This window comes from Modestobacter excelsi (assembly GCF_005930495.1).
Lineage (GTDB): Bacteria > Actinomycetota > Actinomycetes > Mycobacteriales > Geodermatophilaceae > Modestobacter > Modestobacter excelsi.
The window spans coordinates 1-42249 of sequence record NZ_SJEX01000043.1; the positions used below are offsets into that span (position 1 = coordinate 1).

Here is a 42249-nt window from a genome sequence, read left to right on the forward strand (position 1 = left end):
CGGTCGCGCTGGGCGCGGCGGCCGGGCGGGTGGCGTGACGGCGCGGGCGGTCAGCGCCGTCGTGCTGGGCAGGGATGTGCTGGCTGGAAGTCATACGTGGTTCCTCAACAGTCCGGTGGCTCCCGTTCATCCACCGGGCGCGGGGCACCCGTCAGGGGCCGCTTCGCACATCCGGGTCGGACGTCGGGTCGCCGGCGCGCCTCCGTGGCGCAGCCTCGCGCCGACGTCGAGTCCACCTGCTCTCGGAGTGAGCAGGGGGCGGCGCCGGTGATCCCCACTCTGCCAGAGACGGTCGCGCTGCGCGGGGACGTCGAGGAGGTGCTCGTCACATCGGGGTGGCCACCGCGCCGGTCGGTGCGGACCCGCGGAAGGTGCGCCGGTAGGTCAGCGGCGCCACGCCGATGGCGGCGTGCAGGTGCTGGCGCAGCGACGCGGTGGTGCCGAACCCCGCCTCGTCGGCCACCCGCTCGACCGGGGTGTCGGTCGACTCCAGCAGGTGCCGGGCCAGCGCCACCCGCTGCTGCGTCAGCCACCGCTGCGGGCTCAGCCCGGTCTCCTGGCGGAACCGGCGGGTGAACGTGCGCACGCTCATCCGGGCGTGCCCGGCCAGCTCGGCGAGGGTCAGCGGCTCGCCCAGCCGGGTCATCGCCCAGGCCCGGGTGTCCGCCGTCCCGGTCCCGTCGGGGTCGGGCAGCGGCCGCTCGATGAACTGCGACTGGCCGCCGTCCCGCCACGGCGAGGCCACCCGCCGGCGGGCGACGCTGTTGGCCACCTCGCTGCCGTGGTCCCGGCGCACCACGTGCAGCAGCAGGTCGATGCCGGCGGCGTTACCGGCCGAGGTGAGCACGTCGCCGTCGTCGACGAAGAGCACGTCGGGGTCGAGGCGGACCTGCGGGAAGAAGCCGGAGAACGCGGCGGCGTGCATCCAGTGCGTGGTGGCCGGGCGACCGTCGAGCAGCCCGGCGGCCGCGAGCACGAACGCCCCGGTGCAGATGGAGACGATCCGGGCGTGCGAGGCCGCGCGGGTCAGCGCGTCGGTCAGGACGGGGGAGAGGACGCCGTCCGACTGCGGTCCGCCGTAGACGCCCGGAACGACGACGGTGTCGGCGGTCTCCAGCAGGCGGAGGTCGTGGTCGGGCAGCACCGCGTAGCCGGCGCTGGTGCGCACCGGGCCGCCGTCCACCGTGGCGACCCGGACCCGGTACAGCGGCCGCCCCTCGGCGTCGACGGCGCCGCCGAGGAAGGCGTGCGGCAGGCCGAGTTCGAAGGCGACGGTCGTGTCCATCGCGAGGACGGCGACCTCGTGCACGGCGGAATCGGACATGGCCGGATCGTTGCACATGCTGGCTCTCGGGCCACTGGTTGCAGGCGCGCGTCGCCCGGCAGGATCTGCCGGGTGACCACCGCGCTGCCGACCCGCACCTCCCGGATCCACCCCGCGTGGTGGGTCGCCGCGGTGACCTTCCTGGCGCTGATCGGCGCGGCCGCGTTCCGCGCGGTGCCGGGCGTGCTCATCGACCCGCTGCACGAGGAGTTCGGCTGGTCGCTGTCGACCATCTCGCTGGCCGTCGCGATCAACCTGGCGCTGTACGGGCTCACCGCGCCGTTCGCCGCGGCGCTGATGGAGCGGTTCGGCATCCGCCGGGTCGTGGTCGCCGCGCTGCTGGTGGTCGCCGTCGGCAGCGGGCTGACCGTCTTCATGACGGCGAGCTGGCAGCTGGTGCTCTGCTGGGGCGTGCTGGTCGGGCTGGGCACCGGCTCGATGGCGATGTCGCTGGTCGCGACGGTGACCGGGCGCTGGTTCGTGGCCCGCCGGGGGCTGGTGTCCGGTGTGCTGACCGCGGCCGGGGCGACCGGGCAGCTGGTCTTCCTGCCCCTGGTGGCCGCCGTCTCCACCCGCTGGGGCTGGCGCCCCGCGGCGCTGGGCACCGCGGCCGCCGCGCTCGCGGTCGCCCCGTTCGTGGCCTGGCTGCTGCGCGACCGCCCCCGCGACGTCGGGGTCGCGCCCTACGGCGGCACGCCCGCGGACGACGTCGAGCCGGCCCGCGGCAACCCGGCCCGCACCGCGCTGCGCGGGCTGGCCGACGCCGTCCGCACCCGGGTGTTCTGGCTGCTCGCCGGCGGGTTCATGATCTGCGGGGCATCGACGAACGGGCTGGTGCAGCCGCACTTCATCCCCGCCGCGCACGACCACGGCATGCCGGTGACCACCGCAGCCGGGCTGCTGGCGATCGTCGGGGTCTTCGACGTCGCCGGCACGATCTTCTCCGGCTGGCTCACCGACCGCGCCGACCCGCGGCTGCTGCTGCTGGCCTACTACGGCCTGCGCGGGATGTCGCTGTTCCTGCTGCCGCAGCTGTTCGGCACCGACATCCAGGCCTCGATGATCGCCTTCATCGTCTTCTACGGCCTGGACTGGGTGGCCACGGTGCCCCCGACGCTGGCGCTGTGCCGGCAGTACTTCGGTGCCCGGGCGCCCGTCGTCTTCGGCTGGGTGTTCGCCTCGCACCAGGTGGGGGCCGCCCTGGCTGCGTTCGGTGCCGGCGTCATCCGCGACGTCACCGGCTCCTACGACGGCGCCTGGTACGGCGCAGCTGCGCTCTGCGTGGTCGCCGCGACCCTGTCGATCTCGATCCGCCGCCGGCCGTCGTCCCCGGGGACCACCCTCCCGGTCGAGCCGGTCCCCGCCGCCGCCGACCAGGCCCACGGCTAGATCCCGCTCTCGGCGCCGGGGCCGCAGGGGGGCTACGCCGGGACGGCGGACGACGTCACACCGACGGCGACCTCGTCGTCGTCCCGGCCATGGTGGCCGCATGGCCGGTCACCGGTGCCGGCCGTGGACGACGCCCATGACACGGGCCAGCGCGTCAGCGGCGGCGGGCGGGCGGCCGAAGCTCATCAGGTTCACCGGCAGGGCCACGCGCTGGCGGGTGATCGCCTTCGCCCGGGTGAACTCGCGCAACCCGTCCGCGCCGTGGACCCGGCCGAAGCCGCTGTCGCCGACGCCGCCGAAGGGCAGCGCGGGCACCGAGGCGAAGGTCAGCACCGAGTTGATCGACGTCATGCCGCTGCGCATCCGGCGGGCCAGGTCCACCGCCCGCGCGGTCGAGCCGCTGAACACCGAGCCGCCCAGGCCGAGCGAGATGGCGTTGGCGCGCCGCAGGCCCTCCTCGGCGTCGGCCACCCTCGCGATGGTGAGCGTCGGCCCGAAGGTCTCCTCCTGGACCGCCGCGGAGCTCTCCGGCACGTCGAGCAGCACGGTCGGGGCGATGTAGCCGCCCTCGACGGTGCCCCCGGTGGCGACCCGGCCGCCCGCCGCACGGGCGTCGTCCAGGTGCCGACGGACGACGTCGCTCTGGCTCGCCATGGTCATCGGGCCGTAGGTCGCCGCGTCGTCCGACCCCGGACGCAGGTCGGCCACCCGCCTGGTGACCTCGGCGACGAACCGGTCGTAGACGGCGCTGGTGGCGTAGACCCGCTCGATGCCGATGCAGGTCTGCCCGGCGTTGCTCATCCCGCCCCACACCGCGGCGTCCGCGGCGGCGACCACGTCGGCGTCGTCGTCGACGATCATCGCGTCCTTGCCCCCGCACTCCATGAGCACCGGGGTGAGCGTCTCGGCGCAGGTGGCCATCACCTCCCGCCCGGTCGCGGCCGAGCCGGTGAAGGCCAGCTTGCCGACGCCGGCCCGGCACAGCGCCGCACCGGTCTCACCGGAGCCGGTGACCAACTGGAAGGCGTCGGCCACGTCGGGGACGGCGGCCCGCCAGGCTGCGGCCAGCCACGCGCCGACGGCCGGGGTGTACTCGCTGGGCTTGAACACGACGGCGTTGCCCGCGGCCAGCGCGTAGGCGATCGAGCCCATCGGCGTGAAGACCGGGTAGTTCCACGGGCCGATCACCCCGACGACGCCGAGCGGCTGGTACTCCACGGAGGCGGCGTGGTTGGCGGCGAGCAGGCCGGGGTTGACCCGGCGCGGGCCGAGCGTCTTCCGCGCGTGCGCGCCGGCCCAGGCGAGGTGGTCGACGGCGAGGGTGATCTCGAGGATGGCGTCGGCGTGCGGCTTGCCGTTCTCCCGGTGCACCAGGTCGGCGAGCTCGTGCATCCGGCGGGCCAGGTACCCGCGGTAGGCGGCGAGCCGCAGCCGCCGTTCGGCGAAGCCGAGGGCGGCCCACCGCTCGGCGGCGACCCGGGCCCGCTCGACGGTCTCCCGGACGGCGTCCGCGTCGTGCACCGGGAAGACCCCGACGACGGCGCCGGTGGCCGGGTCCGTGGACTCGAAGGTGCCCCTCCCGGTGGTGGCCGGGACGCTGTCCAACTCCTCGCTGAGCGGCATGGCACGGCAGGTTACCGGCCGGTAGTGCGTTCCGCCCGCATGACTCCTCGGTGCAACTCGGTGGTGCCCCGCCGATCCGGTGCGACCGATGTCCTCTCGCGATGTGCGCCCGGCGGTCGGGCGCGGGAGGCGGAGGCACGTGGGGCAGGCTGGGACAGCGCGCGGTGAGATCGACTTCGCCGCGGTGTTCGGTGCACTGCCGACGTCGTTCCTGGTCATGACGCCCGACCTGGTCATCGTCGAGGCGAACGCGGCCTACCTGGCCACCACCGGGCGCACCCGCGCCGAGCTCGTCGGCCGGCCGGTCTTCGAGGCGTTCCCGGGCAACCCGTCCGACAGCGAGGCCGACGGCGGGGTCAGCAAGGTCCAGGCGTTCTTCGAGCGCGCCCGGGACACCCGGCGGCCGGACACCATGCCGGTCCAGGAGTACGACATCCCCGACGGCACGGGGGGCTACAGCAAGCGGTTCTGGAGCCTGATCAGCACGCCGGTCCTGGACGCCGAGGGCCGCTGCGCCTACGTGGTCCAGCGCGCCGAGGACATCACCGACTACGTGGTCCAGCAGCGCCGCGCCGGCGTCGTCGACCCCACCGACCTCGAGCGGCGCGTCCTGGAGGTCGAGTCCGACCTGTACGCCCGCAGCCTCGAGCTCGCCGACGCCCGGGCCGCCCAGGCCGCCAGCGCCGGGCGGCTCACCGCGCTCGCCGGGGTCGCACTGCGGCTGGCGGGCGCCGAGACCGTCGCCGACCTGGTCTCGGTGGTCACCGAGGGTGGGCTGGCCGTGGTGGGCGCACCCGGCGGTGCCGTGGCGGTCCGGGACGGCGACGCGCTGCGGTCGGTGGTCTCCGCGGAGCTCGGCGGCCCGCGGACCCAGCAGACCTACGGGCTGCAGCCCTCGGCGGGCCGCTGCCGGTCAGCGTCGCCGCGCGCACCGGCCGCCCGGTGCTGCTGCCCGACCCCGCGGCATCGCTCGCCTTCGCCCCCGAGATGGCCGGCGTCGTCGAGGCCACCGGCGGGGTGGCCTACGCCAGCCTGCCGCTGCGCACCCGGACCCGGGACCTGGGCGTGCTGACCGTCGTCTGGGACGAGCCGCAGGCCTTCGTCCCCGCGGAGGTTGAGGTGCTGGTCGCGTTCGCCGCGCAGTGCAGCCAGGCGCTCGACCGCATCCAGACCCGCGAGGCGGAGCTCCGCAGCGCCCGGCAGCTGACCGCGCTCGCCGAGCTGGCCCTGGCGCTGGGGCGCGCGGAGTCGGTTCACGAGCTGACGGCGACCGTGGTGGACCGCGGTCTCGCGGTGCTCGGTGCCCAGGGCGGCGCCGTGGCGGTCACCGACCCCGACGACCCGACGACCCTCCGGCTGGTCATCACCGAGGGGCTGGGCGCGGTCGCGCAGCAGGCCTACGCGGTGCTGGCGCTCGACGGACCGATGCCGGTCAGCATCGCCGCCCGCACCCGCCGTCCCGTGGTGGTCCACGACGCCGCGGAGTCACTCGCCCTGACCCCGGACATGGAGCAGGTCATGCCCGACACGGGGTGCCAGGCCTGGTTCGCGCTCCCGCTGGAGACCGGCGGCCGGCTGGTCGGCGCCCTGGTGGTCGGCTGGGCGGAGCCGCAGGTGTTCGGCGCGGCCGACTCGGAGGTCGTGGTCGCCTTCGCCGCCCAGGCCGCCCTGGCGCTGGACCGGCTGCAGACCCGGGTGGCCGAGCGGACCGCGCTGACCGCGCTGGCCGGCACGGTGGAGGCGCTGCAGCCCAGCCTGCTGCCCGAGCCGCCGGAGCCCGACCACCTGGAGGTGTCCGTCCGGTACCTCCCCGCCGCGCGGCAGGCCCAGGTCGGCGGCGACTGGTACGACAGCTTCCTGCTCTCCGACGGGCGCACCGTGCTGGTCATCGGCGACGTGACCGGCCACGACAGCCACGCGGCCGCCGCGATGGCCCAGGTGCGCAACGTGCTCCGCGGGGTCGCCCACCACAGCGGCGGCACGCCGGCGGAGGTGCTCACCGGGCTGGACGCCGCCATGCGGGACCTCGACATCGGCACGCTGGCCACCGCGGTGCTCGCGACCGTCGAGCAGACCGCCGCCGACGCCGCCCGCGGGGCCCGGGTGCTGCGCTGGTCCAACGCCGGGCACCCGCCACCGCTGCTGGTGCAGCCCGACGGCAGCATCGAGGTGCTGGAGCGCCCGGCGGACCTGCTGCTCGGCGTCGACCCGGAGCGCTCCCGGCACGACCACGCGCGGGAGCTGGTGCCGGGCTCGACCGTGCTGCTCTACACCGACGGGCTCATCGAGCGCCGCGGCGTCCCGCTCGACGACGGCGTGCGGTGGCTCGGCGACCTGCTCAGCGAGCTCCGCCACCTCGACCTCGAGGAGCTGTGCGACCGGGTGCTGGGTGAGCTCGCCGGCCCGGTCGACGACGACGTCGCGCTGCTCGCGATCCGGGCGCACCCGGAGGACCGGCCGCGCCCGCCGTCGGCCGGCCCCGGGCGGCTGCCGGCGGAGCACAGCGCGCTGCGCTGACCCCGCTGCCCACCCGAGGCGGTCGGACCAGGCCGCCGTCGGCGCGTGCGTGCCGCCAGCGAGGACGGCGGGCAGCGGCTCGCGGTGGACGTGCACCCCGACTGACGCCGGCCGGTCGGGCATGCTGCGCAGGTGCCTGACCCCGCCGAGCTGCGCCGCCGGGTGCTGGCCGCCTGGACCGACTCCCCGGCCCGCTTCCGGGAGGACGCGAACGCCGAGGAGGACCTGGTCCTCGGCGGCTACCGCGACCGGCTGCTCGTCGAGCTCGCGCAGAACGCCGCGGACGCGGCCGCCCGGGCCGGCGTCCCCGGTTCGCTGCGGCTGCACCTGGACGGCGAGGTCCTCCGCGCGGCCAACACCGGCGCCCCGCTGGACGACGAGGGCGTCCAGGCGCTGGCCAGCCTGCGGGCCAGCGCGAAGCGGGACGCCGCCGCCGTCGGCCGGTTCGGCGTCGGGTTCTCCGCCGTCCTGGCCGTCAGCGACGAGCCGGCCGTCGTCTCCACCGACCGCTCGGTCCGGTTCAGCGCCGAGCGGACCCGGGCCGCCGTCGCCGCCGTGCCCGCCCTCGCCGAGGAGGTGGCCCGCCGGGGCGGCGCCGTCCCGGTCCTCCGGCTGCCGTTCGCCGCCGACGGCGCCCCGCCGGACGGGTTCGCCACCGAGGTCGTCCTGCCGCTGCGGCCCGGCACGGCCGGTCAGGTCCGCACCGCGCTGGCCGGCCTGGACGCCGAGCTGCTGCTCGCCCTCCCGGCGCTCAGCCGCATCGACGTCGTCCTCGACGGCTCGGTCCGCACCCTCCGTTCACTTTCGGCGCGGAAAGCGGAGGTGGTGCTCACCGATGGGGACCGGACGACGACCTGGCGGGTCGTCCAGCGCTCCGGCGAGCTGCCCGAGGAGCTGTTCGCCGACCGGCCGGTGGAGGAGCGCGACCGCCGCGGCTACACCGTCACCTGGGCCGTCCCGGTCCAGGACGGGGTCCCGGTCCCGCTGGCCGGCCGGCAGGTGGTGCACGCCCCGACACCCAGCGACGAGCCGCTCTCGCTGCCCGCCCGGCTGATCGCGCCGTTCCCGCTCGGCCCCGACCGGCGGCACGTCGCGCCCGGCCCGGTCACCGACGCGCTGGTGCAGGTGGCCGCCGACGGCTGTGCCGAACTCCTCGCGGAGCTGCCGGCCGACCCGGTCCTGCTCCGGCTCGTGCCCCGCACCGGCCTCGCCGCCGCCGAGCTGGACGCCGTGCTGTGCCGCGCCGTCCTCGGTCGGCTCCGCGACTCCCCCTGGCTGCCGCCCGCCGACCCGGAGGAGGCCCCGCTCCTCCCGGACCGCGCGGTCGCCCTCGACGACCCGACCGACGACCGGGTCGCCGCGCTCGTCGGGGTGCTGCCCGGCCTGCTGCCGGCTGCGTGGTCTCGGCGGTCGGACGCGGCGGTGCTCAGCGCGCTCGGCGTCCGCCGCGCCGGGCTGGCCGAGGTCGTAGAGGCGGTCCGGGGCGTGCAGCGGCCCGGCTCCTGGTGGGCCGGGCTCTACGCCGCCCTGGAGACCGCCGACCGGGACGAGCTCGCGGCCCTCCCGGTGCCGCTGGCCGACGGCCGGACGGCGCAGAGCCCGGCCGGTGTGCTGCTCACCGACGACTCGCTGCCCGCCGACCGGCTCGCCCCGCTCGGCCTGCGCATCGCCGACCCGGCGGCGGCGGCCGGGCCGGCGCACCGGGTGCTGGAGCGGCTCGGCGCACGCCCGGCGACCGCGGCCGCCGTGCTCGCCGATCCCGACGTGCGGGCCGCGGTGGAGGCCTCGCTGGACGAGGCCGACGACGGCGCGGACGTCGAGCCGCTGGCCCTCGCCGTGCTCACCCTGGTCGCCGCCGCCGGGACGGCGCCCGGTGAGCTGCCGTGGCTGGCCGAGCTGGCGCTGCCCGACGACGACGGCGGCTGGGCGCCGGCGGGGGAGCTGGTGCGCCCCGGCTCCCCGCTCTCCGACGTCCTCGCGCCTGCCGCGCTCGGCGCGCTGGACCCCGAGTTCGCCGTCGGTCAGGACGTCGCCGCGCTGCGGGCCGTCGGGGTGCTCGACACCTTCGCGCTGGCCACCGCCGAGGACCCCGACGACCTCGACGTCGACCGCGTCGAGGAGTGGGTGGACGCCGTCCTGGACCGGCTGCCCGCCGACGCCCCGCCGCCGGTCTGGCCACCGCTGACCGCGGTGCGCGACCTGGAACTGGTCCGCGACTGGGACCGGGCGCTGCCGCTGCTGGCCGGGCTGCCGGCCGCCGCGCGGGCCGACGTCGACCTCGGCGGCACCGTGGTCCCCGGCTACCTGCGCTGGTGGCTGCGCACGTCACCGGTGCTGCACGGCACCCGGCCCGACCGGCTGCGCTCCCCGGACAGCGCGGAGCTGCGGGGGCTGTACGAACCGGTGCCGGAGCTGCCGGCCGAGGTCCTGGCGCTGCTGCGGCCGCCGGCGACGGTGGCCGACGTGCTGGCCGACGTCGACGACGCCCTCGACCTGCTCGACCGGCTGGGCGACCCCGCGCGGACGGTCGGCCCGGCCGTGCTGCGCACCGTCTACGCCGACCTGGCCGCCGCGCTGGCCGACGTGGACGTCGAGCCCCCACGCCGGGTCCGGGTCGCGCCCGACCGGGTCAGCGACGAGGCGGTGGTCCTGGACGCGCCCTGGTTGCAGCCGCTGGTCCCCGCCGCCGTCGTCCCGGTGGGCGGGGCGCCCGGCCCGGTCGCCGACCTGCTCGACCTGCCGCTGGCCGGCGAGCAGGCCGGCCGCGCCCGGGTGACCAGCCGAGCCGCGCGCACCGTGCGGTGGGCCGAGGTGCCCGGGGCCGGGCTCGCCGCGGCGCGGCTCGGCGTGCCGGAGCTGACCGGGTCGGTCGCCGTCCACCCGACGCTCACCGTGACCGGCGGCCGGACCGTCTCCTGGTGGCCCGGTGAACCGGACGCGGTGGACGGCTCGCCCGCGGCGCTGGGCCGGGCGCTGGCCTGGCGGTCCGGGGTGTGGCCGCTGCGGCAGGCGCTCGCCGAGGCGTTCGCCCACCCGCAGCGGGCAGCCGAGCTGGCCGCCGAGGACGCCGTCGGCTGAGCGACCCGGCTCCTGGCACCCCCTGTGGTGCACGTCACACCAGCGTGTGAGACTCCCTCAGCCGGTACACGGCCGGCGCACAGCTCCCGGACGAACGCGAGGGGTGGCACGGCGGATGAGGCGTGGAGCCGGCTGGACGGCACGGACGCTGGCAACGGCGGCGGCACTCGCACTCGGCGTGGGGATGGTGGTGGCGCCCGCCGCGAGCGCCACGCCCCCGGGCGGCGGGACCGGAGGGGCGCCACCACCCGTCGGCTGCGCGGAGCTGAGCACCGCCCGGCTGGGCCTGCCGGACACCACCGTCACCTCGGCCGTGGCCGACCCGGGTGACGCCACCACGCCGGCGTCCTGCCGGGTGACGCTGACGGTCACCCACCCGCCGGCCGGGGACGCGGTGACCGTCTGGGTGCACCTGCCCACGGACACCTGGAACGGCCGGTTCCAGGCGGTGGGCGGCGGCGGGTTCCGCGGCGGCTCACCGGACTCGCTGCTGACCCCGCTGCGCGACGGCTACGCCACCGCGGCCACCGACGCCGGCCACCCGGGTGCCACGGCCGACTTCGCGCTGAACCCCGACCGGACGCTGAACTGGGCGGCGATCGAGGACTTCGGCTACCGCGGCGTGCGCGACATGACCGTCACCGCCAAGGCGGTCATCGCCGCGTTCTACGGAACCGGTCCCCAGTACTCCTACTGGAACGGCTGCTCCACCGGCGGCCGGCAGGGCCTGATGGAGGCGCAGCGCTACCCCGACGACTACGACGGCGTGCTGGCCGGTGCTCCCGTCATCAACTACTCGCGTCTGCAGATCGCCCAGATGTGGGGCCAGGTCGTGATGCTCGAGGAGGCCAACCCGGTCGCCCCCTGCAAGTTCGATGCTGCGCTCCGGGCGACCATCGCGGCCTGCGACACCGTCGGGGACGGCGTGATCGACGGCGTGATCGGCGACCCGCTGGGCTGCTCCTTCGACCTGGGCACGCTGGTCGGCACCGCGACACCGTGCGGCGACATCACCGCGGCCGACGTCGAGGTGATGCGCCGGATCGCCCAGGGCCCGCGCACGCAGGACGGGCAGTTCCTCTGGTACGGCCAGGCGCCGGGCACCCCGTACGCCGGGCTCAACGACACCGAGGTGGTCGACGGCCAGCTGGTGGGCAAGCCCTTCCAGTACGACCTCTGGTGGATCGGCCTGTTCCTCGCCCAGGACCCGGGCTGGGACTGGCGGACGCTGACCTACGCCGGCTACGAGGCGTTCTTCCAGCAGTCGATCGAGATGTACTCGGCGGTGTTCTCCGCTGACGACCCGGACCTGTCGGCGTTCGCCGACTCCGGCGGCAAGGCGCTGCTGTGGCACGGCGCGGCGGACTTCGGCGTCCCGTTCCAGGGCACGGTCGACTACGTCGAGCGGGTCCAGGACACGATGGGGCCGGGGCGGACCGACCAGTTCCTCCGGCTGTTCCTCGCCCCGGGCGTCGGTCACTGCGGCGGCGGCGCGGGTCCGCAGCCGGTCGGCCAGTTCGAGGCGCTGGTCGACTGGGTGGAGCGCGGGCACGCGCCGCGGACCCTCGACGCGGAGGCGGTCGACGCCTCGGGGGCGGTCGTGCAGACCCGCCCGCTGTGCGCCTACCCGGAGGTCGCGCGGCTGGTGGGGCACGGCGACCCCGCTGACGCCGGCAGCTACCGCTGCGTCCGCGGCACGGAACTGGAGCCCGCCACCCGCTGACCCGGTCGCTCCCGGCGGGTGGCCGGCCGGCATGCCGACCAGCCACCCCCCCCCGGCCCCGTCCAGAGGCTCGCCCTGAGCATGGTGCGTTGCTGGAACGGCCCCCTTCCCGGGACCCGCCCTGAGCTTGCGAAGGGTGGGGAGGAAGGGGGTCCTTCGTCAGAACCAGCGCGGGGCTGCCTGCGCGCCGGGGGCGTGGCCGTGCCGGCTGTCCGCGCGCGGACCGTGACCGCCGGACCGGCCCGCGGACCGCGGCGCCTGCTCGTTCGCCCGCCACGCGGTGAACAGCGAGACCCAGTGCCCGGCGGTCAGCGCGGAGGCCCGGGACATCGGGGAGAGCCCCTCCGCGTGCAGCCAGCGCACCCCGGCGGTGCCGGGGAGCTGGCTGCGCAGGACCGCACCCAACGCGGGCTGCCTGGTCGCCCCGGGGGCGGAGAGGACCGCGTGCGCCAGCCGGTCGAAGTCGGTCCGGTCGTCCTCGGCGAGCTGGGCGCGGGCGGCGACGGCGGCGGCGTCGAGGGCAGGGGTGGGTCGTGACATGGGGTACCTCCAGCAGGGGTGAGGGCGCCCGCGACGTCCGGCGGGCACGCCGGGGAACGGGGGGAGAGCGGTCACGGCCGGTCGCGAGGGGACCGGCGGACGGCGGGCCGGGGGCCCGCAGGTCAGCTCAGGAGGTGCGCAGCCGCAGCCGCAGCGAGGTGTCGCCCATGAGCAGGACGGTAACGGCGGCCCGGCGTGGCCGTCGACTGGTTTTCAGGACGCGCGCTCGTCGACGCCGCGCTCCTGCGCCGACCGGGCCTTCTCGGCCTGGCGGGCCTGGTGCGCGGCGTACCGGGCGGCGTCCTTCTCCCGCTTGCCGGCGTCCCGGTCCCACTTCTGCTTGCGCTTGCGCGCCCGGACCAGCTCGCGGGCCTCGAAGTCCGGGTGCTCGTCCCAGCTGCTCGCCAGCTGGACGACGACCACGCCGATCCCCCCGAAGATCAGCACGCAGGCGCCCAGGATCGGGTCGACGAGGAACGCCAGCACGGAGAGGAGGGCCCAGAGAGCTCCGGCGACGACGGTCCGCTTCGACATGACCGCCAGTATCCGCGCCCTTCCTGTGCTGGCGGGATCCCGGCCGTGGACGACGTCCGCCGGAGGTGGGCGTCGGCATGCGCGGGCGCATGTCCGACCCCTCCGACCCCCCCGTTCCGCGCCGACCACGTCGGCAGCCTGCTCCGCCCCCCGGCGCTGCTCGACGCGCGCGCCCGGCTCGCCGCCGGGGGATCGACGCCGCGGAGCTCCGCAGCATCGAGGACGCCCGCTCGGGGACCTTCCAGCCGCTGCGCTTCCTGCCGCTGGACCAGCCGGCCCTCTCCCCGCAGTGCGGCTTCAGCTCGACGGTGGAGGGCAACGCGCTGACCCGCGACGAGCAGGTCGCCGAGCTCGCGCTGGTCGTGGAGATGGCGCAGGCGGTCTGGGGGCTGAACGCGCCGGTGACTTCCAGGTGGCTGCCCCGGCGTGGCGCGGGCCGCCACGCCGAAGACCCTTGTGCACGACCGATGTCGTCTCTAACGTCTTCTCCGCGGTTCAACCACCAGCCGCGACCGGGCACCCCATGCCCGGCGCACGAGGCTGGTGGCAGGTGCCGCCGGTCACGACGGCCCCACTGGAGGTCTCCATGACCGCGTCGATCGACATCGACCCCACCCGCATCGACGTCCGCGCCGCGACCAGCTCGTCCGGCACAGTCGTCCGGGTCAGCGGCGAGGTCGACTCCACCACCGCCCCGGGCCTGCGCAACTGCCTGCTCGAGGTCGTGGCCCGACCGGGCTCCACGGCCGTCGAGGTCGACCTGCAGGGCGTCACCTTCCTGGACTCGGCGGGGCTCTCCGCGCTGGCGACCGCGCACCGGGCCGCCGAGGCCGCCGGGCGGGTGCTGCAGATGCGCTGCGGCACCACGCGCGCCGTCGTCCGCCCGCTGCAGATCACCGGCCTGTGGAGCATCTTCACCGTCGTCGACGCCGGCTGAGGGCGCCGGTCCGTCCAGGATGGCCGGATGGCCGACGGCGTTCCTCCCCAGCTCCACCCCTCCCTCGCGGCGCTGCTGCCCGGGCTGTCGAGCGCGCCGGCGCGTGAGGTCGGCCTCGACGCTGCCCGCCGCAGGTTCAGCGAGCTGCTGACCGCGGGCCTCGCCCGCGCGCCCGAGGTCGACGTCGACGACGTCCTGCTGGACGGGCTCGCCGCCCGGGTCTACCGGCCCGCCGCCGGCGGGGGCGCCACCGTCGTCTTCCTACACGGTGGCGGCTGGACGCTGGGCAGCGTCGACGACTACGACGGGCTGGCTCGCCGACTGGCCGACGGCCTGTCCGCGGTGGTGCTCGCCGTGGAGCACCGCCGCGCTCCCGAGCACCCGTTCCCCGCCGCCGTGGACGACGCCGTCGCCGGCACCCGGTGGGCGATCGAGCACGCCGCGGACCTGGGTGGGGACCCGGCCCGGGTCGCGGTCGCCGGGGACAGCGGCGGCGGCAACCTGGCCGCGGTCGTCTGCCAGCAGCTCCGCGACGCCGGCGGTCCGCAACCGGTGGCGCAGCTGCTGCTGTACCCGAACGTCTCCCGCGGCGCCGACCAGCCCTCGGTGCAGGCTTTCGGGCACCTGCCGTTCCTCACCCTGTCCGACATGGGCTGGTACACCCGCAACTACGTGCCGCGGGGCACCGACCTGGGCGACCCCCGGATCAGCCCGGCGGAGGGGGACCTCGCCGGCCTGCCGCCGGCACTGGTCGTCACCGCCGGGGCCGACCCGCTGCACGACTCCGGGCGGGCCTACGCCGAGGCGCTCACCGCGGCCGGCACCCGCGTCGAGTGGCTGGACCTGCCGGACATGCCGCACGGCTTCGCCCACCTGGTCGCGCTCGCGCCGGCCGCGGAGGGGGCGCTGGCGCAGGTCCTCGCCCGCGCCGCCGTCCTGCTGGACCCGGCCGCGGCCGGATGAGCAGTTCGGGCCTGCTGCAGGGGCCCGGCACGAGCCTGCGAGTGACGGGGGGCAGCAGGGTCCTTCATCAGGTCGAGGGGTCTCGGTCGGGGAAACGCGCCCGGGCCAGGGCGTAGACCCCGAACGCGGCGAAGCCGACCGCGACCGCGGTGAGCAGCCACTGCCCGGTCGGGACGCCGGCGATCGCGTGCATCGCGCCGTCCAGCCCGGTCGCCGTCGACACGTCCTCCGTCGCCGCGGCGTAGACCAGCAGGCCGCCGGAGACGGCGAACGCGACGCCCTTGGCCACGTAGCCCACCGAGCCGATCCGCTCGATGAGCGGCTCCCACCGGTCCGGAGCGGCGGCCAGGTCGACGTCCTTCATGAACCCGCCGGTCAGCCCGCGCACCAGCGTGTACGTGCCGACCGCGGCCACCACGACGCCGACGCCGACCACGGCGACCGCGCCGCCGGGGATCTCCAGGGCGTCGTCGGTCAGCTCCCGGAACCGGTCGGCGGCGTCGTAGTCGGCACCGACGGCGAAGAAGAGCGCGGTGACCCCGAGGACGGCGTAGACCGCGCCCTTCGCGGTGCACTTGGCGCAGACGACGGCCGTGCGCAGCCGCCGGGCCGGGCGGAGCAGGCCGGCCCACACGCGCAGCACCTCCCCGGCCTGCCACAGCGCCAGCGCCAGCATGCCCAGCCCGATCACCCAGAGGAGCACCCGGCCGCCGGGGGAACCGGAGACCGTCTGCAGCGCACCGGTCTGGTCGGCGTCCTCGGCGCGCGGACCGACGGCCCAGGCCACCCGGAAGGCGAGCCAGCCGATCAGGACGTGCAGGACGCCGTAGGCCACCAGCCCCACCCGGGCCAGGTGGGTCAGCACCGGGTGGTCGGTCACCTCGCGGGCGCGGGCGACGGCGTCGTGCACCCGTTGCAGGACGGCGGTCACCCCGCGATCGTGCCCGAGCCCGGGCGCGCCCGCTCGGCGGTCACGTGCGCTCGGGGTAGCGGGCCCGGAAGAGGCAGAAGACGCCGAACGCCGCGATGCCGAGCGCGACCACGGTGAGCAGTGCCTTGCCGAAGGGGGCGTCCAGCAGCGTGCGCATGGCGCCGTCCAGGCCGCTGGCCTTCGCCGGGTCGAAGGTGATCGCCGCCCAGCCGATCAGCCCGCCGACCAGGGCGAGCGCGACCCCCTTCGCCGGGTACCCGACCAGGCCGAGCCGCTCGATCACCTGCCGCTGCCCGGCGGTGGCCTGCGCGGTGTCGATCTCCTTCATGAAGTGCTTCGTGACGCCCTTGCGCACGTGGTAGACGCCCACGCCGATGACCACCAGCGCGGCGACGCCGACCAGGAACCGGCCGGCCGGCCAGCTGAACACCCCGGCGACGGCCGACTGCTGCTGCTGCCCGCTCGACTGCCCGCCGCCGGTGGCGAACCTGATCGCGGTGACGGCGAGGAAGACGTAGACGACCGCCTTCGCGACCGACTTGACGATCTTCCCGGTGGCCTTCTTCTTCGCGTCGCCGGAGCCGCGCAGCCGCGGGGTCCAGCGCAGCACCTCGGCGAGCTGCCACAGGGCCAGGGCGATGAGCCCGACGGCCAGCACCCACAGCAGCCCCTTGCCGAACGGCTTGGAGGCCAGCGTGGCCATGGCCCCGGACTGGTCGGCGGTGCCGCCGCCCCCGCCCCAGGCCAGCTGCAGGGCCAGCCAGGCCACCAGCAGGTGGACGATGCCCAGGGCGATCAGCCCGACGCGGGCCAGGTTCTCCAGCGCGTCGCTGTTGCCCGCCCGGTCGGCGCTGGACGAGATGCCCGGTCTGGTCACGGTGGGTCCCTTCGGTCGCGGGAGCGGACGGCGCCCGGATCCGGTGCTCACGTTCCCGTGGCCGCTCAGATTGGCACAACCGCAGGTCGGATGCGCGCCGGACAGGCGCGGCGTCAGCCGACCGGGTGCCGGGCGCGGGCGGAGCAGTGGACGCCGGACGACCCGGTGCCCCGAACCGGTCCGGGCCCGCGGCCGGGGTTCCTCGCGGGCGGACGGTGCGCCTGGGTGGTGCGGTCCCCGGTGGGGGAGACTGGGGGCGTGACGAACGCCGTGACCACCGGCCGGCTGGCCGGAGCCCCCGCCGCCCCGCCCACGCCGCAGCAGGCCCGGTCGACCTGGCCGCGGATGGCCGCCCTCGGTGCCGCCCTGCTGGTGCTCGGTGTGCTGGCGCTGACCTGGTCCGGGACCGGGCCGCGGCTGCTGCTGGCGGCGCTCGGCCTGTTCGCCGTCGTCCGCGGCATCGTGCTGCTCCGCAGCGCCCGCGCCGGTGAGGTCGAGCGGTCCGGCGCGGTCCTCGGCGCCGGTGCCGTCTGGGTCGGCCTCGTCCTCGCCGCGCTGGCGCTGGTGTCCGCCACCACGGCCGGCTGGGCCCTCGTCGCCGCCGTCGTGCTGCTGCCGCCGGTGCTGGCCGCCGCGGTGGCCGCCCGCCGCGCCGCACTGGCCGCCGCCGCGGTGGTCGCCGCCGCCCTCGCGCTCGGGCTGCTCGCCGGCGCCGACGCCCTGCTGTCCACCGGGCGGGTCGTCGTCGGCGTGGTCGTGGCGGCGCTCGGGTTGGCCAACCTGGTCGGTGCCGCCGGCATGGCCCGGATCGCCCGCCGTCCGGCGCCCGCCCCCGTGTCGGCCGGGTGCGGTGGCTGCGCCTGCGGCGCCGGCGGCTGCGGCGCGCTCGGCTGATCCCCGGGCGCGTCCCCCAGTCGTTCCCCGCCGGACACCTCCCCGTCATGCGACCGATCTAGCGTCGTGCGCACGGTGGGTCGGTGACCCCGACCCGCCGGCGCAGCGGCCGCGACCGTCGGCCGGGCACGGAGGAGGGGGACATGCGCACCATCGAACGCACGGTGTGGACCTGCGACAACTGCAGGCACGCCAACGCCGCTGACCGCAAGCGGTGCACCGACTGCGGCACCACCCGGCACTGAGGACCGAGGCCCGCGACCGCGCGCGACGAGGCGCCGGTACGTGGGCTGCCGGTACGTGGGCTGCCGGTACGTGGGCGCCCGCAGGAGTGACCGGACCTCCGCGGGGTAACCCCCGCAGACATGGCAGACCTCGTGGACGCCGCCGGCCGGCTGGTCGCCGTCCCCATCGCCGCGCTGACCCGGGTCCGCGGCGCCAAGCCGATGCACCCCCGGGGGACCCTGTTCACCGCGGTGCTGCAGCGGACCGGGCTGGCCGGCGGCATCCCCTGGCTGGACGCCACCGGCCGCGACGACGTCCTGGTCCGGATCTCCCGCGGCGCCGGGCTGCCCCCTGCGCTGCCCGACCTGCTCGGCTTCGCGCTCCGGGTGCCGGGTGAGCGCCCGGTCGACCTGCTGCTCTCCTCGACCGGCCGCGGGCGGTGGACCCGGCGGGTGCCGGTGCTGCGCCGCGACGCGGCGACCGGCTACGGCTCGATCATGGCCTACCGCAGCGCCGCCGGGCCGGTGTGGCTGGCCGCCGATCCCACCGGCGGCCCGCTGCCCACCGCCCGCGACCGGCTGGCCGCGGCCGCGCCCGGCCGGGTCGTCGTCCTGTCCGCGGCCGTCGGCCGGGGCCCGTGGGCGCGCTTCGGCACCGTGACGCTGGGGGAGCCGAGCACGCCGCCGGACCCGGAGCAGCCCTTCGACGCGGTCCAGCACCCGCCACCGGGGCTGGTCGCCGACGGCCCGCTCGCCCGGTTCCGCCGCCCCGCGTACGCCGCGGCCCGCGCCGCCCGTGGCGTCGCGCTGGAGACCGGCCCGCGGTGAGCGGTCACGTCTTCGTCGTCGGCGCGGACCTGACCCGGCTGTCCTGCGACGACGTCGTCGTCCCCACCGACCGGTCCCGGCGGGTGACCGCGAGCTGGGTGCCGCTGCTGCCCGCGGACGCCGTCGCGGCGCAGGACGAGGACGGGGCGTGCGTGACCGGCACCTGGTACGGCGCGGAACGGGTGCACGAGGTGCCCGGTTGCGGCGACCGGCGCGCCTGGCTGGTCGACACCGTGGACCCCGATGGCTCCCGGGACGGCGAGCGGGGGCTCAGCTGGCTGCTCGACGGCGCCCGCGAGGTGCTGGCCGCGGTCGCCCGGCGTGAGGTCCCGGCACCGGCGCACGGGCGGGCCCGCCGCCTGGTCGGGCTCCCGGCGCTGGGCACCGGCTGGGGTGGCGCCGCCGGGCAGCGGGGGGCCCTGCTCCAGCAGCTGCTGCCGGTGCTCCGCCAGGCCGCCGCCGAGCACGGCTACGACATCGCGCTGGTGCTCCGCCGGCCCAGCGACCTGGCCGCCGCCCAGCGGGTCCGGCGCGGTGACGGCGGCGGCTGGCGGCTGCCCGAGGCGCTGGCCGCGCTCGCGGAGGACCTGGGCCGGCGGGCCCGCGAGGGGGAGCTGGCCGTCTTCCTCGGGGCCGGCGTCAGCGCCGCGGCCGGCCTGCCCACCTGGGAGCAGCTGCTCGCGGAGCTCGCCGTCCGCGCCGGCCTGGACGAGGGGTCGCGCGCCGGGCTGTCCGGCCTCCCGCCGCAGGACGCCGCCGCCCTGCTCGCCCGGGTGCTCGGCCGCGACGAGCTGACCGCCTACGTGCAGGAGCGCTTCGGCCCGGGCTCGTACTCGCTGGCGCACGCGCTGGTCGCCGCGCTGCCGGTGCGCGAGTTCGTGACCACCAACTACGACCCGCTGGTGGAGCTGGCCGCCGCCGACATCGGCCGGCCGATGCGGGTGCTGCCCTTCGAGGAGGCCGCGCCGGGCGCGCCCTGGCTGCTCAAGCTGCACGGCGACGCCGCCCACCCGGACAGCGTCGTGCTGACCCGCGAGCAGTACCTGGAGTTCGGTGACCACCGCAGCGCCCTGGCCGGGGTCCTGCAGTCGCTGCTGCTCACCCGGCACGTCCTCTTCGTCGGCACCTCGATGCTGGACGACGACCTGATCCGGATCGCCCACCAGGTGCGCACCGTGCTGCACGTGCCCGACCCCGCGGAGCGGCGGCGCAGCGGCACCGTGCTGGCACTGCAGGAGGACCCGGTGCGCGCCCGGCTGTGGGAGCGGGACGTCGAGACGGTGGCGATGACCGGTGCGGCGGGGGCCGCTGACGCCTCCCCGGCCGAGGCGGCCCGCCGGCTCGAGGTGCTGCTGGACCTGCTCGGCTGCCTGTCCAGCCGGCCGACCGGCTACCTGCTGGACCCGGCCTACCGCGGGCTGCTCGACGAGGAGGAGGCCGCGCTGGCCGACGCCCTGGCCGACGCCGGGGCGGCGCTCGGCGGCGGGGCGGGGCAGAGCTGGGCGGGCCAGGAGGTGCTCCGGCTGCTGCGCGAGCTGGGTCAGGGCGACGGCTGACCGTTTCCCGCTCCGCTCGCCGGGCAGTGCACCCCCCATGCGCCGGCCCCGGTTCGACCAGTCCCTGCCCATGCTCGCCAAGGGCTACGCCTGGCTGCCCGACCGGCGGCGCACCGCGGGGCGGGACACCGTGCAGACCCGGCTGCTGGGGGTGCGCCGGATGCTGGGGGTCGAGGGCCCGGCCGGTGCGCGGTTCCCCTACGACGAGGACCACGTCCGGCGCAGCGGCGCCCTGCCCGAGCCGGTGGTCAGCACCCTGTTCGGCCACGGCGCGGTGCACACGCTGGACGGCGAGCCGCACCGGGTGCGCAAGGCGATGTTCGTCCACCTGCTGATGGACGACGGGACCGCCGACCTCGTGGACCGGGTCGGCGCGGCCTGGGACGACGCCGTGCCGCGCTGGGCCGCCCAGCCGCAGGTGGTGCTCATGGACGAGGCGGCCCGGGTGCTCACCCGGGGCGTGTGCGACTGGGCCGGCGTCCCGGTGTCCGACGAGGAGCTGCCGGCCCTCGCCGGTGACCTGACCACCCTCGTCGACGGCTTCGCCACCGGCGCCCCGCGGCACTGGCGGGCCCGGCGGGTGCGGCAGCGGCGGGAGGCCTGGCTGGCCGGCATCGTCGACGCGGTGCGCGCCGGCGAGCGGACCCCGCCGGCCGGCTCCGTCCTCGACGTCGTCGCCACCCACCGCGACTCCGAGGGCGAGCTGCTCGAGCCGCGGGTGGCCGCCGTCGAGGTGCTCAACGTCATCCGGCCCACCGTCGCGGTCAGCTGGTTCCTCGGCTTCGCCGCGCACGCGCTGCACCGCTGGCCGACCGGCCGGGAACGGCTGCGGACCGGAGGCGCCTACGCCACCGCGTTCGCGCACGAGGTGCGCCGCTACTACCCGTTCGCGCCGTTCATCGGTGGCCGCGCCCCCCGGGAGGTGGAGTGGGACGGCGAGCGGGTGCCGGCCGGCTCGATGGTGCTGCTGGACCTGTTCGGTCAGGCCCACGACCCGGAGCTGTTCCCCGAGCCCTACGCCTTCCGTCCCGAGCGGTTCCTGACCGAGGACGGCGACCGGGTCCGCGACATCGGTCCGTGGGAGCTGGTGCCGCAGGGCGCCGGCGACCCGCGCACCGGGCACCGCTGCCCGGGGGAGGACGTCACGGTGGCGCTGCTGGCCTCGCTGGCCGTCCGGCTGGCCCGCCTGGGGTACCGGCTGCCCGACCAGGACCTGACCATCTCGCTGCGCCGGATCCCGGCCCGGCCGGCCAGCGGGGTGGTGCTCAGCGACGTGCGGCCGGGTGACCGGCAGGGCCACGCAGGCTGGTGACGGAACGGCGCGGTCGCGTACCGTCCGAGCATGAACGTCCGCGCACGGAACGACGTCCGTGTGAGTGGTGCGGTCGGTGCCCGCCCCATCGTGTTCGCGCACGGCTACGGCTGTGACCAGAACATGTGGCGGTTCATCACCCCCGACTTCGCGGTCGACCACCAGGTGGTCACCTTCGACCACGTCGGCTTCGGGAACTCCGACCTGTCGGCCTACGACCCGGACCGGTACGAGTCCCTGCACGGGTACGCCGCCGACGTCGTCGAGGTGATGCGCGACCTGGAGCTGACCGACGCCGTCTTCGTCGGCCACTCGGTCAGCGCCATGATCGGCGTGCTGGCCCACGCCCGGGCGCCGGAGGTGTTCGGCGCGATGGTGATGGTGGGCCCCAGCGCCCGGTACGTCGACGACGGCGACTACCGCGGCGGGTTCACCCGCGAGCAGATCAGGGACCTGCTGGACAACCTCGACGCCAACCACCTCGGCTGGTCCACCACGATGGCCCCGGTCATCATGGGCAACCCGGACCGGCCGGAGCTGACCGAGGAGCTGACCAACAGCTTCTGCCGCACCGACCCCGACGTCGCGCGCCAGTTCGCCCGGGTCTCCTTCCTCTCCGACAACCGCGCCGACCTGCCCGGCGTCGACGTGCCGAGCCTGGTGCTGCAGTGCTCCGAGGACGTCATCGCCCCCGAGTCGGCCGGTCGCTACGTGGCCGAGCACCTCCCGGACGCCCGCTTCACCCAGCTGGCGGCCACCGGGCACTGCCCGCACCTCAGCGCCCCGGAGGAGACCACCGCCGCCATCCGGGCGTGGCTGTGACGCCGACGCCCACGACGGACCGGCGGCGCGACGACGACGCCCGCGGCCGGCTCCAGCAGTTGCTGGAGGACGACCCGGCCGACCTGTTCGAGAACGCGCCCTGCGGGTACCTGTCGACGCTGCCGGACGGGACGATCATCAAGGTCAACCGGACGCTGTGCAGCTGGATCGGGTACTCCTCCGAGGAGGTGCTGCGCGGCCGGCTGCGCGACCTGCTCAGCGTCGGCGGCCAGGTGTTCCACGACACCCACCTGACGCCCCTGCTGCGGATGCAGGGGGCCGTGCGCGAGGTGGCGCTCGACGTCGTCCGGGCCGACGGGTCGTTGCTGCCCTGCCTGGTGAACGCGGTGGAGGTGAAGGGGCCCGAGGGAGAGCCGGTGCTGGTCCGGGTCACCCTCTTCGAGGCGACCGCCCGCCGCCGGTACGAGCGCGAGACCCTCGCCGCACGGCGGGCAGCCGAGGCGTCCGAGGCGCGCTCGCGCACCCTGCAGCAGTTCACGTCCGAGCTCGCGGCCGCGGTCACCACCGCGGACGCGGCGGGTGTGGTCGTGCACCGCAGCCGCCGGGCGGCCCAGGCCGCCGGGGCCGCGCTGTGGTTGCTGGGCACCGGTGCCCAGCCGGGGGACGAGCCGGCCGTCGAGCTCGCCGCCACCGAGGGCATGACGCCCGAGCTGCTGCACCAGCTCAGCGGGGCCGCTCCCGGCCGGGTGCTGCCGGTGCTCGGCTCCGGGGTGCGCACCGTGCCGGTCGGTGACGCGCTGCGCGCGGCGTGGCCGGAGCTGGCCGCGGCCGCCGACGGGTCCGGCTGCACCGACCTCGTCGTCGTCCCGGTGATCGCCGACGGCGACCACCTCGGCGCGCTGGTGCTCGCCCGCGCCCGGGTGGACGAGAGCGAGCTGATCTCGCTGACCGAACCGGGGGAGCACCACGCGCTCTCGGAGGCCGATGCCGACCTGCTCGCCACGCTGGGTCGCCAGGCGGGGCAGGCCCTGGAGCGGGCCCGGCTGCACGAGGAGACCGCCCGCCAGGCCGGGCGGTCGGCGTTCCTGCTGGACGCCGCCCGGTTGCTGGCCGGCGCCACCGGCGTGACCGAGACCGTCGAGCGGCTCGCGGAGATGGTGGTGCCGCGGCTGGCGGACATGTGCCTGCTCGACCTCGTCCTGGAGCACGGGATGAGCCGGGTGGTCGCCCGGCACGGCGACCCCGCGCGGCAGGAGCACGTCGAGGAGCTGCGCGCCTGGGCGCCGCCGTTCCGCGAGCTGCCCGAACCGGCCCGCGCCGCCATGGCGGAGGGACGCACCCGCTGGTACCCCTCCCTGCCCGACGAGTGGCTGACCGCCGTGGTCCGGGACCCGGCTGAGCTCGCCGCGGTCCGGGCCCTGGAACTGGCCAGCGTGATCAGCGTGCCGCTGGTGGCCGAGGGCAGGTCGCTGGGCGTGATGACGCTGTCGGCCGACCGGCGGCGCACGCCGTTCACCGCCGCCGACGTCGAGCTGGCCGAGCAGCTCGCGCTGCAGGTGGCGCTGATGATGGCCAAGGCCCAGCGGTACGAGCTCGAGGCCCGGACCTCGCACACCCTGCAGGCCACCCTGCTGCCGCCGTCCCCGCCGCCGGTCCCGGGGGTGTCGGTGGCAGTCCGGTACCTGGCCGCGACGCACGGGGTGGAGATCGGCGGCGACTTCTACGACGTCGCGCCGCTGCCCGGCGGCCACGTGGCCATCGCCGTCGGGGACGTCGTCGGGCACGACATCACCGCCGCGGCGACGATGGGGCAGCTGCGCAGCGTCTACCGGGCGCTGCTGGTGGAGGGCCCGGCGCCGACCGCGGTCATCGACCGGCTGCAGGCCAGCTGGCCGCTGCTCGGGCTGCAGCGGATGGCCACCGCGCTGTTCGCCACGCTCGACCTGCCCACCGGCGTGCTGCACGTCGCCTCGGCCGGCCACCCGCCGCCGCTGCTGGTGGCCGACGGCCGCGCGGAGTTCCTGCCGGTGGTGCCCAGCCGGATGCTGGGTGCCCCGCCGGCGCCCGCCGTCGAGTGGACCGGGGTGCTGCCGCCGGGGGCGACGCTGGTGCTGTTCACCGACGGGCTCGTGGAGAGCCGCACCGAGGACCTCGACGCCGGCCTGGCCCGGCTGCAGGCCGCCGCGAACCGACGGGTGACGACCGACCCGGACGAGCTCTGCGACCGGCTGCTCGGCGACCTGGCCGGCACCCACCGCGCCGACGACATCGCGCTGCTCGCCCTCACCCGCGACCCCTGAGCCGGGACCCGCGTCAGGGGCCCGTCCTCGGGCAGCGGCACCGGCACAGGAAGCTCTGCACCCGGTCCCGGGCGCGGAACCGGGTGCAGAGCTTCCTATGCCTCGTCGGTGAGGCGGTGCAGCTCGGTGGGCAGCTCGCCGGGGGAGAGCACCGTGAGCCGCTGGGTCGGGCGGGTCAGCGCGACGTAGAGGTCGCTGTGCCCGCGGACGCCCTCGTCGAGCAGGCCCTGCGGGTCGACCAGGAGCACCGAGTCGAACTCCAGCCCCTTGGCGTCGGCCGGCACCAGCACCACCGGGCCGGCCGAGGAGTCCGCGGCCGGGCCGGCGGAGACGGCCGGGAACGCCCCGGCCAGGCAGTCGACGACGGCGGGCACCCGGCTCGGCGGCACGATCACCGCGACCGTCCCGCCGGCCGCGACGAGCCCGGCGGTCAGCTCGGCGGCCCGGGGGAGCAGCCGGTCTTCGCTCACCTGCTCGGCGACCGGCGGCACCCCGGTGCTGCGCACCGAGCGGGGGGCGGCGGTGGCGGCGTCCCCGGCGGCCAGGACGTCGGCGGCGACCGCCATGATCTCGGCCGGCGTCCGGTAGTTGACGGTGAGCTGGGCCAGCCGCCACTGCTCGCCGACGTGCGGCCGGAGCACCGAGCCCCAGTCGGTCGCGCCGGCCAGGCTGCCGGTCTGCGCCAGGTCGCCGACGACGGTCATCGAGCGGGTGGGGCACTTGCGGGCCAGCAGCCGCCAGGTCATCGCCGAGAGCTCCTGCGCCTCGTCGACGACGACGTGGCCGAAGACCCAGGTGCGGTCGGTGGCGGCCCGCTCCGCGGCGGTCCGGGTGTCCAGGTCGGCGTCCCGCTCGGCCAGCTGCTCGGCGTCCAGCAGGTCGCCGGCGGTGAGCTCCTCGCCCTCCTCGTCGTCCTCCAGGTCCGTGGACCGGGACCCGTGCAGCAGGTCCAGGGTCTCCTGCGCCTCCTCCTGGGCCCGGCGGCGGCGGCGGGCCTCCCGCATCCGCTCGGCGCTGTCGTCGTGGCCGAGCAGCTCATCGGCCTCCTCCAGCAGCGGGACGTCGGCCGGGGTCCACGGGGCGTCCGCGGCGCGCTCCAGCAGCGCCCGGTCCTCGTCGGTCCAGCCCTTGGTGGCCCGGCGGACCCGCGCCGGGTCGGCCAGCAGCTCGCGCAGCAGCCCCTCGGCGGTGAGCACCGGCCACAGCTCGTCGACCAGCGCCCGGACGGCGGGATCGCCGACGATCTCCGACTGCAGCGCCTCGACGTCCCGGCGGTCCAGCAGGTCGGCCCCGCCGCGCACGTCGCCGCCGATCCGGTCGGCGTAGCGCTGGGCGACCAGCTCGGCGAGGGCCCAGACGAACGCCGGTCGGCCCAGGTTGTGCTGCCGCGAGGCGCGCCGGGCGGTGGTGCGGCAGCGGGTGAGGTCGACCGGGCGCAGCGGGATCCGGACGCCGTCGATCACCAGCTCGCGCACGCCGCGCGGCACCGTCTCCCGGTCCCGGACGGCGGCCTTGAGCACGTCGACCATCGCCAGCCGGCCCTTCACCTCGGCGACCTCGGGCGCCTCGGTGCCGCGCGCGTCCAGCCCGGGCCGCAGCTGGCCCAGCCCGGCGAGCAGCACGCCGGTCTCGCCGAGGGCCGGCAGGACGTCGGCGATGTACCGCAGGAAGGTCGGGGTGGGGCCGACGACGAGCAGCCCGCTGCGGGCCAGCCGGTCGCGGTGCGTGTAGAGCAGGTAGGCGGCGCGGTGCAGGGCGACCGCCGTCTTCCCGGTGCCCGGGCCGCCCTGGACGACGAGCACGCCGCGGGCGTCGCTGCGGATGATCGCGTCCTGCTCGGCCTGGATCGTGGCCACGATGTCGGTCATCCGGCCGGTGCGCTCGGCGGTCAGCGCGGCCATCAGCGCGGCCTCGCCGGTGAGCGGCGGGCCGTCGGTCTCGGTGGCGTCGACGGTCAGCACCTCGTCGTGGACGGCGGTGACCTCGCGGGTGCGGGTTCGGATGTGCCGGCGGCGGACCACGCCCTCGGGCCGGAACGGCGTCGCGGTGTAGAACGGCCGGGAGGCCGGTGCCCGCCAGTCGACCAGCGCCGGGTCACCGGCCGGGTCGTCGGCGGGGAGCCCGACCCGGCCGATGTAGAACGGCTGCGGGGAGACCTCGCGGTCCAGCCGGCCGATGACCAGCCCGTGGTCGGCGGCGTCCAGCGCGGTGATCCGCTGGCCCTGGAACCGGGCGGCCGCCTCCCGCTCACCCAGGGACTGCGGGTTGATGATCGGCATCGCCAGCGCCTGCCGGAACCGGGTCACGGCCAGCTCGCGGGCGGCGTCCAGCCGGCGGTACAGATCGGTGACGGCGACCTGTTCGGCGGCGAGGTCGGGGTCGGGGGCGACGTCCTGGGACGAGCTCGACAACGGGGGTTGCTCCTCGGATGGCGTGCGGTACGTCGTGGCGACCTGCAACCGTACGTGTTCCGGCGTCCTTCCCGGCTCCTCCCCGGCCACAGGGGCAGAAGTGGCCACTCCTGCCCCTGTGGCCGGGCAGGATGCCGGCATGGCCACCGCGCACATCGGGCACACCCACCGCCTCGACCTGGCCGACGCCACGGTCCGCGAGTGGGACGCCACGGTCCTCGCCGCCGACCCCGAGCAGGGGATCGTGCTGGACCGCTCGGCGTTCTACCCGGGCGGTGGGGGTCAGCCGCCGGACGAGGGCGTGCTGCTGTGGGGCGGCGTCCGCACCCGGATCGCCGGCACCCGCACCGGCGACGAGCTGTACCTCATCCCGGTCGAGGGCGACCCGCTGCCACCGGTGGGGACGGCGGTGCGCGGCGCGCTGGACGACGAGCGGCGGACCGCCCTGATGCGCACCCACTCCGGGCTGCACGTGCTCACCGGCGTCGTGTTCCGCGACTACGGGGCGCTGGTCACCGGCGGCAACATGGAGCCGCTGACCGCCCGGATGGACTTCGACCTGGCCGAGGTGCCCGCCGACTTCAAGGACCGGGTCGCCGAGGCGGTCAACGCCGAGCTCGCCGCCGACCGCCCGATCCGGGTGCAGGTGCTGCCGCGCGAGGAGGCGTTCGCGATCCCGGACATCATCCGGACCGCGACGAACCTGCTGCCCCCGGACCTGGAGGAGGTGCGGATCGTGGACATCGTCGGGCTGGACACCCAGGCCGACGGCGGCACGCACGTCGCCTCGACGGCGATGGTCGGCCGGGTCGAGGTCGTGAAGATGGAGAACAAGGGCCGCGGCTTCCGCCGGCTGCGGGTCCGCATCATCTGACCCGGCCCGCAGCCGCCGCTCTCCCTCAGACGAGCTCGGGGACCCGCAGGTGGGCGATGGACAGGTCGAAGCCGGCGACCTCGGTGATCTCCATGCCGGCGGCCTGGGAGAACTCCGCCCGCAGCGCCTGACCGCGCTCGTTCGCCGCGTCCATGGCGGCCCGGCTCTCGTAGGTGACCGCCGTCGCGACCCGGCCGGACGCCGGGTCGGTCAGCATGCTCACGCTGCAGAAGCCTGGCACCTGCTCGACCTGCGGCAGGATCCGTGTCCGCATGACGTCGCGGGCGTCGTCCATCGGCCCGGCGTCGCGGCGGCCCCAGATGACCCGGGTACAGGCCCCGGCGTCCGCCGGACGGACGCGGTGGACGAGGGCCATCTCCCACTCGGCGACCTCGGGCTGGTCGCCGTCGAGCACCTCCGCGGCCCGGGCCCGGCTGTCCCGGACCCCCTCGGCGCTGTCGCGCATCGCCTGCTCGGACTCCCACGCCGTCGTCACGATGCACCGGCCGGAGTCCCGGTCGGTGAGCATCGACAGCCCGATGCAGCCGTCCATCTGCTCCACCGTGGGCATCACCTGGTCACGGACGTAGCGGATCCCCTCGTCGATCTTCGCGGGGCTGCCGTGCACGGTGGTGGTTCGGGCGTACATGGCCACCACTCCTCTCCGGGTGGGCAGGACCCCGGCGGCCCCGCCGCATCGACCAGCGTCCTCGCCGCGCCCGGTCGGCGGAAGACCGACGCCGCGACGTCCTCGGCCGAGCAGGTCGCGGCGCCCGGTCAGTCCGAGGGGAGCCGGGACGTCGTCCCGGGATCCTGCGCGCCGTCGAAGTACTGGTCGAGGACCTGGGGGAAGACCGGGTCGTCGGAGACGGCGGCGAACAGGGTCATCGACGACTGCAGCTTCTGGGCGTCGATCCCGCCGAGCACGCGGACCGGGTCGGTGGTCCCCAGCCCGGTCAGCGCGCGGGCGGACTCCCGCAGCCGGGCGCCGAGCACCGGGTGGGCCAGGTAGGCGCGCGCCTCGGCCGCTCCGCTGATCGCGTAGTGCTGCGCCGTCGCGCTGCGGCCGAGGCCGGCGACCTGCGGGAAGACGAACCACATCCAGTGGCTGCGTTTGGCCCCGGCGCGCAGTTCGGCGAGCGCCTGGGCGTACGTGCCGCCGGCGTCCTGGGCGTCGACGAAGCGCTGCAGGTCGAACGGGTCGCTCACCCGGCCAGCCTGCCTCCCGCGCGGGCCGGTCGCACGGCGGCCCGCCGCCCGATCACGCCGGCTCCCGCCACCTCGGGAACACGGTGGGGCCGCCGGCCGGCAGCGACACCGGCTCGCGCTGGACGAAGCCGTGCCGGGCGTAGAGCGCGCGGTTGCGCTCGCCGGAGGCCTCGAGGTGGGCCGGGGTGCCGGTGCGGTCGCACTCCTCGAGCACCGCCCGGGGGCGGTCCGCGGCGGTGGCGCGTCGCACCCCTGCTCCGGTGGCCTCGGCCATGGCGGCACGATGATCCGGCAGCCACGGCCGGGGAAGCCCCGGCGCGCCCAGCCCCGCGTGGCCGTTGCCCACGGCAACGGCGGCCGGACCGAGCCGGGACGCCCGGTCCACCCTGTGCGGCCGGCGACGGCGGCGCCCTGTACAACCGACCCGACGGCACCACACCGACGTGGGGAGCACCGCATGGGCAGCAACTCGTTGACGCTGGCGCCCGCGCCGCGCTCGGCGGCGGCGGAGCAGGTGCGCGAGGAGGTCCGCGCGTTCCTGGCCGAGGAGCTCGCCGCGGGCAGCTTCACCACCTCCGTGGACACCTGGCTGTCCGGCGTCGACCCGGCCTTCTCCCGCAAGCTCGGTGAGCGGGGCTGGCTGGGGATGACCTGGCCGGAGGAGTACGGCGGGCACGAACGGACGGCGATGGAGCGCTACGCCGTCACCGAGGAGCTGCTCGCCGCCGGCGCCCCGGTCGCCGCGCACTGGATCGCCGACCGGCAGTCCGGGCCGAACCTGCTCCGCTACGGCACCGAGGCGCAGCGGACCGAGATCCTGCCGCGGATCGCCGCCGGCGAGTGCTTCTTCGTCATCGGGATGAGCGAGCCGGACAGCGGCTCCGACCTGGCCTCCATCCGCACCCGGGCCACCCGCAACGGCGACGGCGACTGGGTGGTCAACGGCGCCAAGGTCTGGACGTCGAACGCGCACACCAGCCACTACGCGATCACCCTGGTCCGCACCTCGCCCGCCGACCCGGCCAACCGGCACGCCGGCCTCTCGCAGCTGCTGGTCGACCTCTCGCTGCCCGGGATCACGGTCAACCCGATCCGCATCCTGGACGGCGGGCACCACTTCAACGAGGTGGTGTTCGACGACGTCGTGGTCCCCGGCGACATGCTGCTGGGCGAGGAGGGCAACGGCTGGCACCAGGTGACCGCCGAACTCGCGTTCGAGCGGTCCGGGCCGGAGCGGTTCCTGTCCACCTACCCGCTCGTCGCCGAGTTCGCCCGCCGGGTGGCCGCCGACCCCGACCCGGCCGGCCTGGCGGCACTGGGCAGGCTCTCGGCCCGGTTGCTGGCGCTGCGCCAGATGTCGCTGCGGATCGCCGCCGCGCTGGACCGCGGTGAGCTGCCGGACATCCCGGCCGCGCTGGTCAAGGACGTCGGGACGACGTTCGAGGCCGACGTGATCGACGAGGTGCGCCGCGCGGTCGACGTGGTGGCCTCGCTGGACTCGCCCGACCCGCTGGGCCGGGCGCTGGCCGAGGCCCAGCTGCACGCGCCCGGGTACACGCTGCGGGGCGGGACCAACGAGATCCTGCGCGGGATCGTGGCGCGGGGGCTGGGACTCCGATGAGCGACGTGGACCTGGTCGTCGAGACCGTCCGGGACATCCTGTCCGCGCACGAGCCGTTCGTGCTCACCGCGGACCGGCCCTGGGACGCCGGGCTGTGGGCCGCGCTGGCCGAGGCCGGGCTGACCGGCGTCGGGCTGCCCGAGGAGGCCGGCGGTTCCGGCGGCGAGCTCGCCGACGCCGTGGCCATTGTCGCGACATTGGCCCAGGGGGCCGCGGCGGTGCCGGTGGCCGAGCAGCTGCTCGTCGCCGCCCCCGCCGTCCTGGCCGCCGACCTCGACCTGCCCGCCCCCGACGAGCCGCTGTCGATCGCGGTCGACGGCGCGGTCACCGCCGAGCCGCGGGACGACGGCGACGGGCCCGGCAGCTGGACCCTCACCGGGACGGCGACCGACGTCGCGTGGGCCGGGGTCGCCCAGCACCTGGTCGTGCTGGCGACCAGCCCGGTCGGGCCGGTGCTCGCGCTGGTCGACGTCACCGGCCGGGAGACGACGCACGCGGCCAACCTGGCCGGGGAGCCCCGTGGCTCGCTGGTGTTCGACGGCGTCACCTGCGCGGGGGCGCTGCTCACCGACCGGCAGGCCACCGAGCTGCGCGCCCGGTACGCCCTGGCCCGCGCGGTGCAGCTGTCCGCGGCGCTGGAGCAGGTGCTCGCCTGGACGGTGCAGTACGCGGGGGAGCGGGTGCAGTTCGGCCGCCCGCTGGGCAGGTTCCAGGCGATCCAGATGGAGCTGGCCGAGATGGCCGGGGAGGTGACCGCCGTCGCCGCGCTGGTCGACGCGGCGGTGCAGGCCACCGAGCGCGGTGAGTCGCTGGTGGCGGCCGCCGCCGCGGCCAAGGTCCGCGCCGGGGCCGCCGTCGAGGTGGTCGCCCGGCTCGCGCACCAGGTGCACGGCGCGATCGGGTTCACGCAGGAGCACCGGCTGCACCACCTCACCCGGCGGTGCTGGTCGTGGCGGGACGAGGCCGGCACCGAGCTCGCCTGGTCGCGGGTGCTCGGCGAGCGGCTGCTGGCCGACGGCCCCGACGGGCTCTGGCCGGCGCTCACCCGGGTCGTGTGAGGAAGGACCTCCGTGCCCCCCCACGGGGGCCGTGATCCGGCTGTACCGGGCGGCGGACCGGGCCGCGGTCCACGACGTCCCGACGTCCTGACCGCCCGCGCTCTCGGGCGCGAGCCCCCCGCGCTCTCGCACGCGAAGGCACCCCGCTCTCGGCGCGGGGAGTGGTGAGGGGTGCTCCTCACACGGTCTCGGGGATGCGGAGGCGGGCGATGACGAGGTCGAGCTCGGCGACGTCGGTGATCCGGCCGCCCATCGACCGGGAGTACTCGCCCTGCAGCTCGTCGGCCCGCTGGCCGGCGGCCGTCATGGCGTCCCGGTCGACGTAGTTCACCGCCGCCACGGCCCGGCCGGTCAGCCGGTCGACCATCAGGCTGACGCTGGAGAAGCCGGGCAGCTCCTCGATCCGTGGCAGGAGCGTCATCCGGAAGGTCGCGATGTCCTCGTCGACGGCAGCCGGGTCGCGCAGCGCGCTCCAGGTCACCCGGCAGCAGGCGTGGCCGCCGGCCTGCCGGGCCCGGTGCATGATGACGACCTCCCACTGCGCGACCAGGGGCACTGCGCCGAGCAGCTTGCCCACCTGGGCGCGGTTGGGGCGCATGGCCTGCTCGCTGGCCTTGAGCGCCGCCTCGGTCTCCCAGCCGGTGGTGACGATGCAACGGCCCGAGCTCGGCCCGACCAGCATCGACATGCCGGTGCAGCCGTCCAGCCCGGTCGTCGCGGGCAGCCACTCGTCCTGCACGAACCTGATCGCCTCGTCGAGCGCTCGTGGGTTCCCGCGCAGCGTGGCGGTTCGGGCGTACATCGGCGACTCCCCTCGGCCGGCGGTGCCCGGGCAGCACTGCCGCAGGAGCGACTCTGCCCGTCCGCTCACCGTCGCGGGAACCGCCCTGCGAGACTGATCCGTTCCGCATACGGCGGTTCGCGACTGTCCGAGGTCGCGGTGCGACAACAGGGGCCAGGGCGGGGCCGCCCGCCGAGGACGGCCCCGCGTCCGTGGTCAGCCGAGCAGCACCTCCCGCACGACCTCGTGCAGGTGGGTGTTCGGGTAGTAGCCGACGAGGTCCTCGCTCTGCGGACCCATGGCGGTCACGACGGTCGGCACGCCGGTGTGCGCGGTCGTCGTCCAGTCCAGTGCGAAGTCCTTGTCGCTGCCGGCGACGGCGAACGGACCGTCCTCGCCGGAGATCGCCTCGCCGGCGGCCGGCGTCTCCTGGGGCAGGGTGCCGCCGGGGCCGCTCTCGTCGGCCGGGTCGACGTCCTCGATGGTCAGCCCGCCGGTCTCGTGGTCACCGGTGACGATGAGCAGCGTGTCCGGGTGCTCCTCGACGTAGTCCCGGGCGACCTGGACGGCGGCCTCGAGCGCGCGGAGTGCCTGCAGCATCCGCGTGCCGTTGTTGTCGTGCGCCATCTCGTCGACCCCCTCCTCCTCGATGAGCAGGAAGAAGCCGTCCTCGTCCTGGGACAGCACGTCGAGGGCCTTGGTGGCCATGTCGGCCAGCGGGACGACGGGCGCGTACTCGTCACCCTCGCCCTCCGGCCGCATCTGGAACATCTCCTCGTTGGCGAACAGCCCGAGGAGGTGGTCGGAGTCGGCCGCGGCGAACTCGGCGGCGGTGCTCACGTACTCGTACCCCAGCCCCTCGGCCTGGGCGACCAGGTCGCCCTGGGTGCTGCGGGAGACCTCCGGGTCCTCGGTGTCGCCGGTGCGCGGCGGGTAGGTGCCCTCGTCGCCGGCGGGCAGCCACCAGTCCTCCCCGCCGCCGAGGATCACCTGCGGCTTGGTCACCTGCAGGTACTGGCGGGCGATGTCGTCCTGCGCGCTGCGGTTCACCGAGTTGCTGAAGAACGCGGCGGGGGTGGCGTCGGTGACCTGCGCCGTCGTCACCAGCCCGGTGGCCAGGCCGGCCTGCTGGGCCTCGCCGCCGATGGTGGGCAGCGGGTTGCCGTCGACGTCGACGCTGACCGCGCCGTTGTAGGTCTTCACGCCGGTCGCCCAGGCACTCGCGCCGGCCGCGGAGTCGGTGACGGTGTCCTCCGGGTCCCGCGGGTCCGTCGTCTGCAGGCCGGTGACGCCGAGGGTGTTCATCACCAGCTCGCCGTCGAAGCCCGCCTGGTCCAGCCGGCCGGCCTCGCGCTGGGCTGCCGCCATCCCGTCGCCGTTGATGAAGATGACGCTCTGCGGGTGGTGGCCGTGACCGTTCCCGCCGGCGGAGGCCGCGGAGGGCAGCAGGACGACGACGCCCCCGCCGACGAGCGTGGCGGCGAGGCAGAGCGGCAGGGTGCGGCGCTGCAGGCGCCGCGTTCTGGTGGTGGACATGACTCTCCCTGGTGCGGGCGGGTGCCTGCGGTCGGTGTGGTCGAGCTGAGAGCAGCCTGCGAGGCAACTGTGACCTGCGCCACTCCAGACGTCGATGAGTTCGGCCACGCCGCACGGTCCCGACCCCATGACGACGACGACACCGCTGGACCTGTCCTCCTCGGTCGCCGAGGTCGCCCGCGTGGTGACGGCGGTGGCCGACGACCAGCTCACCGCGCCGACGCCGTGCGCCGACACCTCGGTGGCCGCGCTGCTGGACCACCTGCACGGACTGGCCGTCGGGCTGCGGCTGGCGGCGGAGAGGAAGCCGACCGGGGCACCGAGCGCCTCCGCCGACGCGCTGCCGGCGGACTGGCGCACCCGCATCCCGCGCGAGCTGGACGAGCTGGCCGACGCGTGGCGCGACCCGGCGGCCTGGGAGGGCACCGCCGAGCCCGGTGGCATCGCGCTGCCGGCGGCCTGGGCGGGGCGGGTGGCGCTCAACGAGGTGCTGGTGCACGGCTGGGACCTCGCCGTGGCCACCGGCCGGCCCTACGCGCCCGACCCGGCCGCGGTGCGCGCCTGCATCGCATACGGGCGCGAGTTCGCCGCCGCGGTGCCCCAGGGCCGGGACTCCATCTACGGGCCAGAGGTCCCGGTGCCCGCGGACGCGCCGGAGCTGGACCAGCTGCTCGGGCTCACCGGGCGCGACCCGGCCTGGACGCCGTCGACCTGACCCCACTCCCCGGTCTCCCGGCCGAGTGCGACCGCGGCGGGCAGCCGGAGCGTGGCGGTGAGCCAGAGCAGCAGGTCGTGCAACCGCAGCCGGGTCAGCCGGTGCCCGAGCAGGTCGGCGACGACGTCCTCCAGCGCGCCGAAGGCCTCGACGTTGGTCCGCAGCTCCCGGTGCACGACGGCGGCGACCCCGCTGTCGCCCTCCACCAGGTGCGGCACCAGCTGCAGCCAGGTGGTGCGGGTGACCATCGGCACCAGCGCGGGCCGGCGGTGGTGCAGCGCGGCCACGACGTAGCGCCCGTGCGGGCCGGGCGGCTCGCCCAGGGTCCGCAGCGCTGCGCCGACGGTGCCGGGCTCGCCGAGCACGGAGACCTCGTCGTCCGGCAGGTCCCAGAACGGCCGGCCGGCGGCCCGGGTGGCCATCGCCCCGGCCGCCGCCTCGACGTCGTCCAGTGCCCGGCGCACCGTCGCCCAGCCGTCCGGGTCCAGCCGGCCGTGCACGCCCTCGGCGACGAGCACGTCGTCGTCCCCGAGCGGGCCGGCCGGCACCGGCCGGCGGTCGAAGCGCTCGAAGCCGAACGCCGGCACCAGCACCCACCGCCCCTCCCGCTCGATGGGGGAGCGGTAGCGCAGCGGCCGCCGCCCCCGGGCGTACCCGAGGACGGCGGCGAGCGCCGTGTCCCACGGCACCGGGTCGGGTCCTGCGCTGGGGAGGGCGAACGCCGGCCGGTCGGGGGACATGGGACGGGTCAGCCCGCGGGGCTGACGTCCTCGACGTCGAAGCTGGACATGGTCGCCCCACCGGTGGCGAAGGTGCCGACGTCGGCGCCCGCGGCCCGGCCGGCCTCGGAGCTCATGCCGGCGCCCATCGCCTCGGCGGAGGCGAAGTCCAGCTCGGCGACCAGGTAGGGGGCCGGTGTGCTGGGGTCCAGCGAGGCGGCGTGACCGATGGAGAACCGCTGCAGACCGGGGATGGCCTGGGCGAGCCCGAGGTGCACGTCGCGGTAGTGCCGGTCGAACTCGGCCGGGTCGGTGGGCTGGCCGTACTGGACGATCAGTCGGTGCACCATGGGGCTCCTCCGGGTGTGGCCGGGCTCCGCTGCCCGGCGCGCTGTTCAGCCAACCAGAACGGGGTGGCTCACCGGTGGCCGATGCCGCCGGGGCCGTGCTCGGCTGGTACCTCCTCGCCGGCGGCCACCGGGCCGGGCGGCGTGCCGTCGCCGAACGGGCTGCCGCCGAGGTCCTCGCGGCCGTGCGGGGTCAGCCAGCCCGACGTGTCCGGGCCCAGCGGGATGACCTGGGTCGGGTTGATGTCGGCGTGCACGACGTAGTAGTGCTCCTTGATCTGAGGGAAGTCGGTGGTGTCGCCGAAGCCCGGGGTCTGGAACAGGTCGCGCGCGTAGGCCCACAGCGCCGGCATCTCGGTCAGCTTCTGCCGGTTGGCCTTGAAGTGGCCGTGGTAGACGGCATCGAACCGGGCCAGCGTGGTGAACAGCCGGACGTCGGCCTCGGTGATGCTGCCGCCCATCAGGAACCGCCGGCTCGACAGCCGCTCCTCCAGCCAGTCCAGCGCCGTCCAGAGCCGGTCGTACGCCGTGTCGTAGGCACCCTGGGACCCGGCGAACCCGCAGCGGTAGACCCCGTTGTTGACCTCGGTGTAGACCCGCTGCATGACCTCGTCCATCTCCTGCCGGAGGTGCTCGGGGTAGAGGTCCGGGGCGCCGGCGCGGTGGAACGTGGTCCACTCCGTGGAGAAGTCCAGCGTCATCTGCAGGAAGTCGTTGGTCACGACGGCCTTGGTGGGCAGGTCGACCATCGCCGGCACGGTGATCCCGCGCGGGTACCCGGGGTCACGGGCGAGGAACGCCTCCTGCAGCCGCTCGTAGCCCAGCACCGGGTCACGGCCGCCGGGGTCGAGGTCGAAGGTCCAGCTCCGCTCGTCGTGCGTCGGGCCGCAGATGCCCATCGAGATCACCGGCTCCAGCCCGAGCAGCCGCCGGACGATCGCGGCGCGGTTGGCCCACGGGCAGGCCCGGGCGATCACCAGCCGGTAGCGGTCGGCCTCCACCGGCCAGCCGCTCGAGCCGTCGGCGGTGATCCGGTCGGTGATGTAGTTCGAGTCGCGCTGGTACTCCTGGCCCGCCTCGACGTAGCCGCTGCCGCTCTGTTCGGTGCTCACCTGCCCAGCCTTCCGGACGGGGCGACGGCGCGCCGGGTGACCGGTGCGTGAGCGGTTGTCAGCCCAGGGTCGCCTCCGTCACCGAGCGCGTGTCGCCGGGATGACGTGCCTTCCTGCCCGGCCGTCCGGCTCGGACGCTGGAGTCCCCACGGATCCGGGAGGTCACCATGGCCCGCAGCGACATCGATGCCCTGAACCAGACCTTCGAGCAGGGACTGGAGAAGGGCGACGCCGAGATCGTGGCGTCCGTCTACGCCCCGGACGCCCGGCTCCTCCCGCCGGGCAGCGACGTGGTCGAGGGCCCGGCCATCCGCGACTTCTGGCAGGCGCGATCGACTCCGGCATGAGCGGGGGGCTGGAGACCGCTCGTGGCGGATGGGCCTGGACATCTGGAACTCCAGCGACCCGGCGGCGTCCCCGGCGTGACGCCAGGGGTCGCCTAGCCTGGGTGCATGGCCGCCAACCCCGCCCGCCCTGCCTGGTTCGCCAACGTCGGGGTGCAGCTGCTGGCCGGGGCCGCGGCGGTCTACAACGTCGTGCAGCTGGTCCTCAAGCTGGTCGACGGCCGGTACGGGGAGGCCTTCCTCAGCTTCGCCTGGACGGTGCTGTTCGGCTACGTGGTCCTGGAGTCGCTGCGCTTCCGAAGACTGCAGAAGCAGGAGGAGGCCGCGTCCGGGGAGGGCCCGTCGGAGCCGTCGCGCCCGGCCGAACCGACCGACTGACCGGGCGGGGGCGACGCGCCACCTGGTCACAACTCGCCTCGACTCGTCACGGGGTGCTCACTTGGAGTCAGTGAGCCGTCTCCAGCACCTCCGCAGGCTGGACCGGCTGCCGACCGAGTCACCCTCGAGAGGACCGTTCGTGCCCCTTCCTCCAGGTACCGCCCGCACCGCCGTCCGGCGTGGAGCACTCAGCGCCGCGGCGGTGTCCGCCGCCGTCCTCGCCGCCGTCGCCGTCCCGGCGGTGGCGGTCGCCGCACCGCCGGACTGCAGCGCATCGGCGACGCACGAGATCGGGGCCGTCCAGGGCACCGGCGCGACCAGCTCGGTGGCCGGTGCGACGGTCACCGTCCGCGGCGTCGTCGTCGGGGATGTGCCCGGGCTGTCCGGCTTCTACCTGCAGGACGCCGACGGGGACGGCGACGCCGCGACCTCCGACGGCGTCTTCGTCGTCAGCCCGGTCGCGGTCGACCTCGGGGACACCGTCGCCGTCACCGGCCAGGCGCTGGAGTTCAGCGGCCAGACCCAGATCACCTCGCGCACCGACGTCGCCGTCTGCGCCGAGGGCACTGCGGCCGACCTGCCCGCGGCCGCGCCGCTGGACCTGCCCGCCGACGACGCCGCCCGCGAGCGGCTCGAGGGCATGCGGGTCGAGCCCGTCGACCCGCTCACCGTCAGCGAGGTCTTCGACCTCACCAGCTTCGGCGAGCTGACCCTCTCCGCGGGCGGGGTCACCCTGCAGCCGACCGAGGTCGCCCGCCCGGGCACCCCCGAGGCCGCCGCCGTGGTGCGCGACAACGCCCTGCGCAGCATCACCCTCGATGACGCGCGGAGCGCCCGGACCAGCACCACGGCCCGGCCCTACCTGAGCCCCGGCACCCCGGTGCGGGTCGGTGACCAGGTGACCTTCACCGAGCCGGTCGTGCTCGGCTACGGCTTCGGCACCTCCCGGCTGCAGCCGGCCGACGGCACCGCGGACGGCGTCTTCGCGCCGCAGAACACCCGCACCCCGGCGCCGCAGGCGGTGGGCGGCGACGTCCAGCTGGCCACGTTCAACGTGCTCAACTACTTCCTGACCTTCGACCAGGAGATCGGCCGCGGCGCGGAGAACCAGGCCGAGCTGGAGCGGCAGGCGGCCAAGGAGGTCGCCGCGATCACCGCGCTGGACGCCGACGTGGTGACCCTGCTGGAGATCGAGGACACCGACTCCACCGGCCTGACCCAGGGCAACGCCGACACCGCACTGGCCGACCTGGTGCGCCGGCTCAACACCGCCGCCCGCGCCCCGGTGTGGAGCTACGTCCCGCTGCCCGAGGAGCTGTACGCCGTCCAGCGGGACGTGATCCGCAACGGGATCATCTACCGCAACGACGTCGTCGCGCCGGTGGGGGCGCCCGTCGGCCTCGTCGACGAGGGGGTGTGGACCAACGCCCGCGAGCCGCAGGCGCAGACCTTCGTCAAGGACGGCGACACCTTCACCGTGGTGGCCAACCACCTCAAGTCCAAGAGCCCCGGTGCTCCCACCGGGGACAACGTGGACACCGGGGACGGGCAGGGGCAGTGGAACGGCGACCGCGTCCGCCAGGCGCAGTCGGTCGCCGCGTTCGCCGAGCGGCTGCGCAGCCAGACCGGTGACCCGGACGTGGTGCTGATGGGCGACTTCAACGCCTACACCCAGGAGGACCCGATCGAGGCGTTGCGGGAGGCCGGCTACACCGACCTGGGCTCGGCGTTCGACGAGGGCCGGTACAGCTACGTGTTCGACGCGATGTCCGGCTCGCTGGACCACGCGCTGGCCACCGCCGAGCTGACCGCCAAGGTGACCGACGTCGCGCACTGGGACATCAACTCGGTGGAGTCCTCCGCCTACCAGTACACCGGCGACCCGGCCCTCTACGCGGCGGACCCGTACCGGTCCAGCGACCACGACCCGCTGGTCATCGGCCTGGACCTGACCGAGCGCTGCTCCGGCCTGGTGCCCACGCTCCGTGGCACGGCCGGGGACGACGTCCTCGTCGGTGGCCTCGGCGCCGACGCCCTCGACCAGGGACGCGGCACCGGCCGGAGCGAGCAGGACGGCGCCGGGTCCTGACCGCACGCTGAGCACGACGGCGGCGTCCCGTACCAGCGGGGCGCCGCCGTTCGTCGTCTCAGGCGCGCTCCGCGTCCGGGGCCGGGGTCGTCGCGGCCTGGTCGGGCTGGTCCTTGAGGAACAGGTACCAGTAGGACGTCGACACGAACACGACCGCGCCGACCAGGTTCCCGACCCCGGCGAACAGCCAGTTGAGCAGCACGTCGCCCCAGCCGAGGTCCGGGACGCCGGCGAAGATCGCCGCGGGCAGGAAGAACATGTTGGCCACCACGTGGTCGAACCCCATCGCCACGAACGCCATGATCGGGAAGAAGATCGCCAGGATCTTGCCCGACACGGACTTGGACGCCAGCGACATCCACACCGCCAGGCAGACCAGCCAGTTGCAGCCGATGCCGCGCAGGAACACCTGCCAGTGCGACTCACCCGTGGCCTTGGCCTCGGCGATGGCGGCCAGCCGCTCGAAGGTGAGCCCCGGGCTGCCGCTGGCCCCGGCGTGCCCGATCACCCCGGTCTGCACGGCGAGGAAGTAGGCGACGACGAGCGCGCCGATCAGGTTGCCGATCAGCACCAGCGTCAGGTTCCGGACGACGTCACCGATGCTGATCTTCCCGCGCATGGCGCTGAGCGGGACCAGCATCATGTTGCCCGTGGCCAGGTCGGAGCCGGCGATCAGCACGAGCACCAGACCCAGGGTGAAGGCGGCGCCCATGAAGAGGGTCGGCAGCGTGCCCCAGGTGGCGGGGTCGAGGCCCGAGGAGACGGTGATCGCCACCAGGGCGCCGAAGGAGATGTAGGCCCCGGCCAGGAAGGAGCTGACCAGGACCCGGTCCCAGCTGCGGTGGGTCTTCTTCGCGCCCGTGGCCACGGCGGCCTCAGCCATCTCCTGCGGTTCACGGTCGGACATGTGCGCCTCCGGGGGAGTACGGCGGCGGCCGGGCTGGGCCGCGAGGGTCAGCGTCCCCGGCCGCGCGCCCTCCCGCCACGTGAGCAGGAGGCCATCCCGCACGCTTGTGCTCTGCTCACTCTGGTGAGCAGAGCACAAGCCGGCGCGGAGGACCCCTGACGCTGCCGGCGGGCCGGCGCCGGGCGGGGCGCAGAATGGTTTCCGGTGCCAACGACGTCACCGCGAGCTGGAGGTGCCGTGCCCGGGATCCACGAACCGTTCGACCGCAGCGGCACGGAGGTCGGCGCCGATGGGGTACGCCGGTACACCGGCCTGCACCGCAACGTCGTCGCCAAGCCCGCTGCGCCAGCAGACGGAGTGGACCGCCGTCCCGCGCTGACGCCCTCCTGGCCCGGCGCGCACCGGGTGCGGAGCCCCCGGTGCCCGGGGCCTCAGGCCACCAGGGAGGCGTAGACGACGACGTTGTCCCGGTAGCTGTCGGCGTCGGGATCGAAGTCGCCGCCGCAGGTGATCAGCCGCAGCCCGGCCTCGTCGATGTCGCCGTAGACCGACCCGGCCGGGAACTCGTCCTTGGCGTACCGGGCCACCCGGTCGACGGCAAAGGTCGCGGTGCTGCCGTCGGCGCGGTCGACCAGCACCAGGTCACCGGGGCGCAACCTGTGCAGACCCCGGAAGACGCCGGGCTCACCGTCCCAGTCGACGTGCCCGGCCAGCACCGCCGGGCCGAGCTCCCCGGGCGTCGGGCTGCGGTCGAACCAGCCGGCCGGGTAGGCACCGGGTGGCACCTCCATCGACCCGTCCTCGTCGAACCCCAGCTCCATCACCCGGCTGCTCACACGGAGCTCCGGGATGGTGACCCGCACCGGCGCGCTGCGCGGCAGCGTCACCGGCTCGACCGGCGCGGGCACCGCCACCCGCGCCCCGGCGCGCAGCGGCGCCGGCTCGAGCGCGTCGACGTCCACGGTGCCCAGAGCGCCGGCGACGGTGACCGGGCTGGTCCCGCCGGCCGGCAGCAGGCACACCGCGGCCACCCCGACCGCGGACAAGAGCACCGCCGTTGCCGTCCAGGCGCGCGCGGCGACCGGACGGCGGGCCGCGGGGTGAGGGCGCCGGGACACCGGGTCAGGCGCGGGACGCCCGGCGCGCGGCGAGCGCGGCACCACCGGCGGCGGTGAAGGCCAGCCCGCCGACGACGTAGGGCAGCGGGCTGCCGCTCGTGCTCGAGACCCGGCCGGCCGAGCTCCCGTCACCCGCGGCGACCCCGCCGGTGGGTCGCACGGCGACCTGGCCCGCGGTCGTCGCGACGGCGGTGTAGCCGTAGGCCTCGCAGGCCACGCCGTTGCTGTTGGAATCCAGGCCGTTCGGGTCGGCCGCGTCGGCGTCGAGGACCACCTGGGCGGCCGCCTGGTTCGGGAAGTCGGCGCAGTCCAGGTCCACGGCCGAGGCGGTGCCGGTGAGGGGCAGCGAGACGGCGGCGGTCAGGACGACGACGGCGACGGCGCGCGGCAGGCGCATGGGTGCTCCTCGAGGACGGCGGGGGATCCCGGGATTACACCGAGACGCGACCGTCTGGTACAGGAGTGACCGGCGTGTCGAACGAGGACTGCGACCGTGTCGTGACCTGACGCAGTCAGCCGTTGTTGCCGTTCCCGCGGCCGCCCCCGCCGCGCCACGGGTTCCCGTTGTCGTCCCCGTTGCCGGGGAGGTCGTCGGTGGGCAACTGCTGCTCCGGCTCGGTCTCCACCGGGGTGGACTCGTCGGCGCCGGGGTCCTCCGCGGTCGGGGTGGGCCTGACTCTTATACACATCTGACGCT

General features: G+C 75.8%; 38 protein-coding genes and 1 pseudogene. 20 read left to right on the forward strand and 19 right to left on the reverse strand.

Annotated features, from left to right (window positions below):
- Positions 1 to 325 precede the first annotated feature (325 nt).
- Positions 326 to 1324, reverse strand: coding sequence for a GlxA family transcriptional regulator (locus FHL80_RS14615; RefSeq protein WP_216870741.1), 999 nt, complete (start codon positions 1322 to 1324; stop codon positions 326 to 328).
- Positions 1325 to 1396: 72 nt separating this feature from the next.
- On the opposite strand from FHL80_RS14615, the gene FHL80_RS14620 reads away from it, so the two are divergent.
- Positions 1397 to 2713 carry an MFS transporter gene (locus tag FHL80_RS14620; RefSeq protein ID WP_138734128.1) on the forward strand — a complete coding sequence of 439 codons (1317 nt, stop codon included), beginning with the start codon at positions 1397 to 1399 and terminating at the stop codon, positions 2711 to 2713.
- A 108-nt stretch (positions 2714 to 2821) separates the two neighbouring features.
- Here FHL80_RS14620 and FHL80_RS14625 read toward each other — a convergent pair whose 3' ends face one another.
- Positions 2822 to 4336, reverse strand: a complete 1515-nt coding sequence (locus tag FHL80_RS14625; RefSeq protein WP_138734129.1) for an aldehyde dehydrogenase family protein — start codon at positions 4334 to 4336, stop codon at positions 2822 to 2824.
- A gap of 88 nt (positions 4337 to 4424) precedes the next feature.
- Here FHL80_RS14625 and FHL80_RS26755 point away from each other — a divergent pair.
- The 4 genes and pseudogenes from FHL80_RS26755 to FHL80_RS14645 all read left to right on the forward strand — a co-directional run.
- Positions 4425 to 4889 (forward strand): annotated as a pseudogene (locus FHL80_RS26755) (PAS domain-containing protein); the annotation flags it as partial.
- Between the two features lie 389 nt (positions 4890 to 5278).
- A complete protein-coding gene (locus tag FHL80_RS14635) occupies positions 5279 to 6853 on the forward strand; it encodes a GAF domain-containing SpoIIE family protein phosphatase (RefSeq protein WP_138734131.1) in 1575 nt (524 codons plus the stop codon).
- A gap of 132 nt (positions 6854 to 6985) precedes the next feature.
- Positions 6986 to 9931, forward strand: a complete 2946-nt coding sequence (locus FHL80_RS14640) for a sacsin N-terminal ATP-binding-like domain-containing protein (protein WP_138734132.1) — start codon at positions 6986 to 6988, stop codon at positions 9929 to 9931.
- A gap of 115 nt (positions 9932 to 10046) precedes the next feature.
- Positions 10047 to 11654 carry a tannase/feruloyl esterase family alpha/beta hydrolase gene (locus FHL80_RS14645; RefSeq protein WP_138734133.1) on the forward strand — a complete coding sequence of 536 codons (1608 nt, stop codon included), beginning with the start codon at positions 10047 to 10049 and terminating at the stop codon, positions 11652 to 11654.
- A gap of 159 nt (positions 11655 to 11813) precedes the next feature.
- Here the strand turns inward: FHL80_RS14645 and FHL80_RS14650 are convergent, their stop codons facing one another.
- Positions 11814 to 12194 (reverse strand): hypothetical protein, encoded by a 381-nt coding sequence (locus tag FHL80_RS14650; protein WP_138734134.1) that lies wholly within the window; start codon positions 12192 to 12194, stop codon positions 11814 to 11816.
- Positions 12195 to 12407: 213 nt separating this feature from the next.
- Positions 12408 to 12728: a hypothetical protein gene (locus tag FHL80_RS14655; protein ID WP_138734135.1), complete on the reverse strand. Its 321-nt coding sequence runs from the start codon at positions 12726 to 12728 to the stop codon at positions 12408 to 12410.
- Between the two features lie 586 nt (positions 12729 to 13314).
- Here FHL80_RS14655 and FHL80_RS14665 point away from each other — a divergent pair.
- Together FHL80_RS14665 and FHL80_RS14670 are read left to right on the forward strand one after the other, a co-directional pair.
- Entirely contained in the window at positions 13315 to 13665 is a 351-nt protein-coding gene (locus FHL80_RS14665) for an STAS domain-containing protein (protein ID WP_138734136.1), read from the forward strand.
- Between the two features lie 27 nt (positions 13666 to 13692).
- Entirely contained in the window at positions 13693 to 14628 is a 936-nt protein-coding gene (locus FHL80_RS14670; protein WP_138734137.1) for an alpha/beta hydrolase, read from the forward strand.
- A gap of 67 nt (positions 14629 to 14695) precedes the next feature.
- Here the strand turns inward: FHL80_RS14670 and FHL80_RS14675 are convergent, their stop codons facing one another.
- Entirely contained in the window at positions 14696 to 15559 is an 864-nt protein-coding gene (locus FHL80_RS14675) for a DUF1206 domain-containing protein (protein WP_138734138.1), read from the reverse strand.
- A 40-nt stretch (positions 15560 to 15599) separates the two neighbouring features.
- Positions 15600 to 16436, reverse strand: a complete 837-nt coding sequence (locus FHL80_RS14680; protein ID WP_138734139.1) for a DUF1206 domain-containing protein — start codon at positions 16434 to 16436, stop codon at positions 15600 to 15602.
- A gap of 258 nt (positions 16437 to 16694) precedes the next feature.
- Here FHL80_RS14680 and FHL80_RS14685 point away from each other — a divergent pair, with 258 nt between their 5' ends.
- From FHL80_RS14685 to FHL80_RS14710, 6 genes are all read left to right on the forward strand, one after another.
- Complete coding sequence (locus FHL80_RS14685; RefSeq protein WP_138734140.1) at positions 16695 to 17330, forward strand: hypothetical protein; 636 nt, start codon at positions 16695 to 16697, stop codon at positions 17328 to 17330.
- Positions 17331 to 17695: 365 nt separating this feature from the next.
- Entirely contained in the window at positions 17696 to 18382 is a 687-nt protein-coding gene (locus tag FHL80_RS14690) for a phosphodiesterase (protein ID WP_138734141.1), read from the forward strand.
- Entirely contained in the window at positions 18379 to 19938 is a 1560-nt protein-coding gene (locus tag FHL80_RS14695; protein ID WP_138734142.1) for an SIR2 family NAD-dependent protein deacylase, read from the forward strand. Before FHL80_RS14690 ends, FHL80_RS14695 begins: the two co-directional genes overlap by 4 nt.
- 37 nt (positions 19939 to 19975) lie before the next feature.
- Positions 19976 to 21250 (forward strand): cytochrome P450, encoded by a 1275-nt coding sequence (locus FHL80_RS14700; protein WP_138734143.1) that lies wholly within the window; start codon positions 19976 to 19978, stop codon positions 21248 to 21250.
- A 30-nt stretch (positions 21251 to 21280) separates the two neighbouring features.
- On the forward strand, positions 21281 to 22072 hold the full coding sequence (locus FHL80_RS14705; protein WP_138734144.1) for an alpha/beta fold hydrolase: 792 nt from the start codon (positions 21281 to 21283) through the stop codon (positions 22070 to 22072).
- Positions 22063 to 24333: a SpoIIE family protein phosphatase gene (locus tag FHL80_RS14710; RefSeq protein ID WP_138734145.1), complete on the forward strand. Its 2271-nt coding sequence runs from the start codon at positions 22063 to 22065 to the stop codon at positions 24331 to 24333. The genes FHL80_RS14705 and FHL80_RS14710 overlap by 10 nt, the downstream gene beginning before the upstream one ends.
- 95 nt (positions 24334 to 24428) lie before the next feature.
- Here FHL80_RS14710 and FHL80_RS14715 read toward each other — a convergent pair whose 3' ends face one another.
- Positions 24429 to 26744: a HelD family protein gene (locus tag FHL80_RS14715; RefSeq protein WP_138734146.1), complete on the reverse strand. Its 2316-nt coding sequence runs from the start codon at positions 26742 to 26744 to the stop codon at positions 24429 to 24431.
- 139 nt (positions 26745 to 26883) lie between these two features.
- Between FHL80_RS14715 and FHL80_RS14720 the strand changes: the two genes are divergently transcribed.
- A complete protein-coding gene (locus FHL80_RS14720) occupies positions 26884 to 27618 on the forward strand; it encodes an alanyl-tRNA editing protein (protein WP_138734147.1) in 735 nt (244 codons plus the stop codon).
- 25 nt (positions 27619 to 27643) lie between these two features.
- Here FHL80_RS14720 and FHL80_RS14725 read toward each other — a convergent pair whose 3' ends face one another.
- The 3 genes from FHL80_RS14725 to FHL80_RS25585 all read right to left on the reverse strand — a co-directional run bounded on the left by FHL80_RS14725 (position 27644) and on the right by FHL80_RS25585 (position 29101).
- The gene (locus FHL80_RS14725) at positions 27644 to 28267 is read right to left on the reverse strand and encodes an antibiotic biosynthesis monooxygenase (protein ID WP_216870742.1); all 624 of its coding nucleotides are present in this window, start codon (positions 28265 to 28267) and stop codon (positions 27644 to 27646) included.
- A 128-nt stretch (positions 28268 to 28395) separates the two neighbouring features.
- A complete protein-coding gene (locus FHL80_RS14730; protein ID WP_138734149.1) occupies positions 28396 to 28827 on the reverse strand; it encodes a DUF1810 domain-containing protein in 432 nt (143 codons plus the stop codon).
- A 52-nt stretch (positions 28828 to 28879) separates the two neighbouring features.
- Positions 28880 to 29101, reverse strand: coding sequence for a hypothetical protein (locus FHL80_RS25585; RefSeq protein ID WP_216870743.1), 222 nt, complete (start codon positions 29099 to 29101; stop codon positions 28880 to 28882).
- 183 nt (positions 29102 to 29284) lie between these two features.
- Here FHL80_RS25585 and FHL80_RS14740 point away from each other — a divergent pair, with 183 nt between their 5' ends.
- Together FHL80_RS14740 and FHL80_RS14745 are read left to right on the forward strand one after the other, a co-directional pair.
- Positions 29285 to 30448 (forward strand): acyl-CoA dehydrogenase family protein, encoded by a 1164-nt coding sequence (locus tag FHL80_RS14740; protein ID WP_138734150.1) that lies wholly within the window; start codon positions 29285 to 29287, stop codon positions 30446 to 30448.
- Entirely contained in the window at positions 30445 to 31506 is a 1062-nt protein-coding gene (locus tag FHL80_RS14745; protein ID WP_138734151.1) for an acyl-CoA dehydrogenase family protein, read from the forward strand. The genes FHL80_RS14740 and FHL80_RS14745 overlap by 4 nt, the downstream gene beginning before the upstream one ends.
- Before the next feature lie 178 nt (positions 31507 to 31684).
- On the opposite strand, the gene FHL80_RS14750 is transcribed toward FHL80_RS14745, so the two are convergent.
- Positions 31685 to 32308: a hypothetical protein gene (locus FHL80_RS14750; RefSeq protein ID WP_138734152.1), complete on the reverse strand. Its 624-nt coding sequence runs from the start codon at positions 32306 to 32308 to the stop codon at positions 31685 to 31687.
- Positions 32309 to 32503: 195 nt separating this feature from the next.
- A complete protein-coding gene (locus tag FHL80_RS14755; RefSeq protein ID WP_138734153.1) occupies positions 32504 to 33823 on the reverse strand; it encodes an alkaline phosphatase in 1320 nt (439 codons plus the stop codon).
- A gap of 127 nt (positions 33824 to 33950) precedes the next feature.
- On the opposite strand from FHL80_RS14755, the gene FHL80_RS14760 reads away from it, so the two are divergent.
- Entirely contained in the window at positions 33951 to 34538 is a 588-nt protein-coding gene (locus FHL80_RS14760) for a TIGR03086 family metal-binding protein (RefSeq protein ID WP_138734154.1), read from the forward strand.
- On the opposite strand, the gene FHL80_RS14765 is transcribed toward FHL80_RS14760, so the two are convergent.
- The 3 genes from FHL80_RS14765 to FHL80_RS14775 all read right to left on the reverse strand — a co-directional run bounded on the left by FHL80_RS14765 (position 34442) and on the right by FHL80_RS14775 (position 36716).
- Positions 34442 to 35278 carry a hypothetical protein gene (locus tag FHL80_RS14765; RefSeq protein WP_246078689.1) on the reverse strand — a complete coding sequence of 279 codons (837 nt, stop codon included), beginning with the start codon at positions 35276 to 35278 and terminating at the stop codon, positions 34442 to 34444. The two genes, FHL80_RS14760 and FHL80_RS14765, sit on opposite strands and share 97 nt — an antisense overlap.
- Before the next feature lie 8 nt (positions 35279 to 35286).
- A complete protein-coding gene (locus FHL80_RS14770) occupies positions 35287 to 35607 on the reverse strand; it encodes an EthD family reductase (protein WP_138734155.1) in 321 nt (106 codons plus the stop codon).
- A gap of 68 nt (positions 35608 to 35675) precedes the next feature.
- Complete coding sequence (locus tag FHL80_RS14775; RefSeq protein ID WP_138734156.1) at positions 35676 to 36716, reverse strand: glutathione S-transferase family protein; 1041 nt, start codon at positions 36714 to 36716, stop codon at positions 35676 to 35678.
- Between the two features lie 167 nt (positions 36717 to 36883).
- Between FHL80_RS14775 and FHL80_RS14780 the strand changes: the two genes are divergently transcribed.
- The 3 genes from FHL80_RS14780 to FHL80_RS14790 all read left to right on the forward strand — a co-directional run bounded on the left by FHL80_RS14780 (position 36884) and on the right by FHL80_RS14790 (position 39527).
- On the forward strand, positions 36884 to 37063 hold the full coding sequence (locus FHL80_RS14780) for a YybH family protein (protein ID WP_138734157.1): 180 nt from the start codon (positions 36884 to 36886) through the stop codon (positions 37061 to 37063).
- A gap of 105 nt (positions 37064 to 37168) precedes the next feature.
- Positions 37169 to 37438 (forward strand): hypothetical protein, encoded by a 270-nt coding sequence (locus FHL80_RS14785; protein ID WP_138734158.1) that lies wholly within the window; start codon positions 37169 to 37171, stop codon positions 37436 to 37438.
- 139 nt (positions 37439 to 37577) lie between these two features.
- Positions 37578 to 39527, forward strand: coding sequence for an ExeM/NucH family extracellular endonuclease (locus FHL80_RS14790; protein WP_246078690.1), 1950 nt, complete (start codon positions 37578 to 37580; stop codon positions 39525 to 39527).
- A gap of 58 nt (positions 39528 to 39585) precedes the next feature.
- On the opposite strand, the gene FHL80_RS14795 is transcribed toward FHL80_RS14790, so the two are convergent.
- The 4 genes from FHL80_RS14795 to FHL80_RS27280 form a co-directional block, all read right to left on the reverse strand.
- On the reverse strand, positions 39586 to 40434 hold the full coding sequence (locus FHL80_RS14795; RefSeq protein ID WP_138734159.1) for a formate/nitrite transporter family protein: 849 nt from the start codon (positions 40432 to 40434) through the stop codon (positions 39586 to 39588).
- 431 nt (positions 40435 to 40865) lie between these two features.
- On the reverse strand, positions 40866 to 41552 hold the full coding sequence (locus FHL80_RS14805) for a class F sortase (protein WP_246078691.1): 687 nt from the start codon (positions 41550 to 41552) through the stop codon (positions 40866 to 40868).
- Between the two features lie 4 nt (positions 41553 to 41556).
- The gene (locus FHL80_RS14810; RefSeq protein WP_138734161.1) at positions 41557 to 41949 is read right to left on the reverse strand and encodes a hypothetical protein; all 393 of its coding nucleotides are present in this window, start codon (positions 41947 to 41949) and stop codon (positions 41557 to 41559) included.
- A 115-nt stretch (positions 41950 to 42064) separates the two neighbouring features.
- Positions 42065 to 42249, reverse strand: a 185-nt coding sequence (locus FHL80_RS27280) for a hypothetical protein (RefSeq protein WP_216870744.1), incomplete at its 5' end; no start/stop codon positions are given.

Excerpts from the sequence above, each read along its gene's own strand:
- FHL80_RS14655 (WP_138734135.1), bottom strand. The coding sequence starts at position 12,728 with ATGTCGAAGCGGACCGTCGTCGCCGGAGCTCTCTGGGCCCTCCTCTCC.
- FHL80_RS14740 (WP_138734150.1), top strand. The coding sequence starts at position 29,285 with ATGGGCAGCAACTCGTTGACGCTGGCGCCCGCGCCGCGCTCGGCGGCG.
- FHL80_RS14705 (WP_138734144.1), top strand. The coding sequence starts at position 21,281 with ATGAACGTCCGCGCACGGAACGACGTCCGTGTGAGTGGTGCGGTCGGT.
- FHL80_RS14690 (WP_138734141.1), top strand. The coding sequence starts at position 17,696 with ATGGCAGACCTCGTGGACGCCGCCGGCCGGCTGGTCGCCGTCCCCATC.
- FHL80_RS14755 (WP_138734153.1), bottom strand. The coding sequence starts at position 33,823 with ATGTCCACCACCAGAACGCGGCGCCTGCAGCGCCGCACCCTGCCGCTC.
- FHL80_RS14765 (WP_246078689.1), bottom strand. The coding sequence starts at position 35,278 with ATGTCCCCCGACCGGCCGGCGTTCGCCCTCCCCAGCGCAGGACCCGAC.
- FHL80_RS14725 (WP_216870742.1), bottom strand. The coding sequence starts at position 28,267 with ATGTACGCCCGAACCACCACCGTGCACGGCAGCCCCGCGAAGATCGAC.
- FHL80_RS14750 (WP_138734152.1), bottom strand. The coding sequence starts at position 32,308 with ATGTACGCCCGAACCGCCACGCTGCGCGGGAACCCACGAGCGCTCGAC.
- FHL80_RS14645 (WP_138734133.1), top strand. The coding sequence starts at position 10,047 with ATGAGGCGTGGAGCCGGCTGGACGGCACGGACGCTGGCAACGGCGGCG.
- FHL80_RS14810 (WP_138734161.1), bottom strand. The coding sequence starts at position 41,949 with ATGCGCCTGCCGCGCGCCGTCGCCGTCGTCGTCCTGACCGCCGCCGTC.
- FHL80_RS14665 (WP_138734136.1), top strand. The coding sequence starts at position 13,315 with ATGACCGCGTCGATCGACATCGACCCCACCCGCATCGACGTCCGCGCC.
- FHL80_RS14625 (WP_138734129.1), bottom strand. The coding sequence starts at position 4,336 with ATGCCGCTCAGCGAGGAGTTGGACAGCGTCCCGGCCACCACCGGGAGG.
- FHL80_RS14720 (WP_138734147.1), top strand. The coding sequence starts at position 26,884 with ATGGCCACCGCGCACATCGGGCACACCCACCGCCTCGACCTGGCCGAC.
- FHL80_RS14780 (WP_138734157.1), top strand. The coding sequence starts at position 36,884 with ATGGCCCGCAGCGACATCGATGCCCTGAACCAGACCTTCGAGCAGGGA.
- FHL80_RS25585 (WP_216870743.1), bottom strand. The coding sequence starts at position 29,101 with ATGGCCGAGGCCACCGGAGCAGGGGTGCGACGCGCCACCGCCGCGGAC.
- FHL80_RS14670 (WP_138734137.1), top strand. The coding sequence starts at position 13,693 with ATGGCCGACGGCGTTCCTCCCCAGCTCCACCCCTCCCTCGCGGCGCTG.
- FHL80_RS14770 (WP_138734155.1), bottom strand. The coding sequence starts at position 35,607 with ATGGTGCACCGACTGATCGTCCAGTACGGCCAGCCCACCGACCCGGCC.
- FHL80_RS14760 (WP_138734154.1), top strand. The coding sequence starts at position 33,951 with ATGACGACGACGACACCGCTGGACCTGTCCTCCTCGGTCGCCGAGGTC.
- FHL80_RS14700 (WP_138734143.1), top strand. The coding sequence starts at position 19,976 with ATGCGCCGGCCCCGGTTCGACCAGTCCCTGCCCATGCTCGCCAAGGGC.
- FHL80_RS14615 (WP_216870741.1), bottom strand. The coding sequence starts at position 1,324 with ATGTCCGATTCCGCCGTGCACGAGGTCGCCGTCCTCGCGATGGACACG.
- FHL80_RS14745 (WP_138734151.1), top strand. The coding sequence starts at position 30,445 with ATGAGCGACGTGGACCTGGTCGTCGAGACCGTCCGGGACATCCTGTCC.
- FHL80_RS14795 (WP_138734159.1), bottom strand. The coding sequence starts at position 40,434 with ATGTCCGACCGTGAACCGCAGGAGATGGCTGAGGCCGCCGTGGCCACG.
- FHL80_RS14650 (WP_138734134.1), bottom strand. The coding sequence starts at position 12,194 with ATGTCACGACCCACCCCTGCCCTCGACGCCGCCGCCGTCGCCGCCCGC.
- FHL80_RS14785 (WP_138734158.1), top strand. The coding sequence starts at position 37,169 with ATGGCCGCCAACCCCGCCCGCCCTGCCTGGTTCGCCAACGTCGGGGTG.